Source organism: Citrobacter sp. Ce006 (assembly GCF_030336535.1).
Classification (GTDB): domain Bacteria; phylum Pseudomonadota; class Gammaproteobacteria; order Enterobacterales; family Enterobacteriaceae; genus Citrobacter; species Citrobacter europaeus.
On the sequence record NZ_JAOWDO010000067.1, the window covers coordinates 229,795 to 286,972 of the forward strand.

At 51.6% G+C, this 57,178-nt stretch carries 58 protein-coding genes and 2 pseudogenes (2 of these 60 running past the window's edge); 23 read left to right on the forward strand and 37 right to left on the reverse strand.

Going from position 1 to position 57,178, the window contains the following annotated elements:
- Positions 1–402, forward strand: partial view of an RluA family pseudouridine synthase gene (locus tag OGV94_RS10185; protein ID WP_181231382.1) — the 3' portion only. 297 nt of this gene lie to the left of the window's left edge; 402 of the gene's 699 nt are visible here — the last part of the coding sequence; its start codon lies beyond the left edge, outside the window; its stop codon occupies positions 400–402.
- A gap of 38 nt (positions 403–440) precedes the next feature.
- Here OGV94_RS10185 and mdtK read toward each other — a convergent pair whose 3' ends face one another.
- A complete protein-coding gene (gene mdtK / locus OGV94_RS10190) occupies positions 441–1,814 on the reverse strand; it encodes an MdtK family multidrug efflux MATE transporter (RefSeq protein WP_047411470.1) in 1,374 nt (457 codons plus the stop codon).
- A gap of 217 nt (positions 1,815–2,031) precedes the next feature.
- On the opposite strand from mdtK, the gene OGV94_RS10195 reads away from it, so the two are divergent.
- The gene (locus OGV94_RS10195) at positions 2,032–2,679 is read left to right on the forward strand and encodes a riboflavin synthase subunit alpha (RefSeq protein ID WP_087050600.1); all 648 of its coding nucleotides are present in this window, start codon (positions 2,032–2,034) and stop codon (positions 2,677–2,679) included.
- A 34-nt stretch (positions 2,680–2,713) separates the two neighbouring features.
- Here the strand turns inward: OGV94_RS10195 and cfa are convergent, their stop codons facing one another.
- Both cfa and punC read right to left on the reverse strand, forming a co-directional pair.
- On the reverse strand, positions 2,714–3,862 hold the full coding sequence (gene cfa / locus OGV94_RS10200) for a cyclopropane fatty acyl phospholipid synthase (protein ID WP_043016442.1): 1,149 nt from the start codon (positions 3,860–3,862) through the stop codon (positions 2,714–2,716).
- 291 nt (positions 3,863–4,153) lie between these two features.
- Positions 4,154–5,359 (reverse strand): purine nucleoside transporter PunC, encoded by a 1,206-nt coding sequence (gene punC / locus OGV94_RS10205; protein ID WP_043016441.1) that lies wholly within the window; start codon positions 5,357–5,359, stop codon positions 4,154–4,156.
- A 113-nt stretch (positions 5,360–5,472) separates the two neighbouring features.
- Between punC and punR the strand changes: the two genes are divergently transcribed.
- Complete coding sequence (gene punR, locus OGV94_RS10210; RefSeq protein ID WP_043016440.1) at positions 5,473–6,405, forward strand: DNA-binding transcriptional activator PunR; 933 nt, start codon at positions 5,473–5,475, stop codon at positions 6,403–6,405.
- Here punR and purR read toward each other — a convergent pair.
- A complete protein-coding gene (gene purR / locus OGV94_RS10215) occupies positions 6,402–7,427 on the reverse strand; it encodes an HTH-type transcriptional repressor PurR (RefSeq protein ID WP_043016439.1) in 1,026 nt (341 codons plus the stop codon). The two genes, punR and purR, sit on opposite strands and share 4 nt — an antisense overlap.
- A 297-nt stretch (positions 7,428–7,724) precedes the next feature.
- On the opposite strand from purR, the gene cydH reads away from it, so the two are divergent.
- Positions 7,725–7,814, forward strand: coding sequence for a cytochrome bd-I accessory subunit CydH (gene cydH / locus OGV94_RS10220; protein WP_072036634.1), 90 nt, complete (start codon positions 7,725–7,727; stop codon positions 7,812–7,814).
- 175 nt (positions 7,815–7,989) lie between these two features.
- Entirely contained in the window at positions 7,990–9,159 is a 1,170-nt protein-coding gene (locus OGV94_RS10225) for an MFS transporter (protein ID WP_043016438.1), read from the forward strand.
- 39 nt (positions 9,160–9,198) lie between these two features.
- Here the strand turns inward: OGV94_RS10225 and sodB are convergent, their stop codons facing one another.
- Positions 9,199–9,780, reverse strand: coding sequence for a superoxide dismutase [Fe] (sodB, locus tag OGV94_RS10230; RefSeq protein WP_043016437.1), 582 nt, complete (start codon positions 9,778–9,780; stop codon positions 9,199–9,201).
- Between the two features lie 127 nt (positions 9,781–9,907).
- Positions 9,908–10,738: a C40 family peptidase gene (locus tag OGV94_RS10235; RefSeq protein WP_043016436.1), complete on the reverse strand. Its 831-nt coding sequence runs from the start codon at positions 10,736–10,738 to the stop codon at positions 9,908–9,910.
- 334 nt (positions 10,739–11,072) lie between these two features.
- Here OGV94_RS10235 and grxD point away from each other — a divergent pair, with 334 nt between their 5' ends.
- Positions 11,073–11,420 carry a monothiol glutaredoxin 4 gene (grxD, locus tag OGV94_RS10240; protein ID WP_003832760.1) on the forward strand — a complete coding sequence of 116 codons (348 nt, stop codon included), beginning with the start codon at positions 11,073–11,075 and terminating at the stop codon, positions 11,418–11,420.
- A 53-nt stretch (positions 11,421–11,473) separates the two neighbouring features.
- Here the strand turns inward: grxD and rnt are convergent, their stop codons facing one another.
- From rnt to OGV94_RS10260, 4 genes are all read right to left on the reverse strand, one after another.
- The gene (rnt, locus tag OGV94_RS10245; RefSeq protein ID WP_003029200.1) at positions 11,474–12,121 is read right to left on the reverse strand and encodes a ribonuclease T; all 648 of its coding nucleotides are present in this window, start codon (positions 12,119–12,121) and stop codon (positions 11,474–11,476) included.
- Between the two features lie 95 nt (positions 12,122–12,216).
- A complete protein-coding gene (gloA, locus tag OGV94_RS10250) occupies positions 12,217–12,624 on the reverse strand; it encodes a lactoylglutathione lyase (protein ID WP_043016435.1) in 408 nt (135 codons plus the stop codon).
- Between the two features lie 97 nt (positions 12,625–12,721).
- Positions 12,722–13,819 carry an alkene reductase gene (locus tag OGV94_RS10255; RefSeq protein ID WP_286523272.1) on the reverse strand — a complete coding sequence of 366 codons (1,098 nt, stop codon included), beginning with the start codon at positions 13,817–13,819 and terminating at the stop codon, positions 12,722–12,724.
- Positions 13,820–13,873: 54 nt separating this feature from the next.
- On the reverse strand, positions 13,874–14,473 hold the full coding sequence (locus OGV94_RS10260; protein WP_286523274.1) for a TetR/AcrR family transcriptional regulator: 600 nt from the start codon (positions 14,471–14,473) through the stop codon (positions 13,874–13,876).
- Positions 14,474–14,574: 101 nt separating this feature from the next.
- On the opposite strand from OGV94_RS10260, the gene OGV94_RS10265 reads away from it, so the two are divergent.
- From OGV94_RS10265 to sodC, 3 genes are all read left to right on the forward strand, one after another.
- Complete coding sequence (locus OGV94_RS10265) at positions 14,575–14,814, forward strand: DUF1289 domain-containing protein (RefSeq protein ID WP_043016432.1); 240 nt, start codon at positions 14,575–14,577, stop codon at positions 14,812–14,814.
- A gap of 49 nt (positions 14,815–14,863) precedes the next feature.
- Entirely contained in the window at positions 14,864–15,760 is an 897-nt protein-coding gene (locus OGV94_RS10270; protein ID WP_043016431.1) for an aldo/keto reductase, read from the forward strand.
- A gap of 81 nt (positions 15,761–15,841) precedes the next feature.
- Positions 15,842–16,366 (forward strand): superoxide dismutase [Cu-Zn] SodC, encoded by a 525-nt coding sequence (gene sodC, locus OGV94_RS10275; RefSeq protein WP_043016430.1) that lies wholly within the window; start codon positions 15,842–15,844, stop codon positions 16,364–16,366.
- Here sodC and OGV94_RS10280 read toward each other — a convergent pair.
- The 3 genes and pseudogenes from OGV94_RS10280 to OGV94_RS10290 form a co-directional block, all read right to left on the reverse strand.
- A pseudogene (locus OGV94_RS10280) lies at positions 16,342–18,382 on the reverse strand (FUSC family protein). The gene sodC and the pseudogene OGV94_RS10280 sit on opposite strands and share 25 nt — an antisense overlap.
- Entirely contained in the window at positions 18,379–19,242 is an 864-nt protein-coding gene (locus tag OGV94_RS10285; protein WP_043016428.1) for an efflux RND transporter periplasmic adaptor subunit, read from the reverse strand. Before OGV94_RS10285 ends, OGV94_RS10280 begins: the two are co-directional and overlap by 4 nt.
- Before the next feature lie 2 nt (positions 19,243–19,244).
- Entirely contained in the window at positions 19,245–19,481 is a 237-nt protein-coding gene (locus tag OGV94_RS10290) for a DUF1656 domain-containing protein (RefSeq protein WP_047411444.1), read from the reverse strand.
- Positions 19,482–19,673: 192 nt separating this feature from the next.
- On the opposite strand from OGV94_RS10290, the gene slyA reads away from it, so the two are divergent.
- Complete coding sequence (slyA, locus tag OGV94_RS10295) at positions 19,674–20,114, forward strand: transcriptional regulator SlyA (RefSeq protein ID WP_043016426.1); 441 nt, start codon at positions 19,674–19,676, stop codon at positions 20,112–20,114.
- 47 nt (positions 20,115–20,161) lie between these two features.
- Here slyA and slyB read toward each other — a convergent pair whose 3' ends face one another.
- On the reverse strand, positions 20,162–20,629 hold the full coding sequence (gene slyB / locus OGV94_RS10300) for an outer membrane lipoprotein SlyB (protein ID WP_003029175.1): 468 nt from the start codon (positions 20,627–20,629) through the stop codon (positions 20,162–20,164).
- A gap of 274 nt (positions 20,630–20,903) precedes the next feature.
- Between slyB and anmK the strand changes: the two genes are divergently transcribed.
- The 5 genes from anmK to pdxY all read left to right on the forward strand — a co-directional run bounded on the left by anmK (position 20,904) and on the right by pdxY (position 25,483).
- Positions 20,904–22,025, forward strand: coding sequence for an anhydro-N-acetylmuramic acid kinase (anmK, locus tag OGV94_RS10305; protein ID WP_075146127.1), 1,122 nt, complete (start codon positions 20,904–20,906; stop codon positions 22,023–22,025).
- An 87-nt stretch (positions 22,026–22,112) separates the two neighbouring features.
- Positions 22,113–22,442, forward strand: coding sequence for a C-type lysozyme inhibitor (gene mliC / locus OGV94_RS10310; RefSeq protein ID WP_105179593.1), 330 nt, complete (start codon positions 22,113–22,115; stop codon positions 22,440–22,442).
- A gap of 58 nt (positions 22,443–22,500) precedes the next feature.
- The gene (gene pdxH, locus OGV94_RS10315) at positions 22,501–23,157 is read left to right on the forward strand and encodes a pyridoxamine 5'-phosphate oxidase (protein ID WP_043016423.1); all 657 of its coding nucleotides are present in this window, start codon (positions 22,501–22,503) and stop codon (positions 23,155–23,157) included.
- A gap of 126 nt (positions 23,158–23,283) precedes the next feature.
- On the forward strand, positions 23,284–24,558 hold the full coding sequence (gene tyrS, locus OGV94_RS10320; protein ID WP_286523279.1) for a tyrosine--tRNA ligase: 1,275 nt from the start codon (positions 23,284–23,286) through the stop codon (positions 24,556–24,558).
- Between the two features lie 64 nt (positions 24,559–24,622).
- Positions 24,623–25,483, forward strand: coding sequence for a pyridoxal kinase PdxY (pdxY, locus tag OGV94_RS10325; protein ID WP_043016422.1), 861 nt, complete (start codon positions 24,623–24,625; stop codon positions 25,481–25,483).
- Positions 25,484–25,590: 107 nt separating this feature from the next.
- On the opposite strand, the gene gstA is transcribed toward pdxY, so the two are convergent.
- From gstA to blr, 12 genes are all read right to left on the reverse strand, one after another.
- Entirely contained in the window at positions 25,591–26,196 is a 606-nt protein-coding gene (gene gstA, locus OGV94_RS10330) for a glutathione transferase GstA (protein WP_043016421.1), read from the reverse strand.
- Positions 26,197–26,300: 104 nt separating this feature from the next.
- Positions 26,301–27,806 (reverse strand): dipeptide/tripeptide permease DtpA, encoded by a 1,506-nt coding sequence (gene dtpA / locus OGV94_RS10335; protein WP_047411438.1) that lies wholly within the window; start codon positions 27,804–27,806, stop codon positions 26,301–26,303.
- Positions 27,807–28,419: 613 nt separating this feature from the next.
- Positions 28,420–29,055, reverse strand: coding sequence for an endonuclease III (gene nth / locus OGV94_RS10340; RefSeq protein WP_003029161.1), 636 nt, complete (start codon positions 29,053–29,055; stop codon positions 28,420–28,422).
- Positions 29,055–29,747, reverse strand: a complete 693-nt coding sequence (locus tag OGV94_RS10345) for an electron transport complex subunit E (protein WP_043016420.1) — start codon at positions 29,745–29,747, stop codon at positions 29,055–29,057. The genes nth and OGV94_RS10345 overlap by 1 nt, the downstream gene beginning before the upstream one ends.
- 3 nt (positions 29,748–29,750) lie before the next feature.
- On the reverse strand, positions 29,751–30,371 hold the full coding sequence (gene rsxG, locus OGV94_RS10350; protein ID WP_043016419.1) for an electron transport complex subunit RsxG: 621 nt from the start codon (positions 30,369–30,371) through the stop codon (positions 29,751–29,753).
- 9 nt (positions 30,372–30,380) lie between these two features.
- Positions 30,381–31,433, reverse strand: coding sequence for an electron transport complex subunit RsxD (gene rsxD / locus OGV94_RS10355; protein WP_047411434.1), 1,053 nt, complete (start codon positions 31,431–31,433; stop codon positions 30,381–30,383).
- On the reverse strand, positions 31,434–33,551 hold the full coding sequence (rsxC, locus tag OGV94_RS10360) for an electron transport complex subunit RsxC (RefSeq protein WP_172863062.1): 2,118 nt from the start codon (positions 33,549–33,551) through the stop codon (positions 31,434–31,436).
- Entirely contained in the window at positions 33,544–34,122 is a 579-nt protein-coding gene (gene rsxB / locus OGV94_RS10365) for an electron transport complex subunit RsxB (protein WP_080625148.1), read from the reverse strand. Before rsxB ends, rsxC begins: the two co-directional genes overlap by 8 nt.
- Positions 34,122–34,703: an electron transport complex subunit RsxA gene (gene rsxA / locus OGV94_RS10370; RefSeq protein WP_003029144.1), complete on the reverse strand. Its 582-nt coding sequence runs from the start codon at positions 34,701–34,703 to the stop codon at positions 34,122–34,124. The genes rsxB and rsxA overlap by 1 nt, the downstream gene beginning before the upstream one ends.
- 76 nt (positions 34,704–34,779) lie before the next feature.
- A complete protein-coding gene (locus OGV94_RS10375; protein WP_047411424.1) occupies positions 34,780–35,220 on the reverse strand; it encodes a DUF2569 domain-containing protein in 441 nt (146 codons plus the stop codon).
- A 91-nt stretch (positions 35,221–35,311) separates the two neighbouring features.
- Positions 35,312–35,527 carry a transcription modulator YdgT gene (gene ydgT / locus OGV94_RS10380; protein WP_043016415.1) on the reverse strand — a complete coding sequence of 72 codons (216 nt, stop codon included), beginning with the start codon at positions 35,525–35,527 and terminating at the stop codon, positions 35,312–35,314.
- Between the two features lie 291 nt (positions 35,528–35,818).
- Positions 35,819–35,944 (reverse strand): division septum protein Blr, encoded by a 126-nt coding sequence (blr, locus tag OGV94_RS10385; protein WP_003029134.1) that lies wholly within the window; start codon positions 35,942–35,944, stop codon positions 35,819–35,821.
- A gap of 241 nt (positions 35,945–36,185) precedes the next feature.
- Between blr and OGV94_RS10390 the strand changes: the two genes are divergently transcribed.
- A complete protein-coding gene (locus OGV94_RS10390) occupies positions 36,186–37,226 on the forward strand; it encodes an oxidoreductase (RefSeq protein WP_043016414.1) in 1,041 nt (346 codons plus the stop codon).
- Between the two features lie 45 nt (positions 37,227–37,271).
- Here the strand turns inward: OGV94_RS10390 and add are convergent, their stop codons facing one another.
- Positions 37,272–38,273 (reverse strand): adenosine deaminase, encoded by a 1,002-nt coding sequence (gene add, locus OGV94_RS10395; RefSeq protein ID WP_075146131.1) that lies wholly within the window; start codon positions 38,271–38,273, stop codon positions 37,272–37,274.
- A 95-nt stretch (positions 38,274–38,368) separates the two neighbouring features.
- On the opposite strand from add, the gene OGV94_RS10400 reads away from it, so the two are divergent.
- On the forward strand, positions 38,369–39,124 hold the full coding sequence (locus OGV94_RS10400) for a hypothetical protein (RefSeq protein ID WP_233602655.1): 756 nt from the start codon (positions 38,369–38,371) through the stop codon (positions 39,122–39,124).
- 45 nt (positions 39,125–39,169) lie between these two features.
- On the opposite strand, the gene OGV94_RS10405 is transcribed toward OGV94_RS10400, so the two are convergent.
- Together OGV94_RS10405 and malX are read right to left on the reverse strand one after the other, a co-directional pair.
- Complete coding sequence (locus OGV94_RS10405) at positions 39,170–40,342, reverse strand: MalY/PatB family protein (protein WP_047411419.1); 1,173 nt, start codon at positions 40,340–40,342, stop codon at positions 39,170–39,172.
- Between the two features lie 10 nt (positions 40,343–40,352).
- Entirely contained in the window at positions 40,353–41,945 is a 1,593-nt protein-coding gene (malX, locus tag OGV94_RS10410; RefSeq protein WP_075146134.1) for a maltose/glucose-specific PTS transporter subunit IIBC, read from the reverse strand.
- A gap of 169 nt (positions 41,946–42,114) precedes the next feature.
- Here malX and OGV94_RS10415 point away from each other — a divergent pair, with 169 nt between their 5' ends.
- Positions 42,115–43,143 carry a Mal regulon transcriptional regulator MalI gene (locus OGV94_RS10415; RefSeq protein WP_043016409.1) on the forward strand — a complete coding sequence of 343 codons (1,029 nt, stop codon included), beginning with the start codon at positions 42,115–42,117 and terminating at the stop codon, positions 43,141–43,143.
- 46 nt (positions 43,144–43,189) lie between these two features.
- Here OGV94_RS10415 and OGV94_RS10420 read toward each other — a convergent pair whose 3' ends face one another.
- Complete coding sequence (locus tag OGV94_RS10420; RefSeq protein ID WP_181231391.1) at positions 43,190–44,698, reverse strand: YdgA family protein; 1,509 nt, start codon at positions 44,696–44,698, stop codon at positions 43,190–43,192.
- Between the two features lie 106 nt (positions 44,699–44,804).
- Complete coding sequence (manA, locus tag OGV94_RS10425) at positions 44,805–45,980, reverse strand: mannose-6-phosphate isomerase (RefSeq protein ID WP_043016408.1); 1,176 nt, start codon at positions 45,978–45,980, stop codon at positions 44,805–44,807.
- A 262-nt stretch (positions 45,981–46,242) separates the two neighbouring features.
- Between manA and fumB the strand changes: the two genes are divergently transcribed.
- Positions 46,243–47,889, forward strand: coding sequence for a class I fumarate hydratase (gene fumB, locus OGV94_RS10430; protein WP_075146135.1), 1,647 nt, complete (start codon positions 46,243–46,245; stop codon positions 47,887–47,889).
- 141 nt (positions 47,890–48,030) lie between these two features.
- Positions 48,031–49,434 carry a class II fumarate hydratase gene (gene fumC, locus OGV94_RS10435; protein ID WP_286523283.1) on the forward strand — a complete coding sequence of 468 codons (1,404 nt, stop codon included), beginning with the start codon at positions 48,031–48,033 and terminating at the stop codon, positions 49,432–49,434.
- Here fumC and tus read toward each other — a convergent pair.
- The 5 genes from tus to OGV94_RS10460 form a co-directional block, all read right to left on the reverse strand.
- A complete protein-coding gene (gene tus / locus OGV94_RS10440) occupies positions 49,431–50,360 on the reverse strand; it encodes a DNA replication terminus site-binding protein (protein WP_181231392.1) in 930 nt (309 codons plus the stop codon). The two genes, fumC and tus, sit on opposite strands and share 4 nt — an antisense overlap.
- 73 nt (positions 50,361–50,433) lie before the next feature.
- Positions 50,434–51,735, reverse strand: coding sequence for a two-component system sensor histidine kinase RstB (gene rstB / locus OGV94_RS10445; protein ID WP_087050586.1), 1,302 nt, complete (start codon positions 51,733–51,735; stop codon positions 50,434–50,436).
- Positions 51,736–51,760: 25 nt separating this feature from the next.
- Complete coding sequence (locus tag OGV94_RS10450) at positions 51,761–52,048, reverse strand: tyrosine-type recombinase/integrase (protein WP_286523286.1); 288 nt, start codon at positions 52,046–52,048, stop codon at positions 51,761–51,763.
- A gap of 811 nt (positions 52,049–52,859) precedes the next feature.
- Positions 52,860–53,135 carry a hypothetical protein gene (locus OGV94_RS10455; protein WP_181231393.1) on the reverse strand — a complete coding sequence of 92 codons (276 nt, stop codon included), beginning with the start codon at positions 53,133–53,135 and terminating at the stop codon, positions 52,860–52,862.
- Positions 53,136–53,245: 110 nt separating this feature from the next.
- Positions 53,246–53,758: a hypothetical protein gene (locus OGV94_RS10460; RefSeq protein ID WP_181231394.1), complete on the reverse strand. Its 513-nt coding sequence runs from the start codon at positions 53,756–53,758 to the stop codon at positions 53,246–53,248.
- A 464-nt stretch (positions 53,759–54,222) separates the two neighbouring features.
- Here OGV94_RS10460 and OGV94_RS10465 point away from each other — a divergent pair, with 464 nt between their 5' ends.
- Positions 54,223–54,564 (forward strand): DUF1294 domain-containing protein, encoded by a 342-nt coding sequence (locus tag OGV94_RS10465; protein WP_072033336.1) that lies wholly within the window; start codon positions 54,223–54,225, stop codon positions 54,562–54,564.
- Between the two features lie 29 nt (positions 54,565–54,593).
- On the opposite strand, the gene OGV94_RS10470 is transcribed toward OGV94_RS10465, so the two are convergent.
- On the reverse strand, positions 54,594–55,385 hold the full coding sequence (locus OGV94_RS10470) for an MBL fold metallo-hydrolase (protein WP_181231395.1): 792 nt from the start codon (positions 55,383–55,385) through the stop codon (positions 54,594–54,596).
- Positions 55,386–55,575: 190 nt separating this feature from the next.
- Here OGV94_RS10470 and OGV94_RS10475 point away from each other — a divergent pair.
- Together OGV94_RS10475 and OGV94_RS10480 are read left to right on the forward strand one after the other, a co-directional pair.
- Positions 55,576–56,417: pseudogene (locus OGV94_RS10475) on the forward strand (aminoglycoside phosphotransferase family protein).
- 120 nt (positions 56,418–56,537) lie between these two features.
- Positions 56,538–57,178, forward strand: partial view of a HoxN/HupN/NixA family nickel/cobalt transporter gene (locus OGV94_RS10480; RefSeq protein ID WP_075146138.1) — the 5' portion only. It continues 388 nt past the right edge of the window; 641 of the gene's 1,029 nt are visible here — the first part of the coding sequence; it begins with the start codon at positions 56,538–56,540; the stop codon falls past the right edge of the window.

Consider the following 57,178-nt stretch of genomic DNA (forward strand, 5'->3'; position numbering starts at 1 on the left):
AGCGCGCTGTTATGCGGACATCTGGAAAACGATGAAGGGATTATCGACGCAGCGATTGCCAAAGACCCGGCGCTGTTTCCACTGATGTCGATTTGCGCTATTAACGGCAAACCTGCCCGCTCGCGCTATCAGGTTATTGAGCGCTTTTATCACCCCCTGGAGGAGGGGACTTTACTCCCCTTGACGCGCGTACAACTGACGCCTGAAACTGGGCGAACCCATCAACTACGGATCCACTGTCAACAGTTGGGGCATCCTATTTTGGGGTGCGATTTGTATGGCGGGCGTCTACTGCCAGGCAGTGAACTAACCCCGCGGCTGATGCTGCATGCCAGTGAGTTGCATTTCAGGCATCCTGTCCACAAACAGTGGGTGAATGCCGAAAACGCCAGCCCCTTCTGAAGCTGTCAAAAAGCCGCCAGATGGCGGCTGTTATGGGGTTATCGCGCGGCGCGTTGTAAAATAACTGCTGATGGCTGGCGTTGTAGAAACCGCATGCGCAGCATCATCAGTATCGCCGCAGAGGTCAGGCCGATAATAAAGCCCATCCAGAATCCCGCCGGTCCCATCCGGTCAACGACCAGATCGGTAAGCGCCAGAATATAACCGCTTGGCAAACCCAGCACCCAGTATGCCGTAAAGGTAATAAAGAAAATGGAACGCGTATCTTTATAACCACGCAGGATACCGCTGCCAATAACCTGGATAGAGTCCGATATCTGATACACCGCGGCCAGTAACATGAGCTGCGCCGCAAGAGCGACTACTTCCGGGTTATTGTTGTAGAGCAGGGCTATGTGCTCGCGGAATGTCACGGTGAAAATCGCCGTTACCATCGCCATGCAGACCCCGACACCCAGACCCGTTCTGGCGGCAGTTTGCGCATCCAATGTTGATCCCTGGCCCAGACGATAACCGACACGAATGGTGACGGCTGCAGCCAGAGACATCGGCAAAACGAACATTAACGAGCTGAAGTTCAGTGCGATCTGGTGTCCGGCTACGTCGACAATCCCCAACGGGGAAACCAGCAGCGCCACCACCGCAAACAGCGTCACTTCGAAAAATAGCGCCAGCGCGATAGGCAAACCCAGTTGAATCAGACGTTTCATTACGGCGGTGTCCGGTTTCTGGAAACCACGCTCATTACGAATATCGCGCATCGAGCGTGCGCGTTTTACGTAAGACAGCATGGCGATAAACATCACCCAGTAAACCGCTGCCGTAGCTACGCCGCAGCCCACGCCGCCCAGTTCCGGCATGCCTAAATGCCCATAAATGAAAACGTAGTTAACCGGAATGTTCACCAGCAGGCCGAGAAATCCCATCACCATCGCCGGTTTCGTCTTGGCCAGACCTTCACACTGGTTACGGGCTACCTGGAAGAACAAATACCCAGGCGCCCCCCACAGCAACGCGCGCAGATAGCCGACGGCTTTATCCGCCAGCGCCGGGTCAATATTATGCATGGAGTGAATAATGTAGCCTGCGTTCCACAGCACTACCATTATCAGAATGGATACGCTGCCCGCCAGCCAGAATCCCTGGCGTATTTGATGGGCGATTCGATCCCGGCGTCCGGAACCATTGAGTTGCGCAATTACCGGCGTCAATGCCAGCAGTAGTCCGTGACCAAACAGAATGGCCGGCAGCCAAATGGACGTACCAATGGCGACGGCCGCCATATCCGTGGCGCTGTATCCGCCCGCCATGACGGTATCAACGAATCCCATTGCGGTTTGAGCGATTTGCGCAAGAATCACCGGAATTGCCAGAGCTAATAACTGACGCGCTTCACTTACATACTTTTGCACGTGTACACCACTATATTGTTGTTATTTGAGAGACTAAAAAAGCCGCCTTATCTGGCAGCAAGGAGAAAATGCAGGGGAAATTTCAGTCTATTGTAGCGAGGAATACGTAATTCTCCAGTGAAAAAACAGGCAGGCGCGGCGCATCGCTGGCAACCTGAATTTCCACCTGCTATTGTGCTGTGCAGAGATGTCTTAATTGAGTTCAGGAGTTTGAAGTATGTTTACGGGTATTGTGCAGGGCACCGCGAAATTGGTGTCCATTGATGAAAAACCAAATTTTCGTACGCATGTCGTGGAGTTGCCTGAATATATGCTGGATGCGCTGGAGACTGGCGCATCGGTTGCTCACAATGGGTGCTGCCTGACGGTCACCGAAATTAACGGTAACCAGATAAGCTTTGATCTGATGAAAGAAACGCTGCGCATCACCAATTTGGGTGACCTGAAGGTCGGTGATTTGGTCAACGTTGAGCGGGCGGCAAAATTCAGCGATGAAATTGGCGGACATTTAATGTCGGGCCACATTATGACTACCGCCGAAGTGTCGAAAATTTTGACCTCTGAGAACAACAGACAGGTGTGGTTTAAGGTTCAGGATCCATCGCTGATGAAATATATCCTGTACAAAGGATTTATCGGTATTGACGGTATCAGCCTGACGGTCGGTGAAGTGACGCCGACGCGCTTCTGTGTGCATTTGATCCCGGAAACGCTGGAGCGTACGACGCTTGGCAAGAAAAAGCTGGGCGCGCGGGTCAACATTGAAATTGACCCTCAAACTCAGGCGGTGGTTGATACCGTTGAGCGTGTGCTGGCGGCGCGTGAATGCGCCATCAGTCACGTCACGGGCGAAGCGGGAGCGTAGTGTCAAGCCCCCGTTGGCTCGGGGGCGATAACGATTAGCGGGGAACACGCAGACCGTGTTCAACGCCGCGGGAAAATACCACCTGCCATAGCTGAATGTCGCGAGCACGAAACGCCCCCGCGCAGGCGTTCAGGTAATAGCTGAACATCCGTTTGAAACGTTCGGTATAGTTATCGGCGATTTCGGGCCAGGATCTCATGAAACGCTCGTGCCAGGCCATCAGCGTTGTATCGTAATCCGCGCCAAAATTATGCCAGTCTTCCATCACAAAATGTGGCTCGCTGGCGTTAGCTATCTGGCGAACTGACGGTAAACAGCCGTTCGGAAAGATATATTTATTGATCCACGGGTCAACGTTATTGTCGGTCTTTTTGGAGCCGATGCTATGCAGCAAAAAGAGACCGTCAGGTTTTAAATTACGATCGACCACCTCAAAATAGGTGGCGTAGTTCTTCGGCCCCACATGCTCAAACATGCCCACGGAGACAATGCGATCAAATTTGTCGTTCAGGTCTCGGTAGTCCTGCAGCAAAATGGTGACATCCAGCCCCGCGCAACGCGCCTGCGCCATTTTCTGCTGTTCTGCCGAAATGGTCACACCCACTACGCTAACGCCATACTGTGATGCCATAAACTGGGATAAACCGCCCCAGCCGCAGCCAATATCAAGCACCCGCATTCCTGGCTTCAACTGCAGCTTTTCAGCAATCATTTTTAGCTTCGCCTGCTGGGCAGATTCCAGGGTGTCGGCATCTTTCCAGTAGGCGCAGGAATACTGCATATAAGGGTCCAGCATGCGGGTAAAAAGGTCGTTGCCTAAATCGTAATGTTCTTTACCGACGACCCACGCACGTTTTTTGGTCTGTAAATTGAACAGGCGGGCCGTGGCGATACGTAGCGTATCTTTAAAGTGGCGGGGGAGTTGGTTTTCAAGACCCGCGCGCAGGACTTTACTAAAAAACATGTCCAGCCGGTCACATTCCCACCAGCCATCCATATAACTTTCACCCAACCCTAACGATCCTTCCTGTAATACGCGTTTGAAAAAATCGGGGTTTGTTACGCGAATATCCGCCGGTGCCGGGCCATTAATGGTAATGCCTGCACGGCTCAATAATTCATTGGTGATGCGGTACCAGTCATCATCCGGTACGCTGACGTCTTCTATACACGATGAACTCATAGCTTCTCCATCACTGGTCGGTGATCAGAACCTTAAAACAGCGTAGACGCTTTTTTGGGCTTTGTGAGAAATCTCACGGAATTAATCCGCGAATCTATAATCCGACGTAGAACAGAGGAAGGGAGGAACCCTTGCCGAAAAGGCCATCCGTGGAAAAACGGGAACGTTCTTGTCACCGTTAATACATAGAAATTATCGTTATTTTTAACAACCGGAAATCAGTATAGGCCTGATTTTTTATCGATTCAACTGATAATTGTTAGCGGGCTAATTAATTGCCCGCAACAATCTTTAGTGAGACTCACCGTGGGCAATTTGCGCACGATCATCTGTTTGCGGGGCGTCAGCTTTCTGTGATTGCATTTTGTAACCCACGCCCGCCAGCAGCACCGTTGTCAGCATCACGCTGGTGGTGGTGAGCAGTGGGGTAGCGATTAACCAGGAAACCACAAGGCTTGCGAGGAAGCATAAACCCAGTTGCAGTGTGTTCTGCAATGCGGCTGCGCGTCCTGTTGCTTGTGGGAAAGGACGTAATGCTTGCGCGACGACGATAGGATAGATTGCCCCGTTAGCGATCGCCATCACACAGAATGGGATCAGGATTTCAGCCAGCGCAACATGATGAATAAAGCCGGTTGCCCAGGTGGCCACAACGCTGATGGCATACAGAATGAGTAACCAGGGCAGCAGTTGACGGCCCTGCCATTTTTGCAGCGCAGCGCGGCAGCCGTAACCACCGATTAAGAAAGCGATAGTTTGCGGAACATAGCTCAGGCCAATCACCGCTGGACTGTAGCCCATTTCGCTGAGGATGAACGGGGAACCCGTCAGCCATGCGAAAAAGCTTGCGGAACAGGCGGCATAAATCAGCACGTTTCCGCGGTAAGTTTTCGAGCGTAGCAAGGTGGCGAACGTCAGTTTGTCCTGGCTGTCGTCGCGTGCTTTAACCGTCGGTTTTAAGCGCAGTGCAGGAAGCATCAGAATTAGGGTAATGGCAAAAAGGGTGGCGAAAATGGCCTGCCAGGAAAAATGTACCAGGATCCAACTGCCTAGTAATGGTGCTAATGCCGGAGATAATCCGACCAGCGGCATAATGGTGGCAAAGATGCGGTTTACTTTTTGTGAAGGATAATAATCGGTGACCAACGCCTGCCAGATAACCGATGCAGCGCAAACACCAACGGCCTGGACAAAGCGCAGCACCAGCAGGCCGGTGGCGTTTTCAACCCACAGCATGCCCAGACTGCCCAGTGCAAAGATAGATAAACCCAGTAGCAAAATAGGTTTGCGACCGTAGTGGTCGGAAAGTGGCCCCCACAAAAGTTGCGCGACGGCAAAACCGGCTAAGAACAAGCTAAGGCTGGCGCTGACGGCAGATGCAGGGGTTTGCAAATCGGACTGAATTGCGGCAAAGGCGGGCAGATACATATCCGTTGCCAGAAAGCCGAGCACGCTAAGACCTGCCAGCCAGACTAAAAACCCTTTCCCAGGTTGCATCATCATTTCTCTTTTTTTAGCAATAGAACAATGCCGCTGAGTGTAGTGAGTGTAATTCTCGCTGTGAAACGCTAATATTTGCTTACTGATTTCAAATTTTTTGCAGGCAGAATATGTGGTCGGAATATTCACTTGAAGTGGTTGATGCCGTTGCGCGTAACGGCAGCTTTAGTTCTGCCGCCCAGGAGTTGCACCGTGTACCCTCTGCGGTAAGCTACACCGTACGTCAACTGGAAGAGTGGCTGGCGGTGCCGCTTTTTGAGCGGCGCCATCGGGATGTGGAATTGACGCCTGCTGGCGCATGGTTTCTTAAAGAAGGCCGCTCTGTTATCAAAAAAATGCAGATCACTCGCCAGCAATGCCAGCAAATTGCCAACGGCTGGCGCGGACAACTGGCGATCGCAGTCGATAACATTGTCCGCCCAGATCGTACCCGACAAATGATCGTCGATTTCTATCGTCATTTTGACGATGTGGAACTGTTGGTTTTCCAGGAAGTCTTTAACGGCGTCTGGGATGCGCTGTCCGATGGGCGCGTTGAGCTGGCAATCGGCGCCACGCAGGCGATTCCGGTGGGGGGCCGCTATACCTTCCGTGACATGGGAATGCTGAGCTGGAGCTGCGTGGTGGCTAGCCATCATCCGTTGGCGTCAATGCCCGGGCCGCTGAGTGATGACACGTTGCGCAACTGGCCGTCACTGGTGCGTGAAGATACCTCCCGTACGTTGCCAAAGCGTATTACCTGGCTGCTGGATAACCAAAAGCGCGTTGTGGTGCCAGACTGGGAATCTTCCGCTACCTGTTTGTCTGCAGGGTTGTGCGTCGGCATGGTACCGACGCATTTTGCCAAACCGTGGATCGATAGCGGCAAATGGGTTGCGCTACAGTTGGAGAATCCATTTCCTGATGCCGCATGCTGCCTGACATGGCAACAGAACGATACGTCGCCGGCATTGAGCTGGCTGCTGGATTATTTAGGGGATAGTGAAACGTTGAACAAGGAATGGCTGCGGGAGCCAGATGAGGCCCCCGCGCAACAGGCTTAGCGGCGGTAATCGCGGAACGGGCCGTCGGCAACCGAGCGGCGTTCTACCAGACGCGGATGCACCTCGATAGATTGTGACTCTTCGCGCTTATTCACGATACGGTCTAACAACATGTTGAAGGCCGTTTCACCCAGCGAATCTTTCGGCTGGTGAATAGTCGTCAGGGCCGGCGTGAAGAAGCGGGCGTTGCGCACGTTGTCGTACCCGATAAGCGAGACATCCTGCGGTACGCGCAGTCCCATCTCGTCAGCGGCGCACAGTGCACCCATCGCCATAATATCGCCACCACAGAAGACGGCGGTCGGACGATGCGACTGTGACAAAATTTGCTGCATGGCGCGATAGCCGGACTCAGGTTCAAAATCGCCCTGCACAATCCAGTTTTCAGGCACTTTAATCAGCGCTTCTTCCATCGCTTTCATAAAACCAGCCAGACGCCCGGCTCCGGTGTTACGTTCCATTGGGCCAGGGATCACGCCAATCTCACGATGACCGCGTTCTACCAGATACCGACCTGCCATGTAACCGCCTTCGAAGGCGTTATCAATGACCGTATCGGTAAAGTCGGCTTTTGCTTCGCCCCAGTCCATGACGACCATCGGAATATGGCGATACTCTTCGAGCATCGTCAGCAGCGGCTCCGGATACTCGGAACACATCACCAGCAGACCATCAACGCGCTTTTGCGCCATCATCGACAGATAGGCCTGCTGTTTTTCGAGACTGTTCCATGCGTTACCCAGAATCAGGGTATAGCCTTTCTGGAAACAGTTTTTCTCAACGGCTTCGATAATTTCAGCGAAATAGGCCGCTTCGCTGCTGGTGGCCAACAAGCCAATAGACTTGGTGTGATTCACCTTCAGGCTGCGTGCCACTGCGCTCGGAGAATAGTGCAGCTCTTTGATCGCCGCCCAGACAGCATTACGCGTTTCTTCCGCGACAAAGCGCGTCTTGTTAATTACGTGTGATACGGTTGTAGTGGAAACGTTTGCTCGCTTCGCTACATCTTTAATTGTTGCCATTACATCTCACTCCAGACCATATCCTAAGCTCCTGAGAATACTCCAGGTAAACGTTTGCCTTTACACACCCTTAGCGCAACGTAAGGGTTGCGGCACGCCGGGAAAACGACACGGAACGTCAGGAAGGGGTCAATGGCCGGTACGCTAATCAAGTAAGCGTGGAATTTTGTCTGATCTTAACGAAAAGGGGAAGAGTTAAAAGCAGTTATCAATATAAATCGTGAGAGATTTTTGCTTTCAAGTGTGTAAAAATGCGCAATATCACTTTTTGTGTGGGAATAAAAAGGAGAAAACTTGATGAGCACCGATCTGAAATTTTCGTTAGTAACTACCATTATTGTTCTGGGCTTGATCGTCGCGAGTGGCCTGACCGCAGCGCTGCATTGATTTCCCCGAGGGAGTTAATTCTCCCTCATCCTTTCCGCTGGCTTTTCCCCTCTATTGTTTGCGAATAAGCAAAAGTCTTTTGCAGTTTTGTTAACTTTATTAATTTTGCGATCAATGTCATGCTTTTGACTCTTATTTTATGTCGCGCCATGGCTCGACGTTACGGAGTCGCAATATGAAACTCAATTATCCATTACTGGCGCTGGCGATCGGCGCGTTTGGCATTGGTACCACCGAATTTTCGCCAATGGGATTATTGCCCGTCATAGCCAAAGGTGTGGATGTCTCGATTCCGGCGGCCGGCATGTTGATCAGCGCGTATGCGGTTGGCGTAATGGTGGGCGCTCCGCTGATGACATTATTGCTGTCTCATCGTGCGCGACGTAATGCGTTGATATTCCTGATGGCGATTTTTACGCTGGGTAACGTGCTCTCGGCTATCTCACCGGATTACACCACGCTGATGTTATCGCGTATTTTGACCAGTCTGAATCACGGGGCATTTTTTGGCCTTGGCTCTGTGGTTGCTGCAAGCGTGGTACCCAAACATAAGCAGGCCAGCGCCGTGGCAACCATGTTTATGGGGTTAACCATTGCCAATATTGGCGGAGTTCCGGCGGCGACCTGGCTTGGTGAAACCATCGGCTGGCGCATGTCATTTATGGCAACGGCGGGTCTTGGGGTCATCGCTATGGTCAGCCTGTTCTTCTCATTACCCAAAGGTGGGGCAGGAGAGCGCCCGGATGTCCGTAGTGAACTGGCGGTACTTATGCGCCCGCAGGTGCTGTCGGCACTGCTGACGACCGTTCTGGGCGCCGGGGCGATGTTCACGCTTTATACCTACATCTCACCGGTGTTGCATACTATCACCCATGCCACACCGGCATTTGTCACCGGTATGCTGGTGCTGATAGGCGTTGGCTTCTCGATCGGTAACTACTTTGGCGGCAAACTGGCTGACCGTTCAGTGAACGGTACGCTGAAAGGCTTTTTACTGCTGTTGATGGTTATTATGCTGGCCATTCCTTTGCTTGCGCGAAATGAGCTGGGCGCGGCGGTCAGTATGGTGGTCTGGGGCGCGGCGACGTTTGCCGTCGTTCCACCGTTGCAGATGCGTGTGATGCGCGTTGCCAGCGAAGCGCCTGGATTATCATCCTCAGTCAATATTGGCGCATTTAACCTGGGGAACGCACTGGGTGCCGCAGCCGGTGGGGCGGTGATTTCCGGTGGTTTAGGCTACAGTTTTGTGCCGGTGATGGGGGCGATTGTGGCGGGGCTTGCGCTGCTGCTGGTCTTTATCTCGGCGCGGAAACAGCCTGAAGAGGTCTGTACTGCCACTCATTAAAACTAAAACGCAGAAGGGGTTCCCTTCTGCGTTATCTTTTTATGCTGCGAAGTTCTTCGCAACAAATTCCCAGTTCACCAGCGCCCAGAAGTGCTCCAGGTAACCTGGACGGGCATTGCGATAATCGATGTAGTAGGCGTGTTCCCATACGTCAACGGTCATCAGCGGCGTCGCGTCGGTGGTCAGCGGAGTACCTGCGTTGGAGGTGGAAACGATAGCCAGTTTGCCATCCGTTCCTTTAACCAGCCAGGTCCAGCCAGAACCGAAGTTTTTGATAGCGGCGTCGGTAAACTGCGCTTTGAAATCCGCAAAGCTGCCAAAGGAGGCGACAATTGCCTCGGCCAGTTTACCGGTTGGTTCGCCACCTGCGTTCGGTGCCAGGCAGTTCCAGTAGAACGTGTGGTTCCAGACCTGTGCTGCGTTATTGAAGACACCACCTTCAGAGCTACGTACGATCTCTTCCAGTGATTTACCTTCAAACGCAGTGCCTTTAATCAGGTTGTTCAGATTGGTCACGTAGGTTTGATGGTGTTTGCCATAGTGGTATTCCAGCGTTTCGGCAGAAATATGCGGTGCCAGAGCATCTTTGGCATACGGTAATGCAGGTAATTCAAACGACATTGCTTCTCTCCTTATTATTTATATTGAGTACACACAATAGCCTCATTGTGAGTAAGGATAGGGTAGCAAATTGAAAGGTTATGCAAAAGAAGAACTTACCCTACAGCATGTTCTGTAGGGTAAGTTTTTAGCGAATTGTTTTTGGCGTCATTACCCGACGAGCGCCCACATAGTGGCGCTGCCAGTAATCTTCACTCAGAGAGGTGATTTGAATTTCCTGCCCGCTTCGCGGTGACTGAATAAACTTACCGTTGCCAACATACACGCCAACGTGATCGGCGGTTCCGCGACCCTGGGTACGGAAAAAGACCAGATCGCCATTTTTCAGTTCGCCACGTTCGATCGGCGCGGCATCGCGCAGGTGATACATTTCGTTCGCGGTACGCGGAATGCGGAATTTCACCAGATCTTTATAGGCGTAATAGACCAGTCCGCTGCAGTCAAACCCGGTTCTTGGTGAGGTGCCGCCCCAGCGATAAGGTTTGCCGATTTGGTTCATCAAGGTAGACATGGCGGTTTTAGTCGCTTTCTGCACTTTCACTTTATGCGCATCAGCAAGCGTCGTTGGGGTGGTGGTTTTCACCTTCACACAGCGCGGCTTATGGCCTTTGCGCGGTGTACATTTTTCAGTCCAGGTAACGGCAGCAGTTTGTGCTGCGGCAGTTTTACCACGACGATTTACAGTTTTAGTCGACTTTGCCGGAGCGGCTGTGCGTTTTTTTGAAGAGGAAGCGGTTTTGGTGCTGGTTTTACTGGTGGTCTTTGTCGCCGTTTTCTTGCTGGTCTTTGTTGTTTTTTGGCTGGCTGTAGCGCTTTTCTTTTTATCTACCGTTTTGATGGTGTGAGAATTGGTAGGTGTCGTCCTGGCCTGCTTGGAAGCATGAGCCATAGGCGTAAAGGGCAGTGTAGTAAAAAGTAAAGCACAGAGCGTGATCGAGATTCGGTTTATCCGCGCCACTGAGCAGTCCTCTGGTAAGGCAGGTCTATCGTGCCTGCGTGTGATTTTCAAAACTTGATGATTCTAATCTATAGAAAGAGGGAAAGTTAATAGCTTTTTTTGTTTAAACTTATGTTTCGTAACCGACCGCAAAAAAAAACAGCAATTAACGTAGGAGTTGGTGAACGGATAATCAAATCCACATCCTGTAAAGGGATAAATGAGATTGTGAATGCAACTTTTAGCGTCAGGGGATAAAATAATAACGCGTAATGAAAATGTTATTTTCCGTTGCCTGTCTGACCCGCTACAATGTCAGACTACTGCCGTAAAAGAAGTTTAAGGAAGCAAGATAATGAGCACCACTATCGAAAAAATCCAGCGCCAGATCGCTGAAAACCCGATTCTCCTGTACATGAAAGGTTCCCCTAAACTGCCAAGCTGTGGTTTCTCCGCACAGGCTGTGCAGGCGCTGTCCGCCTGTGGTGAACGCTTTGCTTATGTTGATATTCTGCAGAACCCGGATATTCGCGCCGAGCTGCCGAAATACGCAAACTGGCCGACCTTCCCGCAACTGTGGGTTGACGGCGAGCTGGTTGGCGGCTGTGACATTTTGATCGAAATGTACCAGCGCGGTGAGTTGCAGCAGCTGATTAAAGAAACAGCGGCGAAATACAAAACTGAAGAGCCGGACGCTGAGTAATATCAGCAGAAGTAAAAAAGCGACCTGAAATGGTCGCTTTTTTTATGTCGCCGTTACGCTTCTTCAGGTACGGGAAGAGGCCAGCCGCCGAGACGTTTCCAGCGGTTAACGATTTCACAAAACAGCACGGCAGTACGTTCGGTATCATACAGCGCCGAGTGCGCCTGATTCCCGTCAAATTCCATTCCCGCCGCCAGACACGCTTTTGACAACACCGTCTGTCCCAGTGACAGGCCGCTTAATGCCGCCGTATCAAAGGTGACAAACGGATGAAACGGATTACGTTTCAGCGAGGCGCGTTCTGCTGCAGCCATCATGAAACTGTGGTCGAACGTAGCGTTGTGCGCCACCATGATCGCCCGATTGCAGCCGCTGTCTTTAATGCCTTTACGCACCATTTTGAAGATGGCATGCAGAGCGTCATATTCGCTGACCGCGCCGCGTAGCGGATTGTTAGGGTCAATACCGTTAAAGGCGAGGGCCTCCGGCTGCAAATTCGCGCCTTCAAACGGCTCTACGTGGAAATGTAACGTCGTGTCCGGCATCAGCCAGCCTTGTTCATCCATTTTCAGTGTGATGGCTGCGATCTCAAGCAGCGCATCGGTTTTGGCATTAAACCCTGCGGTTTCGACATCAATGACGACAGGATAAAAACCACGAAAACGGTCACACAGACCGGAAAGTTGAGCGTTATCGGACATCTGGGTCTCTTAATACGGGAAAATTGCAGCGCGTATTATGGCAAAATGATGAGTATAAAACTACGGGCACAGACGATCTGTGCCCGAGGGGGAGGTTAGTCGCCCAGGCCGCGCCCGGCGTCTTTCTCTTCAATCAGCTCAATTTTGTAACCGTCGGGATCTTCAACGAACGCGATCACTGTAGAGCCGCCTTTTACCGGACCTGCTTCACGCGTAACGTTACCGCCATTCTGGCGAATGCGTTCACACGCCTCGGCTGCGTTGTCTACGCTCAGAGCGATATGGCCGTAGGCGGTGCCCAGCTCATACTTGTCGACACCCCAGTTATAGGTCAATTCGATCACGGCTTCACTGGTTTCAGGGCCGTAACCGACAAAGGCCAGAGAATATTTGTATTCAGGGTTTTCGCTGGTCCGCAGCAGTTTCATGCCCAGCACGTTGGTATAAAACTCGATGGAACGCTGCAGGTCACCCACGCGCAGCATGGTATGAAGTAAACGCATCTTTTTCCCCTTCGAAAATGGCTAATACATTCAAAATGTTGTTTTAGTATAGCGGCGTTGTTACGCCGCTATCAATGGCAGAACGGAGATTGTGACGTTAGAGGGTAGGATAATCGGTGTAACCTTCCGCGCCGCCGCCGTAGAAGCTTTCGGCACGTTGCGGATTCAGCTCAGCTTTACGCTGCAGGCGAGCCACCAGATCCGGGTTAGCGATATAGGCGCGACCAAAAGCAACGGCGTCGATCAGGCCTTTCTCGATCAGCGCTTCTGCTTTTTCAGGCGTGTAGGCGCCCGCGCCAATGATCGGGCCGTGGAAACGTGCGCGAACTTTTTCGCGGAACGCGTTGGAATACGGCTCGCCACCGGCCCAGTCTGGTTCAGACATGTGCAGGTAAGCAATTCCGCGTTTGCCCAGTTGTTCAATCAGATACAGCGCATCAGCTTCTTCGTTTGGGCCGTTGTCAACGTTCTGGAAAGAGCCAATCGGGGAGACGCGAATACCAATACGATCGGCGCCCCATTCCTTAATTCCTGCATCGACAACTTCCAGCACCAGCCGCGCACGATTTTCGACGCTGCCGCCGTATTGATCGGTACGCTGGTTAGACGTTGGTGACAGGAACTGGTGCAGCAGGTAGCCGTGAGCGGAGTGCAGTTCAACCATGTCGAAGCCCGCTTCGCGCGCGTTGGCAATAGCCTGACGGAAGTCATTAACGATGCCCGGAATTTCTTCGGTTTCCAGTGCGCGCGGCATTGAGGTATCGGCACGCGTTGCCAGACCGTTTTCATCGCGCAGTGAGGTGCGGGTACCGGCGCTAATCGCAGAAGGTGCAACAGGAGCCTGACCGTTTGGCTGCAGACTGGCGTGAGAAATACGCCCAGTGTGCCACAACTGGACAGCAATATGGCCTTGCTCCGCGTGTACGGCCGCGGTGATTTTCTTCCATGCGGCGATTTGCGCTTCGCTGTGTATGCCGGGTGCCCCTGCATAGCCTTTCGCCTGTGCGGAGATCTGCGTCGCTTCGCTGATGATAAGACCTGCGCTGGCGCGTTGACGGTAATACTCGACCATTAGCGGAGTAGGGATGTCGCCAGGCTCAATACTGCGCAGACGCGTCAATGGCGCCATGAATACGCGGTTTGCTGCCGTAATGGCACCCACCTTCAGCGGGGAAAACAGTTTTTCAGATGACATGTGATACTCCTGAATAGACCGGTCGTCTAGTAATAAAAGAAATAAAAACGCCTGTTAAACGGCAGGCGTTGTGATGATGGTTTTAACGTGTGCCAGCGCATTTTCCAGCGGGGTGGCGCTACGAGAAATCTTGGCCTGCAAATTGGTGCCCAGCCATAGCGCATACAACACTTGCGCCTGCTGTAACGGCTCGCCAACAAAGGACAGACAATGGTTTGCCTGACCTTTCTCCAGCGCCTGCGCTAACAGCACAATAATGTGCCGCGCGCCTTTATCCATCGCGGTGCGCATATCCTCTGAGAGATCGCACACTTCGGCAGACAGTTTTACAGTTAAACAGCCGCTAATAATGCCGTGCTGGCTAAACTGGTTCAGGGTTTCCTGATAGTAGGCCAGAATACGGTCGCGGTAGTTACCCGCCCCCGAATCAAAGTGCGTAGCCAGTCGCTGATGGTAGGCCGCATAGTGGCGTTCCAGCATCGCCACACCGAACGCTTCTTTGGAGCGAAAATAGTGATAAAACGAACCTTTAGGCACTTCAGCGGTTTTCAGTAATTCGCTTAAGCCCATGCCGGTGAAGCCGCGCTGCATACACAGCAGCTCGCCAGTCGCCAGAAGATGTTCGCGTGTATCGTGTTCAGTGATTTTGTTCATGGAAACGAGTGTAATAGACCAGTCGGTCTAATGCAATAGCGCTTGCGAGAAATTCAGTTAACGTCTTCAATAGGTATATCAATCTTATTAAAGGAGGGGATGTGGCCGAACAGCTGGAGTTTTTCCCCGTCCAGAGCCCATGCCGTGGAATATGTCAGTCTGACGAACGCGGTTTTTGTCGTGGCTGTTTTCGCAGTCGGGATGAGCGTTTTAACTGGCAAAATATGAGCGATGCCCAGAAGCAGGAAGTGCTGCGGCTATGTCGTCAGCGACTGATGCGTAAATTACGAGCAAACAAAGCCAACCCTTCGGAAGAACCGCAACAACCTTCACTCTTTTAAAAGCGTAATTGCGTATACTCGATGCACATTCACTTATAAGGAAGCTGCTATGGTTCAGCGTATTACTATTGCGCCGCAAGGTCCGGAATTTTCTCGCTTTGTGATGGGCTACTGGCGCCTGATGGACTGGAATATGTCCCCGCGCCAGCTAGTCAGCTTTATTGAAGAACATCTGGATTTGGGCGTTACCACCGTCGATCACGCCGATATTTACGGCGGATACCAGTGTGAGGCGGCGTTTGGCGAGGCAATGAAGCTGGCTCCGCACCTGCGTGAAAAAATGCAAATTGTGACCAAATGCGGGATCGCGACGACGGCGCGCGCGGAAAATGCGCTGGGTCATTACATCACCGACAGCGCGCACATTATTGCCAGTGCGGAAGAGTCATTGAAGTTGCTGGCGACCGATCATATTGATTTGCTGCTGATCCACCGCCCCGATCCGCTTATGGATGCAGATGATGTAGCTGATGCGTTTAAAAAATTGCACCACAGCGGCAAAGTGCGTCACTTTGGCGTCTCTAACTTTACCCCGGCGCAGTTCTCACTGCTGCAATCGCGTCTGCCGTTTACTCTGGCAACCAATCAGGTTGAGATCTCACCAGTACATCAGCCGCTCCTGCTGGATGGTACTTTAGATCAATTGCAACAGCTGCGCATTCGTCCGATGGCCTGGTCCTGTCTTGGCGGTGGTCGTCTGTTTAATGACGATGCCTTTCAGCCATTACGTAATGAACTTGCCGCGATCGCAGAAGAGCTGAACGCGCAGTCCATTGAACAAGTGGTGTACGCATGGATTTTACGGTTACCGTCTCAGCCGCTGCCGATTATTGGCTCAGGGAAAATAGAGCGCGTACGTACCGCCATTGAGTCTGAGTCACTGAACATGTCTCGCCAGCAATGGTTCCGTATCCGTAAAGCCGCGCTGGGTTACGACGTACCTTAATCGCGTTTTTGATGCTTCTCCGCTCAAAATTGTGTCACTGGTTTACACTTAACAATCAGACACCTTTTGGATGGAGGTCTTATGAAGCGTTTGAGTTTGGCCATTATCACTTTACTGGCCTGTGCAGGTGCGCAGGCTGCCAGTGAAGAAAAAGTGACGATGAATCTGGTAACGTCGCAAGGCGTCGGTCAGGCGATTGGTACGGTCACTATTGCTGAAACTGGGAAGGGGCTGGAGTTTACGCCCGATCTGAAAGCCCTGCCGCCGGGTGAACATGGCTTCCATGTGCATGCGAACGGCAGTTGCCAACCGGCTATTAAAGACGGGAAAGCCTCAGCCGCGGAATCGGCTGGAGGCCATTATGATCCGCACCAAACCGGCAAGCATGAAGGCCCGGAAGGCGCAGGCCATATGGGCGATCTGCCGCTGCTGGTGGTGAATAACGACGGTAACGCTACAACACCCGTTGTTGCGCCGCGGTTGAAAACGCTCGATGAGGTTAAAGGCAAAGCGCTGATGATCCATGTGGGCGGCGATAATATGTCCGATCAGCCGAAACCGCTTGGTGGCGGCGGAGCGCGCTACGCCTGCGGTGTTATCAAATAATCAGTTGCTTAGCGTACCCGGCGGCGGCGCTTGTTCAAGTTGCGAAAGCGAGCAGTGTAGCCGCCAGACCAATGCCGACAGTTCCTGCGCAGCAGGTTGATGATGATGGGCAAGCGTATCGCAGATGCGCTGTAGCTCACTCAGCGTGGCATTCAGCGGACGTTGCTGAACGCCGCGTTCACTCATCACGTCGCGAAGCAGTGAGATACACACGTCCCTGACGCGAGCCAGCGGATCTGAACGCGCCTCCCAGGTGCGCAGTTGCCACACCACGTGCGAACAGTTCAGCAAGACAACCCCCCAGCGCAATAACCAGCGTCGCGCCAACGCATCCTGACTGTTACTGAGCTGGCTGACATGATGATAGGTCAACGACTCAAATTCGTTTTCACTGAGCGAAGGATGTCGGCTAAGCTGATCGACAAAATCCCGGCGCAGGGCGCGAATATGGCGGCGACTTTTCCGCGCATCCGATCCGGGACGCAGAATGGCGAAGGCCAGCCATGACAGCGCCACGCCAGCGATTTTTGCCATATTGTCATTCAGGAAACCAGCAAAATCGTAAACCGGTGGATTGGTCACCGCGATAAACGATCCCATAAACACGATCAACTGTCCCCAAAGACCTGCCAGAGCAGGCATTTGCAGCTTCAGAAGTTGCATGGTGGCGAGTAGCGGGAAAAGAAACAGAATGAATTGCCAGAGGTCAGAGATTTGCACCATCAAGCCAAACTTAACCACAAAGCTAAACAGCGACAGCAGAACCAGCGTGCGCATCAGTAAAGAAAGCGACTTGAAAGGCGTGGCAACGGCGGAATACAGCACGCTGCTGATGGCCGCGAGCGTGAGTGCGCCAGATCCTGATTCCCATTGTGCGCCAATGCTCCATGCGCCGATAAGCATCAACGTGCAGAACGTACGCAACCCGCTCCAGATAGCTTCCGCACTATCGGTATGACGGGCAAGTCCTGGTGTGCGGGCGATATTTATACGTTCGGCGGTAACGCCATTTTCCAGCAAATGCAGATACTGACTGCTGCGTAAATAGAGCCGACAAAAATAACGCAGTCGTTGCCAGAAGGCGACATGTCGATAGTCACGGGCATCGACGGGCCGCAGTGGAGCGATAATTCGTGCAACGGTGTAGCTGTCGGTATTGGATTTGACCAGCTCGCTGAGTAATTGTTCGATGATATCCCGGGTATTGGCCGGGGGATTAGGCCAGTTCAGTAGCATCCTGCGCAGACTGGAAATTACGCTGGTCATGCGCAACTGCTGGTGCAACAGCGAATTGAGCAACGCATTTTGACGGCGAAAACGGTAATGACTCCAGAATGCCTGAATTCGTAGCAGGTTCATGGTCAAAATCTGGCCAATGACACCTTCATGAGCCGTGCGAATGGCATCCGTTGTCTCAGGTTGCCAGAGTAAGCTGGCATGTTCCAGTAAACGCGAATGCATGTTTTTCAGCGCAGTCAGTAACGCGGTGCCATCGGAAGTGCTGGGCAGGATCATCATCATAACGCCTCCGCACAGGATACCGAGGATAACCTCGCATACGCGGGCCTGCGCGATGTCCCATAGCTGGGTAATCTCCACGGTATTGACCATGTGAAACGCAATGATCGCCGCCGTATAACCTGCCAGTTGAAAAGCGTAGGCGACGTTATTGGTGAAATGCGCGCAGGCCCAGGTACAAAAAGCGATCCACACCGACATACAAAGCAAAAACAGCCATGGTTCATTGAGGGTATGACCGGCGATAATCAACGCGGCGGTGGCGCCAAGCAAGCTACCCGCCATGCGACCCAGGCTTTTGCTGATAACACCGCCGACGGTAGGAAAACTGACCACGGCCGCCGAGGTCATCGCCCAGTAGGGCTCATCCAGATTCAGATAATAGGCAAACGTCAACGCCAGACACATGGCAATGGTATTTCGCAGCGCGTAACGCCACTGCGCTGCTGTGGCTTTGAACCACGGCCAATTGCCTGGCGTCAGGAGGGGCAGTTTCATTTACGCTGGCCGACAGACACGCTGCAGGTCGTACCAGAAACCAGCGTGACATCATGCGGTAGCGCGTCGAATTCGATGCGTACCGGAACACGCTGCGCCAGACGCACCCACGGCACGTTAGGTTTGATGTCGGGAATCAGGCCGGAATCACTTTCCACGCTTTGATCGTAGATAGCGCGACCAATACTGGAAACGTGACCCTGTAACTTAATATTGCCGCTGTAGAGCGTGATAACCGCAGGCGCACCTTCACGAATGTGGCGCAGCTTGGTTTCTTCAAAATATCCCATCACATAAAAAGAGTGGCTGTCGACAAGGGCAAACAAGGGCTTACCGGTTGAGGCATAGTCTCCGGTACGGGTAGAAAGATTGGTAACCCAACCCGCCACGGGCGCTTTGACCACCGTTTGCGTCAGTTGCCATTGTGCCTGGCGCAGACTGGCCTCGGCTGCTTCAACGCTGGCCTGCATGGCTTTCACATTGAGATTAGCGGTATCCAGATCTTCGGCTGAGATGTAATTTTGCGATAAATGGCGGCGTCGGTTGGCCTCGTTATTGGCTTTCGCCAGGTCGGACTGAGCTTTCGCCAGCTGCGCTTGCGCATTCAGTTCAGCAATGTGAAACGGCGTCTTGTCGATGATAAAAAGCACATCGCCTTTATTCACGAACTGGTTATCTTTTATATTGAGTTCGCTAATGCTGCCTGAGACCTGCGGCGTGATGCTAACCTGCTCAGCACGCACTTTACCGTCACGTGTCCAGGGCGACTGCATATAGTAATTCCACATCCACCATCCGGCGAAAACTGCGATTGCAGCGACTATAATGGTGGAGAAGTATTTAACGGTTTTAAGCGACATAATCACCACGCAATCAGCATTACAAAGGCCAGACATACGCAAAGCGTAAAGAGTGACAGATCCATTAACAGGGGATGCCAGATCTCACCGGAATAAATCCAGTCGCGGAGCAGGCGATGGACAACCAGCCAGAGAAGGAATCCTGCTACAAACGCCTTGAAAACAGGGGGGAAATAAACAGACGCTCCGATCATTAAATCTTGTAGGGGCAATCCTGTTGCATTAAACATAAACTTCACGGGCAAAATCCTTGGCGGAAGAGAGCATTGCTATAGGTTTAGCAAAAAAGAGACAATGAGTCTCTGTAACGCATAATGTCTGAAAAAATGTCAGCCGGTAAGCAAATTTGGCAATACATTTGTTTTGGCAATACAAATGCTGCACACTATTCTAAAATCAGCACAATAACTTAGCAAGCTAATTATAAGGAGATGAAATTGGAATCGCCATTAGGTTCTGATCTGGCACGGTTGGTGCGCATTTGGCGTGCTCTGATTGACCATCGCCTGAAACCTCTGGAGTTGACGCAGACGCATTGGGTTACGCTGCACAACATTCATCAATTGCCGCCTGATCAATCGCAGATTCAGTTGGCTAAAGCAATTGGCATCGAGCAGCCTTCGTTAGTTCGTACGCTTGACCAACTGGAAGAAAAGGGACTCATTTCACGACAGACTTGCGCCAGCGATCGTCGGGCAAAGAGAATTAAACTGACAGAAAAAGCAGAGCCGCTGATTGCTGATATGGAAGCGGTTATCAACAAGACGCGTGGAGAAATTTTGGAAGGGATTTCAGCTGAGGAAATTGATCTGCTGATTAAACTGGTCGCCAGACTGGAACACAATATTATTGAGCTGCAGTCACAGAGCTGAAGCGAAAAGATGACGTGTGGCCAGGGTCTGACCACACGTGAATTTGATTATCGTGGAGACACGGTAACCTGGCTGCCGTTGTTAGCCATAACAACGCGCTGGCCGGCGGAGAACTTGGTCGCACCCTGTTTCTGAACCACCATGATGGTATTACCGTCGTCCTTACGGATTTCCAGTTCCACACCCTGGGTTTTATTCATCGCACCTTGTACGCCTTGACCCGCTACGCCACCGGCAACTGCGCCAGCAGCCGTGGCTAACGAACGACCGGTACCGCCGCCGACGGTGTTACCAAGGAACCCGCCGAGTACCGCACCACCGATTGCGCCAATCACGTTTGCGTCATCGCCACCCTGGATTTGCACCGGACGAACATGAACAATCGTACCGTAGGTAACGTTCTGAACTTGTTTCGCTTCGGATGCAGTATAGACGTCGCCTGAGAGGCTATCATTGTTAACGCAGCCCGCTAAAGATACGCCCATTAATGAAACAATCAGCACACGTTTAATCATTTACAAATCTCCTTTGTCACCACGAAACGCTAATTAAGCACTCTTCATGGCTAAATTATATGGCATTTGTGAGCCTAAGGTCACATGTTCTACTGGAACAATATGAAAATCTTAACCGAAATCGGATATACCGAGTATAAACGAATCATTCATATAATTGATGTAATAAAGCGTCCAGTGTAATGATTAGGCATTAAAAATCATTAAGGAAGCATGGCATTAGTCGGCACTTTATGGTTGAGTGTCAAGGCTAATTTGCTTAAAAGGATGACATATGAAATCGGGCCGTTTTATCGGTGTAATGTCTGGAACCAGCCTTGATGGCGTCGATGTTGTGCTGGCGACGATAGATGAAACGATGGTTGCGCAGCAGGCGAGTCTGACCTGGCCTATCCCCCTCCATATAAAGCAGGCGATTCTGGATATCTGCCAGGGCCAGCAGCTTACGCTATCGCAGTTTGGCCAATTGGATGCGCAGCTCGGTTACCTGTTTGCCGAGGCGGTGAATGCGCTGCTGGCACAGGAAAAATTGAAACCGCAGGAGATCGTCGCGATTGGCTGTCATGGGCAAACCGTGTGGCATGAACCCACGGGACGCGCACCGCACACGCTGCAAATTGGCGACAACAATCAGATCGTCGCGCGAACCGGCATCACCGTGGTTGGCGATTTTCGCCGTCGCGATATCGCCCTCGGCGGGCAGGGCGCGCCGCTGGTTCCCGCTTTTCATCAGGCGCTGTTGGCACATCCAACGGAACGACGGATGGTGCTGAACATTGGCGGAATTGCCAATCTGTCTCTGCTTATTCCGCAGCAGCCCGTTCGCGGCTACGACACCGGGCCGGGTAATATGCTGATGGATGCCTGGATCTGGCGGCAATGCGGTCAACCCTACGACAAAGATGCGCAGTGGGCCAGTTCGGGAACGGTGATCCTGCCTTTACTGCAAAATATGCTGAACGATCCGTATTTTTCCGCGCCTGCGCCGAAAAGCACAGGTCGCGAATACTTCAATTACGGTTGGATAGAACGTCATCTGGCGCATTTCCCGGGAATAAGTCCGCGCGATGTGCAGGCGACGCTTGCCGAACTGACGGCGGTCACCATTTCCGAGCAAGTCCTGTTGAGCGGCGGTTGTGAACGGCTAATGGTATGCGGTGGTGGAAGCCGTAATCCGCTGCTGATGATGCGTCTGGCGGCATTATTGCCGGGTACAGAGGTCACCTCAACCGATGAGGCCGGGATTAGCGGTGATGATATGGAAGCGTTGGCCTTTGCCTGGCTGGCGTGGCGTACGCTGGCGGGATTGCCGGGGAATTTACCTTCCGTAACTGGCGCATCAGAGCCGAGCGTATTAGGGGCAATTTATCCTGCTAACCCGCGAACTCAGAGTTAACTGAAATTATTCAGCGCCATATGCCGGTAAACTCGGGATATTAGGGAGGGTGCCATTACCCTCCTGGACCAGGAAAGTCTTTAGGATATGGCTATGAAAAAACTGTTATTAGTGTGTCTGCCGGTACTGCTTAGCGGATGTAGCGTGTACAACCAATTTGTCGAGCGTATGCAAACGGATACGCTGGAATACCGCTGTGACGAAAAACCGCTTACCGTCAAGCTGAACAATACCCGCCAGGAGGCGAGTTTTGTTTATGATAATCAGCTATTGAACCTCAAACAGGGCGTGTCAGCATCAGGCGCGCGCTATACCGATGGTATTTACGTCTTCTGGTCTAAAGGCGACCAGGCAACGGTCTATAAACGAGACAGAATTGTGCTAAATAACTGTCAGTTACAGAACCCGAAGCGTTGAGATTTTCACCTGGGCGGCGCACAATAGCGTCACCCACTGACAATCCGTAGCCAACATCATGTCTGATAACGACGAATTGCAGCAAATCGCGCATCTGCGCCGTGAATACACGAAAGGCGGCCTTCGCCGCCGCGATCTTCCCGCCGAACCCCTTGCGCTGTTTGAGCGCTGGCTCGGGCAAGCCTGTGACGCCAAACTGGCCGATCCTACCGCAATGGTCGTTGCGACCGTTGATGAAAATGGCCAGCCTTATCAGCGTATCGTGTTGCTCAAACATTATGATGATAAAGGTCTGGTGTTCTATACCAATCTCGGCAGCCGCAAGGCGCACCAGATCGAGAAAAATCCCCGTATCAGCCTCTTATTCCCATGGCACATGCTGGAACGGCAGGTGATGGTGATCGGCAAGGCTGAGCGTCTTTCCACACTCGAAGTGGTGAAATACTTCCACAGTCGCCCACGCGACAGCCAGATTGGCGCCTGGGTATCTAAGCAATCCAGCCGAATCTCCGCTCGCGGTATTCTCGAAAGCAAATTCCTCGAACTGAAGCAGAAGTTCCAGCAAGGGGAAGTACCACTGCCCAGTTTCTGGGGCGGCTTTCGCGTGAGTATTGAGCAAATGGAATTCTGGCAGGGTGGTGAAAACCGTCTGCACGATCGTTTTTTATACCAACGCGAAGATAACGCGTGGAAAATTGATCGCCTTGCCCCCTAAAGATGCAAATTTCTTGTTTTAAGCGCTGGTGCTGAACAATCCGGCGCTTTATTCTATGTTTCTTTCGCATCAGGCGAAAAGTCGTGTACCGGCTAAGGTGCAGTCGTTTTATACATGGAGATTTTGATGGCAAGCAGTAACTTGATTAAACAATTGCAAGAGCGGGGGCTGGTGGCCCAGGTGACGGACGAGGAAGCGTTAGCAGAGCGACTGGCGCAAGGCCCGATCGCGCTCTATTGCGGCTTCGATCCTACCGCTGACAGCTTGCATTTGGGGCATCTGGTTCCATTGTTATGCCTGAAACGCTTCCAGCAGGCAGGCCATAAGCCTGTCGCACTGGTAGGTGGCGCAACGGGTTTGATTGGTGACCCGAGCTTTAAAGCCGCCGAGCGTAAACTGAATACCGAAGACACCGTGCAGGAGTGGGTGGATAAAATCCGCAAACAGGTTGCGCCGTTCCTCGATTTCGACTGTGGCGACAACTCGGCGATTGCTGCGAATAACTACGACTGGTTTGGCGGTATGAACGTACTGACTTTCCTGCGTGATATCGGCAAACACTTCTCCGTTAACCAGATGATCAACAAAGAAGCGGTAAAGCAACGTCTGAACCGTGACGATCAGGGGATCTCCTTTACCGAGTTTTCTTACAACCTGCTGCAGGGTTATGACTTTGCCTGCCTGAATAAATTGCACGGCGTGGCGCTGCAGATTGGCGGTTCTGACCAATGGGGCAACATTACTTCCGGTATCGATTTGACCCGTCGTCTGCATCAGAACCAGGTGTTTGGTCTGACCGTTCCGCTGATTACTAAAGCTGACGGCACCAAATTCGGTAAGACTGAAGGCGGCGCTGTGTGGCTGGATCCGAAGAAAACCAGTCCGTATAAATTCTACCAGTTCTGGATCAACACCGCCGATGCGGACGTTTATCGCTTCCTGAAATTCTTTACTTTCATGGACATTGAAGAGATCAATGCGCTGGAAGAAGAAGATAAAAACAGCGGTAAAGCACCGCGCGCCCAGTATGTACTGGCCGAGCAGGTAACGCGTCTGGTTCACGGTGAAGAAGGTCTGGTAGCGGCAAAACGCATTACCGAATGCTTGTTCAACGGCAATCTGAGCGATTTGAGCGAAGCGGATTTCGAACAGCTGGCGCAGGATGGCGTGCCGATGATCGAGATGGACAAAGGTGCCGATCTGATGCAAGCGCTGGTGGACTCCGAGCTGCAGCCTTCTCGCGGTCAGGCACGTAAGACTATTGCGTCAAACGCGGTAACCATCAACGGTGAGAAGCAATCCGATCCGGAATATTTCTTCCAGGAGAGTGATATCCTGTTTGGGCGCTACACCTTACTGCGCCGTGGCAAGAAGAACTATTGTCTGATTTGCTGGAAGTAAGATTTAGTTAGCAGGGGCGTGGGAAACTACGCCCCTTTATTTTTTCAGGGTTGTGGTAAGTAAAATGAAGAATATCCTCGCCATCCAGTCCCACGTTGTTTTTGGTCATGCGGGCAATAGTGCAGCAGAGTTTCCAATGCGTCGTCTTGGCGCAAATGTCTGGCCGCTGAATACCGTTCAGTTTTCTAACCACACACAGTACGGCAAATGGACCGGTTGCGTGATGCCGCCGAGCCATCTGACCGAAATCGTCCAGGGTATTGCCGATATCGATAAACTTCAGACCTGTGACGCCGTATTGAGTGGCTATCTTGGCTCGGCTGAACAGGGCGAGCATATTCTGGGCATTGTTCGCCAGGTTAAAGCGGCCAACCCGCGGGCGAAATACTTTTGCGATCCGGTGATGGGCCATCCGGAAAAAGGGTGTATTGTCGCGCCGGGCGTGGCGGAGTTTCATGTACGCCATGCGCTTCCGGCCAGCGATATTATCGCCCCAAACCTGGTTGAGCTCGAAATTCTGTGCGAGCATGCGGTGAGTAATGTCAATGAGGCAGTGGCGGCAGCGCGTGAGCTTATCGCTCAGGGACCAGAAATTGTGCTGGTGAAGCATCTGGCCCGCGCGGGTATCAGCACCGATCGTTTCGAGATGCTGCTGGTCACGGCTGAACAGGCGTGGCACATCAGCCGACCGTTAGTTGATTTTGGCGCTCGCCAGCCGGTTGGCGTGGGTGATGTTACCAGTGGCTTATTACTGGTGAAACTGCTGCAGGGCGCGTCTTTACAGCAGGCGCTTGAGCATGTGACGGCGGCGGTATACGAAGTGATGATTACCACCAAAGAAATGCACGAGTATGAGCTGCAGGTCGTGGCCGCACAGGATCGTATCGCGAAGCCTGAGCACTACTTCAGCGCGACGCAGCTGTAATCGATGCCCGATAGCGTTCACGCTTATCGGGCCTACGTTTGGCCGTCGGTCGGACAAGTAAGTAGGCCGGATAAAGCGCCTGGCGCCGCCATCCGGCACATTAGTGATTAGCTCAATCCTTCTGCTTTGAGCGCTGCGGCAACCGCCGGGCGTTCAGCCATACGGGCCATATACGCGTCGATATGGCTTAATCCTGCCATATTCAGCTTAACCGCATAAGCCCAACGCAGCACGGTGAACAGATAGGCATCGGCGATGCTAAAGCGCGGGCCGCAGATCCATTGATCGTCTTTCAGCGACTCGTTTACGTACTGCATTTTTTTCTCCAGCTGCGCGCGAACGGTTGGCTTGAAGTCTTCCGGCGTATCGGGACGGAACAGAGGCGTAAAGCCTTTATGCAGTTCTGTCGCAATGTAGTTAAGCCATTCGATGGTTTTGTAACGGGAGAGGCTGCTGGTTGGGGCAAGGAGCTGACGGTCTGGTACGGTGTCCGCCAGATATTGCATGATGGCGACGCCTTCGGTCAATAGCGTACCGTCATCCAGCAGCAGCGCGGGAACTTGACCTTTTGGGTTTACCGCGAAAAAATCATCGCCGTTTTCCAGACGTTTCTTCATCAGATCAACACCATCCAGCGTGAAATCTTTACCACTCTCCCGAAGGGTGATGTGGGAAGCGAGAGAACAAGCGCCCGGTTTGTAGAACAGTTTCATCGGTAACTCCTTTTGGCTGAGGTATATCGTATGGTAGTGCTAGCTCAGGCAAAAAAAAAGCCGCTAACATCAGTTAGCGGCCTGAAAATGAGTTTCCCTGAGAATTACGCTGTCGCGGCCTTAGAGGCTTTCTCATTGACGTCATCGTCCTGAGTCATACGATTCAGTTTTGGCGCCGTCAGCAGCATCAGAACAGCGATAACCGCCGTTGCAACACCAATCTGCAGGAACACACGACCGTAGACTTCAAGGGACATCAGCGGGTCAGTCACGTTCTCTGGTACAGCCATCATGTTAGCGACGTAACCACCGATGATGTTTGCACCGGCAGTGGTCAGGAACCAGCTACCCATGATGAAGCCCATCAGGCGTTGCGGTACCAACTGAGCCACCATTGCCAGACCCAGACCGGAGATCATCAGTTCACCGATACTTTGCAGACCGTAGCAGATGATCAGCCAGTTAACGGATACGATGCCCGCGTCGGTAGCAAATTTCGCGCCCAGCGGCAGGATCAGGAACGCACCGGAACACAGCACCATACCAATCGCAAATTTGGTCGGCATCGGCAGGGTATCGCCCATCTTGTTATAGATAGCGGCGAGGATTGGGCTACCAATGATGATCCAGAACGGGTTCAGCGCCTGATACTGCTCAGGTTCGAAAGCAATACCAAGAATAGAGTGCTCAACGTTACGAATCGCAAAGAAGTTCAGTGAGGTCGGCATCTGGCTGTACAGTACGAAGAAGATAATCGCTTCCAGCATCAGAATGAAGGCGACGATCATTTTACGACGCGCAGCACCGTGCATGGTGAAGGCTTCTTTACCGAAGATAAACACGATACCCAGGGCAATGACGCCCAGAACCATACGTGCGATCTGCTGGTTGTGCAGCAACCAGGTTGCAATCGCGATCAGTACCACAACGCCAGCAATGGTCAGCAGCAGGTTACGGAAGTTGATCGGCTCAAAGTCAGGTTTAGAACCGTACTGTTTAACCCAGCGCTGGCAGAATGCAAAGTTAACAACGGTAATCAGCATACCCACGACGCTCAGGGCGAACGCGGTGCTCCAGCCGTAACGCGCAGCTAACCACGGCGTTGCCAGCATAGAGAAGAATGAACCGATGTTGACGGACATGTAGTACATGGTAAATGCACCATCAAGACGCGGGTCATCTTTGGCATAGCAGGTAGAGAGCAGGGAGGATGGGTTTGCTTTAAACAGGCCGTTACCGACCGCGATGGCCGCCATGCCCATATAAACGATACCCGCATCATGACCGGACCATGCAACCAGTGCATAACCGATGGCCAGGACAATTGCGCCGAGCATAATGACGCGTTTTGTTCCCAGAACTTTATCACCTAACCAGCCGCCAATGGCAACCAGACCGTACACCAGGGCGCTAAAGGACGAGAAAAGGGTGATGGAATCCGCTTCTGACATACCCAGCTGTTTAACCAGGTAGACGGCCATAATCCCTTGCAGGCCGTAATAACCAAAACGTTCCCACAGCTCAATAGAGAAAATGAGATAGAACGCTTTTGGTTGTTTGAAGGCGTTTAAACTCACGCTTTCTGTTGGTTTATTGTTTGCAGTAGACACTTTTACCTCTTTTTTTACATCCCATATCAACGGGGGTGTTCAGGTACGTGATGAGTCAAGTTCATCCGTCCGATTGTTATAGTGGGAGGGGAAACGGCAAGTAATGTTCACTATCTTGACCCTTCAGACAAGTGCTTTGTAATAATCTGTTACATATATCATGACTGGTGAAATCGTCGGGGCTGCGAAATGTTATCTAGCGTTAAATTTCTTCATTTGAAAAATGGCAGATTTTTACACTGTTTAATCAGGCCAGAAACCGCAATGCGGCGATATGTTCTGCTATTTAAGGTTGAATCCAGTGATATAGGCCATTATCTGAAAAATAGCCAGTGTAATGTTTTGTTTAGAAACTGTTCAGTTAGGTCATCTGATTGTCACTTTAACTGAAAAATAAAAAATTATTAACATTGTGTTATCTGGGTGATCTGGATCACGTATAGATAGAAATTTCTTTTGCTAAAAAAACGATTAACCTGCTCAGGTGATAATTCACAAGAATATTACATTAGATATGAGCGCCAGAGCGGCATCATTGTCGGCAAAAGAAACTCAGGGGAGTGCATAACTAATCGTTATGCGTGCGAGGGGCAAACAGGATGCCCCGGCAGCATCAGATATCGACTTTCTCTTTGAATTCGCAGAGATCTTCGATAATACAGGAACCGCAGCGCGGCTTTCGGGCTATGCAGGTGTAGCGGCCATGAAGAATTAACCAGTGATGGCAATCGACTTTAAATTCACTGGGTACAACCTTCAGCAGTTTCTCTTCAACCTGCTCAACGTTTTTACCCGGAGCGAATTGCGTACGATTACAGACGCGAAAAATATGCGTATCTACGGCGATAGTGGGCCAGCCAAAGGCGGTATTTAACACTACATTTGCAGTTTTTCGTCCAACTCCGGGCAGGGCTTCTAATGCGGCACGGTCTTCAGGCACTTCACCATTATGTTGTTCCAGCAGAATGCGGCAGGTTTTAATCACATTCTCCGCTTTGCTGTTAAACAAACCAATTGTCTTGATGTAGGACTTAACACCTTCAACGCCGAGCTCCAGCATCGCGGCAGGGGTATTAGCGACGGGGTACAGCTTAGCCGTCGCTTTATTGACGCTGACATCGGTGGCCTGCGCGGAGAGCAAGACCGAAATCAGCAGTTCAAACGGCGATGTAAAATTAAGCTCGGTTGTCGGATGCGGATTGTTATCACGCAGGCGCGTCAGTATTTCCAGACGTTTTGCTTTGTTCATTACACATTCCCTGTTTCACCCACGGGACTGTCCGCGACAGCCGCCTCGGCACGACGTTTCTTCATTTTCTCATCAATCAGATACTTCACTGCCAGCATCAGACCCAGGCCAATAAACGCGCCCGGTGGCAGCATGGCCAGCAGAAACGGCGTATCAGTATGGAAGATCTCAACGCGCAAGACTTTGGCCCAACTACCCAACAAACCGTCTGCGCCATCAAATAGTGTACCGTTACCAATTATTTCACGCAGCGAGCCCAGAACAAACATGGCACCTGTTGCGCCCATGCCGATGGAGAAACCATCGAGTGCGGATAACGCAGGTCCCTTTTTGGCGGCGAAGGCTTCCGCACGACCAACAACAATACAGTTGGTCACAATCAGCGGGATAAAGATGCCCAGAGACTGATACAGTCCAAAAGCGTAGGCATTGATCAACATCTGCACCGCGCTCACCACGGAGGCGATGATCATGACATAAATCGGAATACGAATTTCTGGCGGTGTCCAGCGACGAAGGGCTGAAATCGTCAGGTTCGTCAACGTCAGGACGAGCGTAGTCGCGAGTCCCAGACCCAGCGCATTAGTGGCAGTAGAGGTGACGGCCAACAGCGGACACATCCCGAGTAGCTGCACAAGCGCGGAGTTATTTTTCCATAACCCCTGGACAATAACGTCTTTAATTTCGCTCATGGTTTATTCTCCACAGGCGCTAAGTTGAGGAAGTTGCGCGGGTAGCGTCTGCGCATACAAACCGGCGCGTTTTACTGCATTCACTACCGCACGCGGTGTAATGGTGGCACCTGTAAACTGGTCAAAGTCTCCGCCGTCTTTTTTCACCGCCCAGTGGGAATCATTACCCGCCGCGATCGTTTTGCCGCTAAAGTGGGTTATCCAATCGGACAGTCGCAGTTCGATTTTATCGCCCAGTCCTGGCGTTTCATGATGCTCGGTCACCCGCGTACCCAACACGGTACCGGTAAAATCGACGCCAACCAGCAGTTGAATAGCCCCGGAATAACCATCTGGCGCCGTAGCTTCAAGAACTGCTGCAACGGGGCGATCGTCCTGGCGGGCAATATACACCCGGTGACTGCCTTTGCCCAACGCTGGCGCATCGACCAGATAACAACTCTCAGACAAGTTATTATTGTAGCGATCGCCAGGCAGAACCTGATCGAACAGCGCTTTTTGCTGCAGCGCGGCCTGTTCATCAATAGTGGACTTAGTTAATTGATTGATTGCCGCGGTTAACCCCGTCGAGCCCGCAGCAAATAGCGCCAGTGTAATACCGTGTTTACGAATCGTTTTCAGCATAGGGAATCCTTAGCGATGTCCGTACACGCGAGGGCGAGTGTAATAATCAATCAGCGGAACCGTGATATTTGCCAGTAATACGGCAAAGGCGACGCCATCAGGATAACCGCCAAAACTGCGAATCAACCACACGAGCAGGCCTGCAAGCGCGCCAAAAATCAGACGGCCACGGTTGGTGGTTGATGCTGTAACGGGATCGGTAAGAATAAAAAATGCACCTAACATGGTCGCGCCGGAAAGGAGGTGCAACTGAGGTGAGGCCAGCGATTCTGGCGAGAAAATCCAGCCTAAAGTGGCGCAAACCGCAAGCGACAGCAGGAAGCTAACCGGGATATGCCAGCGAATCGCTTTCTGCCATAACAGTATGACACCGCCGACCAGCCAGGCAAGGTTAACCCACTGCCAGCCAGCGCCTGCAAGCATGCCGCTGTAGATTGGGTATTGCATCACCTGCTCAACAGTATGACCCGCATGCAGCGAAGTCTTAAAGGTGTCGAGAGGCGTTGCCTGACTGATACCATCAATGCCCATACGCAACGTGTTCATATCCCCGCCGCTGGCGGTATGTCCACTAAATATAACGTTAAGGGCGTCAAAGAACCCAGGCACAGTAGCCGCAATTTCATGCGGCGGCAGCCAACTGGTCATCTGTACCGGAAATGAGATAAGCAGTACGACGTAACCAATCATGGCAGGGTTAAACGGGTTCTGGCCGAGGCCGCCATACAGTTGCTTAGCGATGATAACGGCGAATACCGTGCCTAAAACCACCATCCACCAGGGGGCGAGCGGGGGAATACTCACCGCCAGTAGCAGCCCGGTGAGTAATGCAGAGTTGTCTTTTAATACCGTGACAATAGGCTGTTTACGCAGTTTAAGTACGCCCGCTTCGGCAGCGATAGCGCTGACGGCTGCCAGAACTATCTGGAACAACGTTCCCCAGCCAAAAAACCACAGCTGAGCGGCGATCCCCGGCAATGCAGCAAGTAACACCAGCATCATGATACGCGATGTCTGGCGCTGGTTATGGGTATAAGGGGAGCTTGCTATTCTGAATACCATTTATTCCTCGTTTACAACCTGCTGCTGTGCGGCTTTCTTTGCCTGAGCGCGTGCGATAGCGGCCGCGACGGCGGCTTTACGCGGATCAACTGGCTCGGCTGTTTCCGTTACTGCCTGCTGCTCAAGCTTGCGGGCTTTAGCGCGGGCGATAGCCGCTTCCACGGCGGCTTTGCGCGGATCCACCGGTTCGACGGTTTCCGCTTCCGGCTGCTGCTCAAGCTTGCGGGCTTTGGCACGGGCGATAGCCGCTTCTACGGCGGCTTTGCGCGGATCCACCGGTTCGACGGTTTCCGTTTCCGGTTGCTGCTCAAGCTTGCGGGCTTTGGCACGGGCGATAGCCGCTTCCACGGCGGCTTTTCGCGGATCCACCGGTTCGACGGTTTCCGTTTCCGACTGCTGCTCAAGCTTGCGGGCTTTGGCGCGAGCAATAGCCGCTTCCACGGCGGCTTTACGCGGATCTGTACCCGCACTGTTGCCTTCAATTTGTGGTGGATTTTCAGTCCGGGCCGCGCGAGCTTGTGCCTTACGCGCCTCGCGTGCGGCAATCACGGCGCTATTGTCAGGTTTTTCGCCAGCCTGAATGACTACCGGCTGCATTGCCTGGGCCTGCTTTTCTTTTACGCGAGCCAGCGCGGCGGCAATGGCATCATGATCTTTAGCTGCAGGCTGAGCAGCGGCGCTTTTGTGGCGTTCAAGACGTGCAGCTTTTTCTCGTTCAAGGCGTGCCTGTCGGGCTTCGAATCGTGCTTTTGCTTCGGCGGCACGTTTTTCTTCCTGACTAATGGCGTAAATCTCGGCTTTTTCCTGGCGGAAATACTGCACCAGTGGAATGTTGCTAGGGCATACCCAGGCGCAGGCACCGCATTCAATACAGTCGGCGATATTGTGAGCCGTTGCTTTGTCGTGCTGTTGCCCTTTACTGAACCAATAAAGCTGCTGCGGCAGGAGATCGGCTGGGCAGGCATCGGCGCAAGCGCTACAGCGAATGCAGCCTTTCTCTTCCGGCGTTTCCCCCATTTCACTGGCAGAGGGCGCCAGAAGACAGTTGGTAATCTTTACCACGGGTACATCCAGCCACGGCAGCGTAAAGCCCATCAGCGGTCCGCCCATAATGACCATCTGGTCGGCGGAAGGGCAGAAGCCCGCGTCGTTGAGCAGATGACGAACCGGCGTGCCTAAACGCGCCCAGACGTTGCCCGGACGGCTGACGGCTTCACCAGTGAGCGTCACGACACGCTCGGTGATCGGTTCACCATCAATCACCGCGCGTTTGATGGCATAAGCGGTTCCGACGTTTTGCATCAGTACACCGATATCTGAGGAACGTCCGCCGTGGGGAACCTGCTTGCCAGTCAGGATTTGTGTTAATTGCTTGGCCCCGCCTGAAGGATACTTAGTGGGGATCACACGTAAGCTAATATCGTGTGAATCAGCCAGCACTGCGCGCAGCATAGAAATTGCCTGCGGTTTGTTATCTTCGATGCCCACCAAAATTTCGCGTGGCTGAAGAATATGCGCAAGGATACGGATACCTTCGACGACCTGCGCCGCGCAGTCCTGCATCAGGCGGTCATCAGCCGTAATGTATGGCTCGCATTCAGCGGCGTTGATGATCAGCGTTTCAATTTTATCTCCGCCGCCCTGTAGTTTGACGCCGGTGGGGAAACCTGCGCCACCCAGTCCGGCAACGCCGAACTGGTGAATACGCGCGATCAGCTCTTCCCGGCTGCGGGAGCGGTAATCGGTCCAGCCATCCCGCTCAATCCAGCGATCTTCGCCATCGGCGTCTATGATAACGCTTAACTCAGCCAGTGCAGATGGGTGTGCCGTAGAGTGCGGGGCAATGGCAACAACGGTGCCTGACGTTGGTGCATGGACCGGAAGCATTTTGCCTCGCCCGAGGGTTAACGCCTGACCTCGCAGTACGGTATCACCCACGTTTACGCACAGCTCACCTTCCGCGCCAATATGTTGCTTCAGCGGAATAACAAAGCGTGGCGCCAGCGGAACCTGCCGCAACGGCGTGCCGTTTGACTGGGTTTTCATTTCTGGTGGATGAATGCCGCCATCAAAGTCCCAGATTTTGTTTTTTCTGAATGCAGAGAATAACTTAAACATGTTGTTCCACGGGAATGATGCGCACAGGAATGGTGTTTAAATCCCATTTCCAGCTATCTGGTGTTTCGGCTACCGGACGTAATTCGATACATTGCGTTGGGCACGGATCAACGCACAGGTTGCACCCGGTGCAGAGATCGCTCATTACCGTATGCATGGCGCGCGTCGCACCCACAATCGCATCAACCGGGCAGGCCTGAATGCACTTTGTGCAACCGATACAGTTATTTTCATCAATGACCGCCAGCATACGCACGGGCGTAACGTCTTGTTCATCACCATCAATCGGCTGCGGATCGACGTTCAGCAGGGCGGCAATTTTTAACATCACCGCTTCGCCACCGGGGGCGCAACGGTTAATTTTTTCACCCTGAGCGCCGATCGCTTCAGCGTAAGGATGACAGCCCGGATAGCCACATTGTCCACACTGGCTTTGCGGGAGAATTTCATCAATTTTCTCCACAACCGGATCATCTTCAACGGCGAAACGTCGTGAGGCATAACCCAAAATAGCGCCGAACGCCAGACCCAGTAGACTCACTGCGGCAACGGCAATCCAGATAGCATTCATTACAACTTCACCAAACCACTAAAGCCCATAAAGGCCAATGACATTAAACCGGCGGTAATCAGCGCAATCGCATTCCCGCGAAATGGCGCAGGGACGTCCGCCACGGCGAGACGTTCGCGAATTGCTGCGAACAGTACCATCACCAGCGAGAAGCCGACTGCGGCAGAAAAACCGTATAGCGCCGACTGTAAAAAGTTATGACCGAGGTTGATATTCAGTAGCGCTACACCCAATACCGCGCAGTTAGTGGTGATCAACGGAAGGAAGATCCCCAGCAGGCGGTAAAGTGCAGGGCTGGTTTTGCGTACAACCATCTCGGTAAATTGCACCACGACGGCGATAACCAGAATAAAAGCCAGCGTGCGCAGATAGATGAGATTGAGCGGGATTAGGATCCAGGTATCAATCAGCCATGCGCAAATGGATGCCAGTGTCATGACAAACGTCGTGGCAAGGCCCATACCCATTGCGGTTTCCAGTTTTTTGGAAACACCCATAAACGGGCAAAGGCCCAGAAACTTGACCAGTACAAAGTTATTGACCAGTACAGTTCCGACAAACAGCAGCAGGTAATCAGTCATTTTTCGGCCTGAAATAAAAAAGCCGCCTATTATCTGACAATCTACAACAGGCGACAACAGGTTAACTGTAGGGTTATTACGGGTTCACAAACGTCGATTTAACGCGCTGCGATCGTTTGAAGTAGGGCACCAGCAGTGCTGCAGCCAGTAATGGGAACAGCAGTTGGCGCACGGCAAAGGCGTCCGGGACCGGTGAAAACGCAAACGCTTTAATCGCCAGCAACACGGAGATCAGCAGCCACAGAATATAATGTTTAGGCACACAGGCTCTGCGTTTGAAAAACGCAATCGTCAGCCACAGCGTGTAATACCACATGGCGATCGCGGTAATAAAGGAAACGCCCCATAACAGCAAATTGGCCGAACTTTGTTCACCCAGCATTTTGAAGGTTTGCGGTGTAGCCAGCGCAGTGACATAAAGTAGTAACGCCAGCGAAGCGCTCAACAACGCGACTAACAGCCAGGCCAGTGGCCCAAGGAGCCAGCCTCCGATACGTTGTGCCGGTGTGGTAGTCATCTCTTCTCCAGGTTTACGCGCGCAATCAATCATGCCATTCATTTTGGGGCAATTATTATAAAGCTTTTAACGTTGAGCGCTACTTTCTTCTTTATTGCACGTAATGCCAGACTGATTTAGGTACCTGACCGACATCAAACAGACGACCTCCCGAGATAAGCTCCGCACGGCGATGGTCTGCGGCACGGTACATATTGATAATGTCGCTATCGTCAGTAAGCGTGTAGTTAAGATGGTCGAACAGTTTTTCCAGACTATCGAGTGAACTGATTTTGCGGAATTTTAATAAGTAATCCTGAACAGTCATAAATGCAGATCCATATAAATAAAATAATACCAACGGAGTAGAAAATATAAAAATAAACAACGTGCACAGGTAAAAGCGGATTTACGTGCAAGTGTAAGAAGAGTGTTCATACCTGTGAAAAAGCAGGCGCTATACGCACCTGCAGCAAGGGTAACCCGCTTCGCCACAGCAGGCAATATGCGGCGGAGCGGGATGCGGCCTAATTCGCTTTTTTTGACAGAATTCGATCTTTTGCAGCCAAACCTTGCAGCTACTACATGTGAATTGCCGGGAATAAACGACTACCGACGCTTATTTCTTCTGCACAGCAGCAACGGGCTCCGGTGGCTGGTAATTGTCAATATGATTGGCAACACCCAGCAGGATTACGGAGACGGCGAGAACAATCCAACCTGTTAATTCAATAAGACGATTCATTACTGATGACATTTGCTTTGATTTATCCTTAAACACAGGCTGCAAATGTTACTAATCTCTCATTAATACAGCAAGATGATTGGGAACGATTTCTACCTCTTTTTCGCTGCAAGTTAAGCATAAGTGGCATATGTTTGACTTAAGTTAAGAAACGACCTTTGTAGCGCAAAGGTTATTAAACTATTGAGACGTTGCAAGGTATGGTGTGAAATAGGTCTGTCCTGAATTGAGAGGCAATAACATGAGTGACAACATCCGCGTTGGGCTAATTGGCTATGGTTATGCCAGCAAAACCTTCCATGCCCCCCTGATTGTGGGCACACCGGGCCTGGAACTGGCTGCGGTTTCCAGTAGTGATGAAGCAAAAGTGAAGGCAGACTGGCCTACGGTGGCGGTTGTTGCCGAGCCTAAACATCTTTTTAACGATCCCAATATCGACCTGATAGTGATCCCCACGCCTAATGACACGCACTTCCCGTTAGCGAAGGCCGCGCTGGAAGCGGGCAAACATGTGGTTGTTGATAAGCCTTTCACCGTGACACTGTCACAAGCTCGTGAGCTGGATGCGCTGGCGCGCAGCCTCGGGCGCGTATTATCTGTGTTCCATAACCGTCGCTGGGACAGTGATTTCCTGACGCTGAAAGCCTTGTTGGCGGATGGCGTTTTGGGGGAGGTTGCGTATTTTGAATCTCATTTCGATCGTTTTCGCCCGCAGGTTCGTGACCGCTGGCGTGAACAGGGCGGCCCGGGAAGCGGCATCTGGTACGATTTAGCACCGCATCTTTTGGATCAGGCGATTAATCTGTTTGGTTTGCCCGTCAGCCTGACGGTAGACCTCGCCCAACTGCGCCCCGGTGCGCAGGCGACGGATTACTTTCATGCCATCCTGACGTATCCGCAGCGGCGAGTGATTCTACACGGTACCATGCTCGCTGCCGCAGAATCGGCCCGTTATATTGTGCACGGATCGCGCGGCAGCTATGTGAAGTATGGTCTTGACCCGCAGGAAGAGCGTTTGAAAAATGGCGAGCGGTTGCCTCAGGAAGACTGGGGTTATGACATGCGCGATGGCGTATTGACGCGAATAGAAGGTGAAGAGCAGGTTGAAGAAACCTGGCTTACCGTACCGGGTAACTATCCGGCGTACTATGCTGGCATTCGTGATGCGCTAAACGGTAACGGTGAGAACCCGGTCCCGGCAAGACAGGCTATCCAAATTATGGAGCTGATTGAGCTGGGTATCGAATCCGCAAAACATCGTTCGACGCTGTGCCTTGCCTGATTGAACTAATGCCGGATAAGCGTTACGCCATCCGGCACTTTATCGTTACGCTGCGGCGACTTTCTCACGCAAGGCACGTTTTTCTTCGTTACTCAGGAATGCCATTTCCAGACCGTTGATTTGCGCCTGGCGGATCTGTTCGCGCGTAAGGCCTGCTGCTGGTGCGGCAATGGTGTACTCGTGAATAATATCCACCCCCTGAACAGCCGGGTCGTCCGTATTCAAACTGGCTAACACCCCATGCTCGAGGAACGTTTTCAGCGGATGGGCCGCCAGAGAGGCAACGGTGCTGGTCTGAATATTTGATGTCAGGCAGGATTCGATGCCGATACGGTGCTCGGCGAGATAATCCATCAACGCACGATCTTCTACGGCTTTAACGCCGTGGCCAATACGTTCAGCGCCCAGCTCTTTAATGGCCTGCCAGATGCTTTCGGGGCCCGCAGCTTCGCCCGCATGCACGGTGATACGCCAGCCGGCGTCTCGTGCCTGGTTGAAGTGTGACAGGAACAGACTGCCCGGGAACCCCAGTTCATCACCAGCCAGATCCAGTGCCGTAATATGGTCGCGGTGGACTAACAGCGCATCCAGTTCCTGCAGACAGGCAGCTTCGCCGAAGGTACGACTCATAATGCCAATTAAGCGTGCTTCAACGCCAAAGGTCTTGCAACCTTCGCGTACGCCGGCAATGACGGCTTCAACCACGCCCGCGACGGGAAGCTGATGCGCCATCGCCATATAGCCTGGAGAAAAACGTAATTCTACATAGTGCAGACCGTTACGTGCCGCATCCTCAATATTCTCAAATGCCACGCGGCGACAGGCATCCAGCGAGGCCAGAACCTTCACGCCCCAATCGAGCTTGGATAAAAAGCTCACTAAATCCGGCTCAGTTGATGTGACTTGCACATGAGGGATCAGCGTTTCCAGCGTTTGCGCCGGAAGCGTCAAGTTGAACTGACGACCCAGATCCAGGATCGTTTGGGCACGGATGTTACCATCAAGGTGGCGATGGACGTCGGTCAGGGGGAGAGAAGTATCAATCATGGTTGCACTCGTGTTTTTAGGTAAAGTGCAGGGCATTATACAACAGAAAAATGTTCCTCTAAAAACTTTAAAAAAAACAGTGCAGAGTTCGGGGTGTGAGGGAAGCAAGTGGTGCAAAATTGCTCGCCATGCTGCCAACGCACCAACAGAATGGGGTTCCGGCAGATCGTACCAGGATGCTTTTGCCTGGCGGTGGTAAGACAGGTGTAAAGTTAGCAATAACGCATTTTCTACAGCATGTGTTTAATGGCGGATTTTTTCTTTTTTTAAGATTATTTCCCTCGATTTTATTTAATCACTGCCTTTCAGTGTTAATTTATTCAGATATTAATTGGATAACATTGCTAATAGCGAAAAATGGACACTTTCCCATTTATGAATGCACAGCGAGGTATGTTATAAAAAACACAATAATGACTGAGGGTATTAATAAAGTGAAAAGTGTAAAGCTAATTATCAGTACAATGTTCTGTGGAAGTTTGCTTTTGGCAACCGTACCTGCGCATGCGGCGTATAAAGCGGATGAAACGCATGTGATCCAGTTTAAAAAAGGCACCAGCGGGGCAGATATCAAGGGTACAATTACGGGTGATAAAACAAAAGATTATACGTTTGTCGCCAAAAAAGGGCAGGCCCTGCAAGCAGTTCTGAAAAGCGCCTGGCCTCATCCTTTCATGAGTATTATTGCACCGGGCGATCAATTCATTTTTGATGGCATGATGAGCGGTGATACTTATAAAAATACGCTGCCTGCCAGCGGTAAGTATACTATCAGAATATATCAAAAAGGCGCGGCGAAAGATGAAGGGAAAACCAACGCATTCCAGCTGCATATGAAAATTACCAACTAATAATGAGTAAAAGATCGCCCAAGTGGCGATCTTTTACTTTGCTATTTAACGTATTGTGCGGATGGCGTTAATCAAACCCTGAACGCCTTTTTCAAGCTTGGAGCGCGGGCATCCGGCATTGAGGCGTACAAAACCGCGGCCTTCTTCTCCGTAAGTGTATCCCGGCATGATGGCGACTTTCTGCTGGTGGATGAGCGCATCCTGCAGCGCGTGGTCATCAATATTGAGCGGGCGCAGGTCAATCCATGCCAGATAGGTGGATTGCGGAACCTGCCAGTTTAGCTCAGGGAATGCACTATTTAGCTCACGGGCAACAAAGTGCAGATTACTGGCAAGGTAATCGCGTAGCGCATCAAGCCAGCTAGCGCCTTGCTGGTAGGCTGCAATATGTGCAGTAAGCGCCAACACCGCAGGCGAGGAAAGGCCATCGCGGCCTTTTAACGCGCTGAGATAATCGTTACGGCTTTGCGCATCCTCAATGATTCCGTAAGCCCCGGTTAATGCCGGAATATTGAAACTCTTTGAACCGGAGGTGAACAGCGCCCAGCTGTCGCGCGCGACGTTGCTCCACGGGATGTGCGGCTGGTCTGCCCATACCATATCCATATGGATCTCATCAGAGATGACTTTTACACCGTGGCGCTGACACAGTTCCGCCATGGTTTCCAGTTCGTCGCGCGTCCATACCTTACCGGTTGGATTGTGCGGGCTGCAAAGCAGGAGAATTTTGCTTTCAGGTAGGGACAGGGCTTGCTCCAACGCAGCCATGTCGCAAAACCAACCGTCAGCGCGTTTTTCCAGTCCGACAGCGCGCACCTGGCGCTGATTACCTTCAATCGCTTTGTAAAACGCGTCGTAAGCTGGCGTATGAATGACCACCGCATCGCCTGCTGAGGACCACTGGCGGATCAGCTCCGACACCATATAGATGACCGAGGGGCCATAAACCAGCGATTGAGGATCAATTTGGGTATTATGACGCGAGAGAAACCAGTGGCTAATCGCCGCCAGAAATTCATCATTTTTCCAGCGGCTGTAACCCAACACGCCATGTGACAGGCGCTGAGTCAGCGCCTCCAGAATGCAAGGTGCGGTGGCAAAATCCATATCGGAAATGGTGAACGGCAGCAGGTCTGCTGAACCAAAACGGTCGGCAACGTAATCCCACTGAGTACACCAGGTACCGTGTCTGTCCACAACCTTTGAGAAATCAAACATAATGTTGTCCTTACGCCTGTACGGTATTCATCAGAACCGCGATCTCGTCTTTTACCGACTGGACCTGTGGGCCGATAACCACCTGGAGGTTATGCTGATTGAGTTGTACTACGCCAATGGCTCGATTGTCCTTCAGAGCCTGTACGTTAACAAGCGACATATCTTTTACTGACAAGCGCAGACGGGTGATGCAGTTATCCAGGCTGACTATGTTTTCCGCGCCGCCGAGCGCCGCCAGAATGGCGGGGACGTTGTAACCCGATTTACCCGGCGCTCCAGCCATGACTTTTTCGATATTGCTGGCAATTTCGACTTCACGACCCGGTGTTTTGAGATTAAAGCGCGTGATAGCGAAGCGGAAGATAACGTAATACACCGCGAACCAAATAGCCGCCACAACAGGAACCAGGTACCACTTGGTGGACAATCCGTGCAGGATACCGAACACCACGAAGTCAATCAGGTTACCGTCCGTGTTACCGATTGTGACGCCAAGCACCGCCATCACGGTGAAGCCAAGACCGGTAAGCAGGGCGTGGATCACATACAGTACCGGGGCGACGAACAGGAATAAGAACTCGAGGGGTTCAGTGGTACCGCCAATGACACAGGCGATCAAACCAGAGATTAATAACCCTTTAATCTTATGACGATTCTCAGGACGTGCGCAGTGGTACATGGCTAATGCCGCGCCCGGTAAACCACCGAGGAACGCCGGCATTTTACCCTGGGACAGGAAGCGAGTGGCGCTTTCAGAGAACCCCTGGGTTGTTGGGCAGCTCAGTTGAGCCTGAAAAATAGTCAGTGCGCCGCTTACGCTGTGACCACAGACTTCCTGCGTGCCGCCAGCTTCGGTGAAGCGAATCAATGCCACCAGAATATGATGCAGGCCGAAAGGCAGCAGCAGGCGTTCGCCGGTACCAAACAGCATAGGACCAAATTCTCCCGCGCTATTGATGATGTGGCCGAGTCCAGTAATGCCCATGGCGAAAACCGGCCAAATCAGGGGAATGACCAGGCCGACCAGACCCATCACCACTGAAGAGATAATAGGCACAAAACGGGTACCGCCGAAGAAGGCCAGCGCGTCCGGCAGACGAATGTTGTGGAAGCGTTCATGCAGCATCCAAACGATGATCCCGGCAATAACCGCGCCGAGGATCCCCGTGTCGATCGACTGGATCCCCAAAATGTTTTGCACGTTGTTGGCTTTGAGGATCGCCGCATCTGTGGTGGGTAAGATACCTTTGGCAGTTAACCAGAAGTTGACGGCAAGGTTCATGACCGCATAACCGACAAAACCGGCAAACGCAGCAACACCTTTGTTCTCGCGCGCCAGGCCCAGAGGAATGGCAATACAGAACATGACCGGCAGGAAGCTAAACGCAAACGAGCCAACTTTGCTCATCCAGGTGAAGATGGCCTGAAGCACAGGGTTTCCCAACGCCGGGATCAGCGTCAGGACATCATGGCTGCTTAACGAGCTGCCGATCCCCAACATGATCCCGCAAAATGAGAGCAGTGCTACGGGCAACATAAAGGTTTTGCCCAACTGCTGGAAAAATTCCCATAACGTTATTTTTGGTGTGGTTCTCGTCGTCATTAAACGACTCCTTGTAAAAGCTGGCTGACTAATGATGGCGAGAAGATAAAACGTTTTACCTAATTTTAGTGCGGTATAAATCACATTATCGAACGATAATAGGGCGTATAAATATAAGTGATTGATAAAACGTTTTATCCGTCACGTTATCAGGGAGTTTTCTGTTTTTATGGCTATAGCCAAAAAAATAACCATCCATGATGTTGCGCTGGCTGCAGGGGTTTCGGTCAGTACCGTCTCATTAGTGCTCAGTGGAAAAGGGCGAATTTCATCAGCGACCGGCGAACGAGTTAATGCTGCTATTGAGCAACTGGGGTTTGTGCGTAACCGCCAGGCATCAGCGCTGCGTGGCGGGCAGAGCGGGGTAATTGGTCTGATTGTGCGCGATCTGTCTACGCCGTTTTACGCAGAGCTGACGGCGGGGCTGACGGAAGCGTTAGAAGCGCAGGGGCGCATGGTCTTTTTACTGCATGGTGGTAAAGATGGCGAACAGCTGGCGCAGCGTTTCGCGATGTTGCTCAATCAAGGGGTGGATGGCGTGGTCATTGCCGGAGCTGCCGGCAGCAGTGACGCGCTGCAACAACTGGCCGCTGACAAAGGGATCCCGGTAGTATTTGCATCACGCGCCAGCTACATGGATGAGGTTGACACCGTCAGACCCGATAACATGCAGGCTGCCCAGTTATTAGTTGAACATCTTATCCGCCACGGGCACCAGCGTATTGCCTGGCTGGGGGGGCAGAGTTCTTCATTGACCCGCGCAGAGCGCGTCGGCGGCTATTGTGCCACGTTGCTAAAATATGGTTTACCGTTCCATAGCGACTGGGTGCTGGAGTGTTCATCCAGCCAGAAGCAGGCCGCTGAAGAGGTGACAGCGCTGTTGCGTCGCAATCCGACAATCAGCGCGGTAGTGTGCTACAACGAAATAATCGCCATAGGCGCCTGGTTCGGCCTGATGAGAGCTGGACGTCAGAGTGGTGAAATTGGCGTAGATCGTTATTTCGAACAGCAAATATCGTTGGCCGGATTCGCCGATGTGGCAGAAAACGCGCTGGACGATATCCCTATTATTTGGGCCTGTACGCCCGCTCGTGAAATGGGATATACCCTTGCTGAACGCATGCTCCAACGCATTGGCCACGATGAAGGCCATTCACGCAATCTGACTCTTTCCGCTCGGCTGGTGGCAGCGAAATAAAAAAAGCCCGATAAGCAACGCTATCGGGCCAGTCATAAAACAGTGATTACTGTTGCGGGATGGCAGGAACGTCCGGCTGTGTAAGAGAAGGCATACCGAACATGCCAACAAACTCATCCAGCGGCATTTTTTGTCCGTTCAGCGTTACCTGGCCGTTTGCATATTGCAGGCTGGAGCCGATAACGTTGTCCTGCAGCGTCGTAATACGAAACATCTGACCCATCGCCGCCAGGCCATTAACCTGTTGCTTCGCCAGACCTGCCGCTTCTTCCTGCTGATATCCTTCCAGTTTGGCAATCTGCGTCATGAACTCAGTCGCCATATCGACAGGAATTGTCAGTTTAGCGTCCAGTGATTTGACGGAGCGATCCACTTCCTGCGCCAGCGTTTGCGGCTCCACGGAGTTTGCGGTCGGATCTTTTAGCAGCAGGGACAGATTAAATGCGGTTTCACCTTTTGCGTTCTTCCAGCTCAGCGGGGCAATAGTAATGACCGGCTCGCCTTTCATCAGAATTGGCAGTGCATTGAAGAAGGCTTCGGTGACTTTCTGCTGATAAAGCTCAGGATTTTGCACCACGTCAATCTGTGACATCAGCGCTTTGGTTTGGGCGCTATACTGCTGGCTGAACTGGTGCAGCGCTTCACCGTCTATCTGGCCCACTTTCAGCGTCAGTTTACCGCTTCCCATATCCTGGCCCTGAAGTTTAAGACTGTTCAGGGTGTAATCCAGCTGGCTGTTTACGGTTTTGCCATCGTTGATCAGATCGGATTTGCCATCGATACCCATACCTTCCAGTACCGCCAGCTCTTTACCCTCGACTGAAATCGACAGTTTTTCGAGTGACAATTTCTGGTCGCCGATGCGCTCACCAAAGCTGGCGATACTGCTGGAACCTTCAGTTTTCAGGTTATTAAAAGTAACCTGTACTTTCTGATCGTACTCATTGACCGCATTAACCAGGCCACTTTGCGCTTCGCCAGTCAGCGATACAGCATTGCCGTCTTTGTCAGCCGTAAACTGGAACTCGCCGCCGCTAAAGGCCACTTTTTCATCGCCTTTCTCATAGTTCAGTGGCTTGAGAGAGAGAGCGGAACGGGTATCGCCACTGTAGCTAATACGGGAGTTAATGATGAATGGCGTCTCACCTTTGGCAATATCAAACAACGGTTTGGTAACGTCGTTATTGACCAGCGTCGTTTTCACGGAGGCCATTGCCGGAACCAGATTCAGTGATTTCAACTGAGCCAGCGGGAAAGGACCGTGATCCACGGTTTCATTCAGGACGATGCTTTGTCCCGGTTTCAGCCAGGAATCAGCCTGTCCGGCGATAGGTTTTACCACCAACTGCAGTTGGCTATTGAACACGCCGCGCTGGTAGTTTTGATAACTCAGTTCAATGCCCGCCTCAGGGGAGTAGCGTTTTAACTGATCGTTTGCCTGCGTCACCATCTCGGCGAGATGCGTTTCGAGTTTCTTTCCTGTGTACCAGGCTCCGCCCGTCCAGACGATACCCAGTGCAACCACCACACCCGCAGCTACCAGCGATTTTTTCATTTTGATATCCATAAAATAAAACCAGGCGTTTGAAGACGCCTGGAGGAGTGACATGTCTTTAACTCACTACAGCTTAGCAAGAGTTGTTAAAAATATCAGTATCTTGCTACAGCTTGTTATAAACCCGAGCTAAACGACCCTTGCCGCTGACGTTTACCGGCGATTCATTCGCGCTAATAAAGGCCGATTCACCCGGCAGCAGGACCAGACGCTGCTCGCCTTTACTCAGCACGGCTTCCCCCTCGATGCAGAACAAAATAGCCGCACTTTGCTGACTGATTTCTGTGCCATCGGCGGTCAGTTCATGCAGGGAGAAGGCGAAATCGTCGACAGGAATGGGGAAGTCCAGTTCGCCATCGGTCTTAACCGGTGTGGTCAGCAGCTGGTTTGCAGGTTTGGCGACAAACTTAACGTTGGCGACCAGCTCCGGGATATCAATGTATTTTGGTGTCAGTCCGGCGCGTAGCACGTTGTCCGAGTTAGCCATTACCTCAAGCGCCACACCTTGCAGGTAGGCGTGTGGGGTTTCGGCAAACAGGAACATCGCCTCGCCTGGATTGAGCTTTACCACATTGAGCAGCAACGGGGAGAAGAGCCCGCTGTCGTTCGGGTAGAAGTCGGCTACCAGGCGAATGGTTTGCCAGGGTTCACCCTGCTGGCTGTTCAGCGCTGATTTCAGGATTGCCAGCGCATGGGATTTCTCCTCATCCTGCATATTCAGTAAGCTGGCGAAAAGATAGCTCAGACGTTCTGCGCTCGGTTCCTGCAGGAAATGCGCAATAGCCGGGTGCGCTGCACTAACCGGTTGTAACAGTGCAACAATGTCTGAGAACTCGCGAAATGCGTTCATCGCCAGAAATGGCGTTAAAGCAAAAACCAGTTCCGGCTTGTGGTTAGGATCTTTGTAGTTGCGCTCGGCGGCATCCATCGGGATCCCCGCCGCGTTTTCTTTGGCAAATCCGATTTCAGAGTTGCGCTTGTTAGGATGAACCTGAATCGAAAGAGGTTGCGCGGCGCAGAGCACTTTAAACAGGAAAGGCAGTTCACCAAAGCGTTTGGCAACGGCATCGCCTAACAGTGCGGATTTATCGTGTTCGATGACATCGCGCAGAGCGACCTTCTGGCCGTCAGCGCCCAGAACCTGCGAGCTGCTTTTCGGATGCGCGCCCATCCACAACTCAGCCATCGGTTGCTGAGTGGGGTTGGCAATCCCATAAAGTTCCGTTAACGCAGTTTTACTTCCCCAGGCGTAGTTCTGCACTGAGTTGATGAGTTTTTGCATTCTCAAGCCCTGTTTCAATGTGGAATTTTCTGCGGCTATTAAACCAAGAAACCCCGAGGGAAGTAACCTGCACATGTAAAAAGTCGTACTTGTCTCAGTTTTTGTTAAAAAATTGTGTAGGATATGGTGACTCGCTTTTAATACCCTGAGCAATTCCGGTTGCAGAAAGCCCTTACTTCTACAATCCGACCTGCGGCAGGGAAGCAGGGCAATGGAACATCTGCCCAGAGAATAACCAGACCGAGCAGTAAGTGAGAGCACAATGTCAAACAAACCCTTTCATTATCAGCATCCTTTCCCCCTCAAAAAGGATGATACCGAATACTATCTGCTGACCAGCGATCATGTCTCCGTTGCCGAATTTGAAGGGCAGGAGATTGTTAAAATAGCACCGCAAGCCTTAACCCTGCTGGCTCGTCAGGCCTTTCATGATGCGTCGTTTATGCTGCGTCCTGCGCATCAACAGCAGGTGGCCGATATTCTGCGTGACCCCGAAGCCAGTGAAAACGACAAATATGTGGCCCTGCAATTCCTGCGCAATTCCGATATCGCGGCTAAAGGTATTTTGCCTACCTGTCAGGACACCGGAACCGCGATTATCGTAGGTAAAAAAGGTCAGCGCGTCTGGACCGGTGGCGGCGATGAAGCTGCGCTGGCGCGGGGGGTGTATAACACCTACATCGAAGACAACCTGCGCTATTCGCAAAACGCCGCGCTGGATATGTATAAAGAGGTAAACACCGGTACCAACCTGCCTGCACAGATAGATTTGTATACCGTCGACGGCGACGAATACAAATTCCTGTGTATTGCCAAAGGCGGTGGTTCGGCGAACAAAACCTATCTGTACCAGGAAACCAAAGCGCTGCTGACGCCAGGCAAATTAAAAGATTACCTGGTTGAGAAGATGCGAACGCTGGGAACTGCGGCTTGCCCGCCGTATCACATTGCGTTTGTTATTGGTGGTACGTCAGCGGAGGCCACGCTGAAAACGGTGAAACTGGCCTCGGCTAAATATTACGATGAGCTGCCGACCGAAGGTAACGAACACGGCCAGGCATTCCGCGATGTCGAGCTGGAAAAAGAGCTGCTGATTGAGGCGCAGAATTTGGGACTGGGCGCGCAGTTTGGTGGGAAGTACTTCGCACATGACATCCGCGTGATCCGTCTGCCGCGTCACGGCGCGTCGTGTCCGGTTGGTATGGGTGTTTCTTGCTCAGCCGATAGAAATATCAAAGCTAAGATCAACCGCGAAGGTATCTGGATCGAAAAACTGGAGCATAATCCTGGCAAATATATACCAGAAGAGCTGCGCCAGGCGGGAGAGGGGGAAGCGGTGCACGTTGACCTCAATCGCCCGATGAAAGAGATCCTGGCCCAGTTGTCGCAGTACCCGGTATCTACGCGTCTGTCGCTTAACGGTACAATCATTGTTGGCCGTGATATTGCGCATGCGAAACTGAAAGAACGGCTGGATAACGGCGAAAGTTTGCCGCAGTATGTTAAGGATCACCCGATCTACTACGCCGGTCCGGCAAAAACGCCGGAAGGCTATGCCTCTGGTTCGCTTGGTCCAACCACTGCCGGGCGTATGGACTCGTATGTTGACCAGCTCCAGGGCGCTGGTGGGAGTATGATCATGCTGGCGAAAGGCAACCGTAGCCAGCAGGTGACCGACGCTTGCCATAAGCATGGCGGTTTCTACTTAGGCAGTATTGGCGGCCCCGCTGCGGTACTGGCCCAGGGCAGCATCAAGAGTCTGGAGTGTGTGGAATACCCTGAACTCGGGATGGAAGCTATCTGGAAAATTGAAGTGGAAGATTTCCCGGCGTTTATCCTGGTGGATGACAAAGGCAACGATTTCTTCAAGCAAATTCAGACGTCGCAGTGCGCACGCTGCGTTAAGTAACGTCAGCCGCCCTTCGGGGCGGTTTTTTTTACCGCACGAACCACCAAACGACAGATTAATCCTCGTTAATACTCATAAGACCAATGCAAATGGGCAATGTCGAAACATAACCTAATCAATTGTTAATGTAAGGAGCAGGTAATGGTAACGGTACGCCGCGAGAATGATTCAATGGGGGCAATTGATGTCCCTGCCGATAAGCTTTGGGGGGCGCAAACCCAACGTTCGCTGGAGCATTTTCGTATCTCTACGGAGAAAATGCCGGTCTCGTTGATCCATGCGCTGGCGCTGACGAAACGCGCCGCTGCAAAGGTTAACCAGGATCTCGGGCTGTTGGCGGAGGATAAAGCCAGGGCTATTATGCAGGCCGCAGATGAGGTGTTGGCGGATAAACATCGTGATGAGTTTCCGCTGGCCATCTGGCAAACCGGCTCTGGTACACAAAGCAATATGAACATGAACGAGGTGCTGGCAAACCGGGCCAGCGAATTACTGGGCGGCGTACGAGGGATGGAACGCAAGGTACACCCCAATGATGATGTTAATAAGAGCCAAAGCTCGAATGATGTCTTTCCAACCGCAATGCACGTTGCCGCACTGCTTGCGCTACGTAACGCTCTGATCCCGCAATTAAATGTGTTGACCAAAACGCTCAGTGATAAGTCCCACGCTTTCGCCGATATCGTCAAAATTGGTCGTACACATCTACAAGATGCAACCCCACTTACGCTTGGCCAGGAGATTTCCGGCTGGGTGGCAATGCTCGAACATAATCTCAGACACATTGAAAACAGTTTACCGCACGTGGCAGAACTGGCGCTGGGGGGAACTGCGGTAGGGACCGGACTGAACACACATCCTGAATATGCTCGTCGGGCCGCGGATGAACTGCGTGTTATCACCTGTGCGCCGTTCGTTACCGCACCAAATAAATTTGAAGCGCTGGCCACGTGCGATGCCCTGGTTCATGCTCACGGCGCGCTAAAAGGGCTGGCGGCGTCGCTGATGAAAATCGCCAACGATGTACGCTGGCTGGCATCCGGTCCACGCTGCGGTATCGGTGAGATTTCGATTCCGGAAAATGAACCGGGCAGCTCGATCATGCCGGGCAAGGTCAATCCCACCCAGTGTGAAGCGCTGACCATGCTTTGCTGTCAGGTAATGGGCAACGATGTCGCCATCAATATGGGCGGGGCGTCAGGTAACTTTGAGCTCAACGTTTACCGACCGATGGTCATCCACAACTTCCTGCAGTCGGTACGTTTGCTGGCTGACGGTATGGAAAGCTTTAACCAGCACTGCGCGACGGGGATCGAGCCCAACCGTGAGCGAATCGATCAACTGCTCAACGAGTCGCTGATGCTGGTGACGGCGCTCAACACCCATATCGGTTATGATAAAGCCGCTGAAATTGCCAAAAAGGCGCACAAAGAGGGTCTGACGCTAAAAGCCTCCGCTCTGGCGCTGGGATATCTGACCGAAGCGGAGTTTGACAGTTGGGTACGTCCGGAGCTGATGGTTGGCAGCATGCGGCCAGGCAGCTAATCAGCAACGTACAGGTGCAGTCGGGGAATTATCAATTTCAACGGCTGTGCCTGAGGTTTAAAACGATGCTGAACATTGTCGGCATCGTAATTCAGTAGCTCGCCGATATCCGGTACGGTCATACCGTTTTCGTTGTTAATTAGCGCGATCAATGGCGTCGGGCAGGCATATTGCACCTGCTTTTGCTCCCCTTTGTACCAGACGCGGGCGATGGGCTGCACTTTTACCGGTCGTTTGATTTTCAGACGAGCATGCTGCCCCAGGGCCGCGACATCCTGATATTCCCGCTCAAGCTTCGCCTGCCACTCTTCACGCGTCCAGGGGTGTACGCTACGCGGTGACGTCAGGCTTTTTTCCAGTAGCTGCAGAACTTCATCGCGTTTCAGATTTTTAATAATGTGCTTATTGGCCCAGCCGAATCGCAGGGTAGCAGGCTCTCTGACAAGTGTAAGTGTGCGATAGGCATTCAGCGTAATCAGTCCCGGCAGGTGGCGATGCACCCATTCGAAACGTGCTGCCGGCGCCAGCCCGGATTCCACCGTGACAATACGCTCGAATGTCGTTTTTAGCTGGTTAATACGCTGTATTTGCTCTTCCAGAACACGCTGGGCAGCGCTATCTACCTGATAACACAGCACTCCTGGCAGGCGGACGGCCGCTTTGCTGCTACGATTCTCGGATTGTTGCTGGATAAACAGGTGACGATAGTGGCCTAGCGCCAGCGTTTCAGCCTCTTTGCCTAAATGCTGCTTAACATCAATGCTTTGCAATGGGGCATGCTCTGCCTCCTTGACCACTTCCGGTAACGAAAAGACGCGCGCAATCAGCAGCGTCTGCTGCAACAGGTTTGCGTTCAGAAGCGCCAGCTCTTGTTCCATCTGGCGGAAGGTGCCGTTCAGGCGGTCGACGAGATCGTAACGGGCCATAAATTCACCATTTTAGTTACAACATACTTTTTTATAACACAACATCTGCCACCTGACCACCGAGCAATGTGGGTCAGGCAGCTGAAAATTCAGGAATGTTATGCCATACGGGCCAACTGAACGTAAAACGGGCGCCGCCGAGTTCACCTTCATCACAGACGACCGTACCGCCCATTGCCAAAGCAATTGAGTGGACGATGGCTAACCCAAGTCCGCAACCACCGGTCGCCCGGTCGCGGCTGGGGTCAAGGCGAACAAACGGTTCAAAAATCTGTTCACGAGCATCGGGTGCAATACCGGGACCATCGTCTTCCACAACCAGCATCGCCTGACTGCCGTGCAATAACAGGCTCGCTTGCACCGTAGACTGGCAATAACGCAGGGCGTTATTCAGTAGATTATCCAGTACACGCTCCATCAGGCGCATATCCAGTGCACCGTAGTCGCCACTCTTGAGATGACGTAAACGTACTGCACGCTGGGGATTCACGCTTTGCACATCCTCCAGATGGGTTGTCAGCCAAACAGGGAGGTCCGGTACGCTGAGCTTTAGTTCATTTTGCGGACGGTCCAGCCGGGCGTAGGTCAGTAACTCTTCGATCAACGACTCCAGTTGGCCGATATCACGATTCAGTGCCTGAGATTCCTGCAGGGTGAGGTTATCACTCATTTCCAGCCGATAACGTAAGCGAACCAGTGGGGTACGAAGTTCATGGGCAATACCATCGATAAGCTGTTTCTTACTGGCGATAAGCGCGTTGATGTTGTCCGCCATCTGGTTAAACGCCACCCCCAGCCGCTCAAAGCTGGAACCGCTATCAAAATGGAGGCGTTCGCTCAGATGTCCCTCCCCAAAGCGTTGTGCAGCGGCTTCCAGTCGGAGCATTTCCTGCCAGTGTGGGCGCATCCAGATCAGTACCGGGAAGGCCAGCGAGATGGCAATGAACGCCATCAGCGCGACGTCCAGCAAGCGCATTTGATGGAGAAAATAGAGATAGGGGACCGGGCCGACGGCCAGTACATAATGGCTGCGGGGGATCCGTTGAATAAACGTGTACTGATCGTCAAGCGCAACGATATCGCCTTCGCGCAAACGCTGCATGGTAGGCGCGTCCAGCGTGTACTTATTCAGCGGTTCAACGCGCAGGTCAAAAGAGAGGTTTAAATCCATCTCCTTCAGCGTTTTCCCCCAGTCGCGTGGTGGGATCTCGCGCAGCTCACTGCGCATCAGGTACAACGAGCTTTTCATTAAATCGTCGAGCGACTGCCTGCCCGCGCGTTCTGCGGTGAATTTATATACCAGGCCGACCAACAGGGTCATCACCAGAAAGCAGACAAACAGCAGGAGATAAAACTGCACAAACAGTTTTTTCATGGAATATCACCAGAATTTCAATGATTTAATTAGTGCGCATCCACCTCTGGGGGCACCTGGGGACACTTTTGTATCCTCCGATGCGCTGGTTCAGAAATGCTATCTGATCACCATCAAGCGCGTTTATCCAGGCAGAGTACACTGTATAAACCATTTCTGCATTCTCGTGCCCCATCTGATCCGCAATAAACGCAGGGTTGGCCCCAGCGGAAAGCATCCAGCAGGCATAGGTATGACGAGTCTGGTACGGACGGCGCCGACGAATGCCTGAAAGACGTATTGTCGTGTTCCACAGTGAACTTATTGAATTCACAGCGTAATGGCTGGCTTACTTACCTTTTTCCTAACGCTACATGAATACGAAGTTCAACTGGCGGATCCCAGTTTTCCCGAACTCACGCATCTGGATTTCTGCAGGAATTTTGAGGAAATGGCTCATTAATATAAGAAGCTTTATGGTCCTCTCACCGGTATGTGTTTTTGGCGGTCTAAATATGCCTTGTTGGGTGAGATTATGGTGGATCTGTATTTAACCTTTCTCCAGAACAGCATCTTCTCAGGCTAGTGCGCACACCGGTATCAAATGCGACTTGCCACATATTCTTTTGCTTCGCTGGAGTCGTACTGTAAAAAAATTTATTTTCACTTTGCAGAAAGGGATTTGATTTCACTCGATTGCAATGCAGACGTTTGATGCCTTCAAATGGCCGGTGAGTAATAAATTTTTTCAGATACCCGAATTCAATAAGTTGCCGGGATATTGCCAGATAATATTCTCGGTCCTGACGGCGCGCTCCTATTTATTGCTACGACGGTTGGGCTGATAGTGAGTCATCCCACAGAGCAATCCCTTTCGCTAGATCAATATGTCGTTGTTGTTTATATTCTTTAGAAGGGTAGGGGGGAACCATTCAGAGTATCTAGCGTCCCATATCTGCGAATAGCGTTTTGAGAAAGGGTATTTTGTGCCCCTCGAACCAGAGTTTTGCCTGTTTTCCAAAAGTTAAAACTCACTTCGTTGTTTGCCCCCTCATTATCAAAATGTAGGGGGCCACTTATCGCGAACTTCAGATAGAAAATAACAATACCTCTTCCGAGGATGGTGATACACTGTAATTGCGTAGTTATGGCGTAGTGGTTCGAATGTTGACTGACGCTGGATCCGTTTGTGCTCCAACTGATGTATTTGTGTCGATTTTTACTCGCCCATCATGGGACTTGTCTCGCATCATTTCTTGGGTCTTTTCAGCTTGTAATTGTTCATACCCTTTCTTAGCTTCATCCCAACCCCGTTGTTGCTCCTGCTCTGAATATGTTTTTACTTCGTCAGCTAACGCGAAAGAAGCAAAAGCCCACACAAGTACTATCGATGTTAACTGTTTGAATTTAGGTGCCATCATTCTTCTCCTCAAAAAGATTCGGAAATATCAAGAGATATAGTAAAATATTCACAAGTGATTTTGGAGGAACACAAATATATCGACGATCCTGACTTTATTAATTTCCTTCTTTATAATCCGGATCTAATTGCGTTTTGAACGGCTTTAACGCCAGATATATTAGAGTCATGGTCGGGGCTAGATACTTCTCCTAAGTTTGATACACCAATCCAAATGAATTCCGCATTTGAATATGGTATTTGTTTTATTTGGAAATGCGCCCTTCCTGTTAAATTTCTATCTTCGTGCCCACTATTTCCTGGTGACTGGACACAAGGTGTCATCCATCCTTGTCGTGTATATTTACCAGAGTAATTAGCATAGATGTCAGCAATGTCGCCATTAATGGTCACTTCTACTTTATTTATAGTAACTCCAGCACTTACCGTATCGCCGTGACAGCCAGTTTTCGGGCCAGGTCCTAAGAAAGAAGATGCTGCATGCTCATCTGTACGTCGATCCTCAGAAAAACCACCAGAGCGATTCATGAACCGACCTTTCAGAATATCTTCAACGGTTTGTGAGAAAGAGTTAAATGATATAAATAACAATAACAATGAAGAAAAATATGCTGATTTATTCATTTTGAGCTCCAGATGTAGATGGGTATACTATAAAAATAGTTACAGCTTCCTATTTTTGGTTACTGAAAATCTATCATTTTATTAATTATCACCATACAAAAGCATGACTAAAAAAGTACGATTATTAGAAATTTTTTGTAAGGGTTATGGACATGAGGATAACTGATTGACCTGTGCGGTTGTGTTGCGGGTTTACCACACTTTAAGGCGTAATATTGGGAGCGAAATTGGGGGACATTTTGAATCGGGGGACATGAAAAGGAGTATTAACTTGTCAGTATTTGTTATGATTTGTCAGTTAATGACTCGACTTTATTTTATTCTTAGTGCGCAACTCATTGTTCAAAAAGGAATTTATCTTTACTTCACTACCTGAAACTGTACAAACAGCTTCTTCATATACAATCACCGAATACACAATATAATGCCTACTGATACTCTCAAAATTGCTGTGATATAAAAATATGAATTTCAATCGCTGTTGTTATTTGCTACTCATTTTCGCGGCGACAGGCTGCATTTTCACCTCGTATCCCCTGATTATATGGTTTTTGATCGCCAACATACTGACGTTGGCGATGTACGGCGCGGACAAAATGGCGGCGCGCAGGGCCTGGCGGCGGGTGCCGGAATCCACCTTGCTGTTGTTTGGCGTTGTGGGTGGTTGGCCTGGCGCGATAGCGGGTCAACAAATCTTTCGCCATAAAACACAAAAACAGCCATTCAAAACCTACTTCATTATCAGTGTGATAGTGAATGTATCTGTCATTGGAGCAGTCTATCATTTCTATCCCATATCATCCTGATGAGCGCCAATGACAGACAAACGGTCTGCTTATTTGAGACAGGAAACATACTTTTCACCTGAACGCTGCACGATTTCATCGGCATTTTGCGTGATGTCTTTTCCTTCAAACGCGCCGTAAAGCTGTTTAAATCTCACCGTGCTCAAGCGGTGGGTAATGTCGCTGACCGTTGCGGCCGACAACGGCAGCATATTGGGATAACTCCACATAAAGGAGACGGCATGCGCGCCAGGGGTAACCTGAACGATATCGCCGGAAAGCACCACGCCTTCATCTCGTGCCCAGTGCAATACGCAGCCGCCAGCAAAGTGTCCGCCCAGACGTATCACACTAACGTCTCGTGTCAGTTCCAGGGTATCGCCATCCCAAAATCTAATCCACGGGCTGTTGCGCATTACCCACTTGCGGTCATTGGCATGAAGGTAAATCGGAGCGTTAAATTCTTCAGCCCAGTCCTGCATGGTGGTGTAGTAATGTGGATGCGATATCGCGATGGCCTTAAGCCCGCCCAGGGATGTTATTAGCATTTTTGTTGCATCGTCGAGCGTGGCAATGCAGTCCCATAAAATATTGCCTTCCGGGGTACGCAGAATAAACGCCCGTTGATCAATTGCAAAATCGGGAACGGTGCGGATACTGAAGAGAGCGCTATCATGTTGCCGCCACTTATTTGTGTGCGAAGCACAAAGGGCGGCAAAATCGACCCATTCCTGCCCGGTTGCGGGGACATACTGACGTTCATCCTGGCAGATATCGCAATGTTCGGGATAGGCGTCAGCAACGTCATAGGATGTTCCACAGGTTTTGCATATCGTGATCATCGGGCCTTCCTCATTGAAAAAAACACAGTCAGCATGGCACACCAATACGCAAGGGTGTGCTCGTTAGTGCTCTACCAGGTAAGCCAATGATGTTGACAGTGGGGGGGTAGCTCAACCAAAAGAAAACAGGAATAATGCTGAACCGGCATCTTTCGGTGGTTATCATCCGGCGAAAAAAAGAGGATATTGTTTGGAAAAGAGTCTGTTCAACACCTGGCTCAACCATTGGGGACTGACTCCTGATGGCGAACCCTTTGAGACGCACACATCACAGCTTTTGCCCGTGGTGGCTATCAAAGAGGGTCAGAAAGCCATACTTAAACTCACCGACGATGACAGTGAACGGAGCGGCTGCGAACTCATGGTCTGGTGGAACGGGAATGGCGCAGCGAAAGTGCTTGCTCATGCAACAGGGGCGATCCTGCTGGAACATGCGACAGGGACGGGGTCTTTAGCGGACATGTCCTGGACTGGTAACGATGCGCAGGCGTGTCGCATTATTTGCCATGCATCCAGTCGACTTCATCTTCCCCGGAATGCGTCAACGCCTGAGTTAACACCGCTGCATCATTGGTTTCGCGATCTCGCTCCTGCAGCGAAAAAGTATGGCGGTATCCTGACGCGTTGCACAGAGGTGGCAGACGTGCTGCTCTCATCTCCCCTGAATGAAGTTGTATTACATGGCGACCTACACCACGGCAATATTCTGGATTTCGGAGCGAAAGGATGGCTGGCTATCGATCCTAAAGGGCTGGTGGGCGAACGTGGCTTTGATTATGCCAATATTTTTACCAACCCTGATCTTGCCGACCCCTCCAGACCTGTCGCCAGTGAGCCAGAAAGATTCACCCAACGGGTCAACATCGTGTCTGAAACCGCCCGCATTGAACGGCAACGTTTGCTGATGTGGATTATTGCCTGGTGTGGGTGTCGTCTGCCTGGTTCTTGCAAGAAGGGGACTGCGCCTCTGTACCCCTGCGCATCGCGGAGTTAGCGATGGCGGAGATCGCTTCAGGTGGTAATCAACTTTGATCTACGACACTGGGCTGGTAATTCTTAAGAGTTATCATTAGCCGGGTAAACGTTTTATTAATCAATCAGTGAATGGCGGTGTGGAGTGTTGTTTAGCGCAAATTTGACAGGGTGGAAACAATGAAGGCATTGTTTTCATTATTAAAAAAACGCCCGAACATTCTTTTGTTGATGGTCTTACTCATCGGGGCAAACATCGTAGCTTGGCTGTGGGCTTTCAGCGCGTTTAGCAACAACACGTCGTTACTGGCGCTGAGTCTGATCGCGTGGTGCTATGGTTTGCGCCATGCCGTTGATGCCGATCATATCGCCGCGATAGATAGCGCTACGCGCAAACTCATGCAGCAGAAAAAACGCGCCCTGACGACGGGAGCCTGGTTTTCCCTCGGCCACTCCACCATCGTGGTGCTGGCCAGCATTGGCATTGCGTTGACCACCAGCGCGTTTAAGCAACACATGGCATGGTTTCAGAATATCGGCGGCCTGATTGGGACCACGGTTTCTGCCGTGTTTTTGCTGATTCTGGCTACTCTTAATCTCATTATTTTCTGCCATGTCTGGAAGGCCTTTCGCCATCTAAAGCGCACCGGAACTTACGATGGCACCACGGAAGACATTACGGTTTCAGGTCCACTGAGCTGGCTTTTCCGCTCGGCGTTTCGGTTGGTAGGCAAAGACTGGCATATGTATTTTGTCGGTTTTCTGTTTGGTCTGGGTTTTGATACCGCCACTGAAATTTCTCTGTTGGGAATTTCCGCTTC

Coding starts and splice junctions, on each gene's coding strand:
- OGV94_RS10195 (WP_087050600.1), top strand. CDS start 2,032: ATGTTTACGGGTATTGTGCAGGGCACCGCGAAATTGGTGTCCATTGAT.
- cfa (WP_043016442.1), bottom strand. CDS start 3,862: ATGAGTTCATCGTGTATAGAAGACGTCAGCGTACCGGATGATGACTGG.
- punC (WP_043016441.1), bottom strand. CDS start 5,359: ATGCAACCTGGGAAAGGGTTTTTAGTCTGGCTGGCAGGTCTTAGCGTG.
- punR (WP_043016440.1), top strand. CDS start 5,473: ATGTGGTCGGAATATTCACTTGAAGTGGTTGATGCCGTTGCGCGTAAC.
- purR (WP_043016439.1), bottom strand. CDS start 7,427: ATGGCAACAATTAAAGATGTAGCGAAGCGAGCAAACGTTTCCACTACA.
- cydH (WP_072036634.1), top strand. CDS start 7,725: ATGAGCACCGATCTGAAATTTTCGTTAGTAACTACCATTATTGTTCTG.
- OGV94_RS10225 (WP_043016438.1), top strand. CDS start 7,990: ATGAAACTCAATTATCCATTACTGGCGCTGGCGATCGGCGCGTTTGGC.
- sodB (WP_043016437.1), bottom strand. CDS start 9,780: ATGTCGTTTGAATTACCTGCATTACCGTATGCCAAAGATGCTCTGGCA.
- grxD (WP_003832760.1), top strand. CDS start 11,073: ATGAGCACCACTATCGAAAAAATCCAGCGCCAGATCGCTGAAAACCCG.
- rnt (WP_003029200.1), bottom strand. CDS start 12,121: ATGTCCGATAACGCTCAACTTTCCGGTCTGTGTGACCGTTTTCGTGGT.
- gloA (WP_043016435.1), bottom strand. CDS start 12,624: ATGCGTTTACTTCATACCATGCTGCGCGTGGGTGACCTGCAGCGTTCC.
- OGV94_RS10255 (WP_286523272.1), bottom strand. CDS start 13,819: ATGTCATCTGAAAAACTGTTTTCCCCGCTGAAGGTGGGTGCCATTACG.
- OGV94_RS10260 (WP_286523274.1), bottom strand. CDS start 14,473: ATGAACAAAATCACTGAACACGATACACGCGAACATCTTCTGGCGACT.
- OGV94_RS10270 (WP_043016431.1), top strand. CDS start 14,864: ATGGTTCAGCGTATTACTATTGCGCCGCAAGGTCCGGAATTTTCTCGC.
- sodC (WP_043016430.1), top strand. CDS start 15,842: ATGAAGCGTTTGAGTTTGGCCATTATCACTTTACTGGCCTGTGCAGGT.
- OGV94_RS10285 (WP_043016428.1), bottom strand. CDS start 19,242: ATGTCGCTTAAAACCGTTAAATACTTCTCCACCATTATAGTCGCTGCA.
- slyA (WP_043016426.1), top strand. CDS start 19,674: ATGAAATTGGAATCGCCATTAGGTTCTGATCTGGCACGGTTGGTGCGC.
- slyB (WP_003029175.1), bottom strand. CDS start 20,629: ATGATTAAACGTGTGCTGATTGTTTCATTAATGGGCGTATCTTTAGCG.
- anmK (WP_075146127.1), top strand. CDS start 20,904: ATGAAATCGGGCCGTTTTATCGGTGTAATGTCTGGAACCAGCCTTGAT.
- mliC (WP_105179593.1), top strand. CDS start 22,113: ATGGCTATGAAAAAACTGTTATTAGTGTGTCTGCCGGTACTGCTTAGC.
- pdxH (WP_043016423.1), top strand. CDS start 22,501: ATGTCTGATAACGACGAATTGCAGCAAATCGCGCATCTGCGCCGTGAA.
- tyrS (WP_286523279.1), top strand. CDS start 23,284: ATGGCAAGCAGTAACTTGATTAAACAATTGCAAGAGCGGGGGCTGGTG.
- pdxY (WP_043016422.1), top strand. CDS start 24,623: ATGAAGAATATCCTCGCCATCCAGTCCCACGTTGTTTTTGGTCATGCG.
- gstA (WP_043016421.1), bottom strand. CDS start 26,196: ATGAAACTGTTCTACAAACCGGGCGCTTGTTCTCTCGCTTCCCACATC.
- nth (WP_003029161.1), bottom strand. CDS start 29,055: ATGAACAAAGCAAAACGTCTGGAAATACTGACGCGCCTGCGTGATAAC.
- OGV94_RS10345 (WP_043016420.1), bottom strand. CDS start 29,747: ATGAGCGAAATTAAAGACGTTATTGTCCAGGGGTTATGGAAAAATAAC.
- rsxG (WP_043016419.1), bottom strand. CDS start 30,371: ATGCTGAAAACGATTCGTAAACACGGTATTACACTGGCGCTATTTGCT.
- rsxD (WP_047411434.1), bottom strand. CDS start 31,433: ATGGTATTCAGAATAGCAAGCTCCCCTTATACCCATAACCAGCGCCAG.
- rsxC (WP_172863062.1), bottom strand. CDS start 33,551: ATGTTTAAGTTATTCTCTGCATTCAGAAAAAACAAAATCTGGGACTTT.
- rsxB (WP_080625148.1), bottom strand. CDS start 34,122: ATGAATGCTATCTGGATTGCCGTTGCCGCAGTGAGTCTACTGGGTCTG.
- rsxA (WP_003029144.1), bottom strand. CDS start 34,703: ATGACTGATTACCTGCTGCTGTTTGTCGGAACTGTACTGGTCAATAAC.
- OGV94_RS10375 (WP_047411424.1), bottom strand. CDS start 35,220: ATGACTACCACACCGGCACAACGTATCGGAGGCTGGCTCCTTGGGCCA.
- ydgT (WP_043016415.1), bottom strand. CDS start 35,527: ATGACTGTTCAGGATTACTTATTAAAATTCCGCAAAATCAGTTCACTC.
- blr (WP_003029134.1), bottom strand. CDS start 35,944: ATGAATCGTCTTATTGAATTAACAGGTTGGATTGTTCTCGCCGTCTCC.
- OGV94_RS10390 (WP_043016414.1), top strand. CDS start 36,186: ATGAGTGACAACATCCGCGTTGGGCTAATTGGCTATGGTTATGCCAGC.
- add (WP_075146131.1), bottom strand. CDS start 38,273: ATGATTGATACTTCTCTCCCCCTGACCGACGTCCATCGCCACCTTGAT.
- OGV94_RS10405 (WP_047411419.1), bottom strand. CDS start 40,342: ATGTTTGATTTCTCAAAGGTTGTGGACAGACACGGTACCTGGTGTACT.
- malX (WP_075146134.1), bottom strand. CDS start 41,945: ATGACGACGAGAACCACACCAAAAATAACGTTATGGGAATTTTTCCAG.
- OGV94_RS10415 (WP_043016409.1), top strand. CDS start 42,115: ATGGCTATAGCCAAAAAAATAACCATCCATGATGTTGCGCTGGCTGCA.
- OGV94_RS10420 (WP_181231391.1), bottom strand. CDS start 44,698: ATGAAAAAATCGCTGGTAGCTGCGGGTGTGGTGGTTGCACTGGGTATC.
- manA (WP_043016408.1), bottom strand. CDS start 45,980: ATGCAAAAACTCATCAACTCAGTGCAGAACTACGCCTGGGGAAGTAAA.
- fumB (WP_075146135.1), top strand. CDS start 46,243: ATGTCAAACAAACCCTTTCATTATCAGCATCCTTTCCCCCTCAAAAAG.
- fumC (WP_286523283.1), top strand. CDS start 48,031: ATGGTAACGGTACGCCGCGAGAATGATTCAATGGGGGCAATTGATGTC.
- tus (WP_181231392.1), bottom strand. CDS start 50,360: ATGGCCCGTTACGATCTCGTCGACCGCCTGAACGGCACCTTCCGCCAG.
- rstB (WP_087050586.1), bottom strand. CDS start 51,735: ATGAAAAAACTGTTTGTGCAGTTTTATCTCCTGCTGTTTGTCTGCTTT.
- OGV94_RS10455 (WP_181231393.1), bottom strand. CDS start 53,135: ATGATGGCACCTAAATTCAAACAGTTAACATCGATAGTACTTGTGTGG.
- OGV94_RS10460 (WP_181231394.1), bottom strand. CDS start 53,758: ATGAATAAATCAGCATATTTTTCTTCATTGTTATTGTTATTTATATCA.
- OGV94_RS10465 (WP_072033336.1), top strand. CDS start 54,223: ATGAATTTCAATCGCTGTTGTTATTTGCTACTCATTTTCGCGGCGACA.
- OGV94_RS10470 (WP_181231395.1), bottom strand. CDS start 55,385: ATGATCACGATATGCAAAACCTGTGGAACATCCTATGACGTTGCTGAC.